This window comes from Halomonas sp. YLB-10, from assembly GCF_003856855.1.
GTDB lineage: Bacteria > Pseudomonadota > Gammaproteobacteria > Pseudomonadales > Halomonadaceae > Halomonas > Halomonas litopenaei.
Genome location: NZ_RRCU01000005.1, coordinates 1 through 54,672, shown reverse-complemented (window position 1 = coordinate 54,672; position 54,672 = coordinate 1). Strand labels below are relative to the sequence as shown.

Here is a 54,672-nt window from a genome sequence, read left to right as displayed (position 1 = left end):
GCACCGCCCAAGCCAGATCCATGCCCGCGCCACTCGGGACGACAAGGGCAAGGTCAGCGTCGAGATCGCCGGGCAGGCGGTGCTGATGGGCGAGGGCGGTCTCTATCCTCGTGACTGAGGCATCGTCCTTGGTGATCGAGGCGTTACCGAAGCTCGTGCCTTTACCACCCAGTCACTGCACTTTCTGGAGTCTTGCATGACCCGTCATCTGGTCCTGGCCTTCGTTGCCGGCTTTCTCGCCGTGCTGTGCTTCCACCAGCCGGTAGTGGGGCTGTTGCACGCCTACGGGGTGATCCCCTTTGCCCCCTATTCCACCTCACCCGCTGCCCCCCTGGGCGTGCCGGCCTGGTTCTCGGCAAGCTTCTGGGGCGGCGTCTGGGGGCTTGTGATGATGCTGGTGTTCGCGCTCAGGCGGATCGATCAGGGGGGCTGGTGGAAGGCAGGGTTGTTCGGCGGCATCGCCCTGACCCTGGTGGCCATGCTGGTGGTGTTCCCGCTCAAGGGGCGCGGCATCGACCCGGCGATCTTCCCCATCGGCTTTATGGTCAACGGCGCCTGGGGCCTCGGCACCTGGATGTTCGTGCGCGCCTGGCGTCAGTAGATACGTTCCTCTGGAACGGCAGCGGCCCCGTCTGAAGACTGGACTGATCCCCAATAGTTGGACAGTTCATTCAGCCGATGCCCAAGGCCTGAGTCCTGTACTGTGCGGGGCTCAGGCCTTTTAGTTTCAGCTTGAGGCATTCGTGGTTTAAGTAATGGATGCCCTGACCGCCTTCGCCGAGACAGGGGGGACTGACGACCTAGATCGGTGACAGGTGGCGGTGTTGTATGCCGAGGATCGCAGGATGGGGCGCCTGGCCTGGGTGGACACCGACCTAGCACATCGCGGTCATGTCTCGAAAAGGTACGCTGTCGTTGTCCTCAGATATGCCGTTCCACACAGGAACGGTGACAGTAAAAAGGGACGAAAACGTCTTCAGGTTTCGGTGCAGGTTAGCGCCCTTTATCGCGGCGGACATGGCCCATGGTGGGAAAAATGGGTGCGCCATTGGTCTAAGGGTGAGCGACGAAAGTCGTAGCTGAAAAGCTACTAAGAGGCCGACCTTCCGGCGTCTTATTGATTGAAAAATAAGTATTAATTAAAAATGCGTTCCTTTTGGGAATGTTTCGCTTGAGGATCGTGCACTGTTGCCTGTCTGAGGAGGCTCCTAGAGTCGCTGTAACACGACGACTTCCCGGAGATCCTCATGTCTTCCCCTTCGAACCGCCCTGCCATCATCAGTGAGGTTGGCCTGCGTGATGGCCTGCAAAGCCTCACCATGACGCTGCCCACCGAGCGCAAGCTCGCCTGGATTCAGGCTGCCTACGACGCTGGACTGAGAGAAATCGAGGTGGGCTCCTTCGTGCCTCCTCGGCTGATGCCCCAGTTGGCCGATACCGCTGAGCTGGTGGCGTTCGCCAGGACGCTGGAGGCGCTGTTTGTCACGGTGCTGGTGCCAAACCTGAAGGGTGCTGAGTTGGCCATCGCCAGTGGCGCGGACTTGATGCTGCTGCCGCTGTCGGCCAGCCATGCGCACAGCCTGGCCAATGTGCGCAAGACGCCGGATGCGATGATCGAGGAAGTGGCGCGGATCCGTGAAGCGCGCGACGCAGCGGCGAGCGACATCCTGATCGAAGTGGGGATCGGTACCGCTTTTGGCTGCACCCTGCAGGGGGACGTCCCGCGAGATGAAGTGCTCCGGCTGATGGAAGCCGCGCTGGCGGCAGGTGCCGAGCGGGTCAGTCTGGCCGACACGGTGGGCTACGCCGACCCACGTGGGGTTCGAGAGTTGTTTGTCGCGGCTCGAGAACTGGCCGGCGATGCGCTCTGGCGAGCGCATTTTCACGATACCCGGGGCCTTGCCCTGGCCAACACCACGGCCGCTCTCGATGCCGGCATCACCCGTTTCGATGCCTCGCTGGCCGGCATCGGCGGTTGCCCCCACGCCCCAGGTGCCAGTGGCAACACCACCACCGAAGACCTGGTCTTCATGCTCGAAGCCATGGGGCTGGCTACCGGTGTCGACATCGACAGGCTGCTTGACCTGCGCGCCGATCTCGTCGGCTGGCTGGACGGTGAAACCACCCATGGAACCCTTTGGCGGGCGGGCTTGCCAAGAACCTTTTGCTCCGCTTCGTCGTCGCTGGCCTAGCCTTCCTCGCCGTTGTGCTGCGATCACTATTCTTCCACTCGTTCTGCTTACGCAGGGCGTCGCCAAGGACCTCGACATGACAACTGCTAACGACGCTCGTCTGCCGCTATCGGGCATCAAGGTTATTGAATTCAGCCATATGGTGATGGGCCCGACCTGTGGCTTGATCCTTGCCGATCTCGGCGCCGAGGTCATCAAGATCGAACCACCTTGCGGCGACAAGACCCGCAGGATGAGTGGTGTGGGCATGGGGTTCTTTCGAACCTACAACCGCAACAAGAAGAGCGTGGTGCTGGACATCAAGTCGGATGCCGGCCGGGAGGCGTTGCATGCCTTGCTGGAAGACGCCGATGTGATGATCGAGAACTTTCGTCCAGGCCTCATGGAGCGACTCGGATTCGGCTACGCCAGCCTTTCGGCGCGCTATCCCGAGCTGATCTACGTGTCTCACAAGGGCTTTCTCCCAGGCCCCTACGACAACCGCCTGGCTCTCGACGAGGTGGTGCAGATGATGGGGGGCCTGGCGTACATGACGGGCCCGGAGGGTCGCCCGCTTCGTGCCGGCGCCTCGGTCAACGACATCATGGGCGGCATGTTTGGCGCCATCGGTGTCTTGGCTGCCTTGATGGAGCGAGGCCACACTCGGCGCGGCCAGGAAATTCAGAGCGCGCTCTTCGAGAATTGCGTCTTTCTCAGTGCTTCGCATATGCAGCAGGCCGCGATGTCGGGAGAGGTGCCGCCGCCGATGCCCTCCAGGGTGTCGCCATGGACCGTTTACGACGTCTTTACGCTGGCCAGGGGCGAACAGCTTTTCATCGGTGCGGTCAGCGACAAGCAGTGGGTTCAGCTGTGTGAAGTGCTGGGTCGGAAAGACCTGCGGGATGATCCGGCGCTGGCCACCAACGAGCAGCGACTGCCGGTACGCCGCGATCTGCTCGATGCCCTCGGCGAGACCCTGGCGCAACTGGAAATCGAAGATGTCAGCCGCCGGCTGGATCAGGCCGGTCTGCCCTACGCACCGATCACCCGGCCCGACGAGCTGCTCGATGACCCCCACCTCAGGGCCAGCGGTGGGCTTGTGCCACTTGCCAACGACGAGGAGGGAACTACCCAGACCGTGCTGCTGCCGCTGCTGATGGGCGGCAAGCGCCCCCAGGTGCGGATGCCGCTGGCCCGTATCGGTGAGCATACCCAGGAGGTGCTGGGAAAGCTCGGCCTCGCTACCGACCGATCGCTGTGATCTGCCTGCGGTTGTTTACCTGCCGCGAGGTCTGGCAGCGAACCAGACGCTTTTGCACGAAGCACAGCAAGACAAGGCTAAACCACAACAAAGAGAGCCCAGCCATGACTATCCATCGTCTACGCCTGACCACCCTGGCCGCTGCCATCGCCTTGCTCGGGGCTTCCGATGCGTCGCTGGCCGCCGACTACACCTTGCGTCTCGCCCATCAGTTGCCGGCATCCCATCATGTCGCCCAGGCCCTCGAGTCCTTCGCCAGTGAGGTCGAGGCAGGCAGCGACGGGCACCTCGAAGTCGAAATCTTCGGCGGGGCGCAACTGTATGGGCCGACCCAGTTCCACGCTGCGGTGGCTCGCGGACAGATCGAGGCCGCATCGATGCTCAACCTGCTGTGGGGAGGGACCATCCCCGAGATGCAGGTATTCAATATTCCCTACCTGATCACTCATCCGCAGGACCTGGAGAACTTCGCCGACTCCGAGGCCGCCGCCTGGCTCGATCAACGTCTGGCTGAAAAGGGCGTGACCAATCTCGCCTGGCTGGTGGACGCCAACAATCTTGTCTACACCTCGGCTCAGGCGCCGCTGGAGGAGCCTGACGATTTTCAGGGCATCAAGATTCGTGGCCTCAGCAAGGTCTTCGACGCCGGTCTGATCGCCATGGGCGCCTCTCCGTCGACCATGCCTGGTTCTGAGGTCTATCAGGGGCTCCAGACAGGGGTCATCGACGCCGCCATGAGCAGCGCTAGTGCCGTCTACGCTCGCCGCTATTTCGAGGTGCAGGCCTATGGCGTGGGCACCAACCTGATCACCGTGTACCAGAACATCATCGTCAACCCGCGCTGGTGGAGCGAGCTGCCGGATGAGCTGAAGGGCGTGGTGACGTCGGCGCTGGAGCGTGCCGAGCAACAATTGCTGCCGCGCTCCGAAGGCATCTTCTCGGAACAGATCACGCGGCTGGAAGACAGCGGCATGCAGATCACGCTGCTCGACGACGCGCAGCAGCGGGTTCTGGGAGAGGCTATGCGACCGGCAGTTATCGCTGCCTTCCTCGAGACAACTCCTCGCGGGCAGGAACTGTTGGACCTGATCGAACAACGCTGACACGGCCTTCGGCGAGGCAGACGCCCACCGCCGGAAAGGAGAGTGACATGCCTATCGAGACATCAACCGGCTCCACCGAGCCCTGTTTCGACAATCGAGCGGCGCGCCTTTGCCGCCGCCTATCGCCGGTGGTCGCGGCTTTGACCACCCTGTTCATGGCGGTATCGGCGCTGGGCGTACTGGTCGCCATGCTGCTGATCGGCTATTCGGTCATCGCCCGCTATCTGTTGGGAAGTCCTTCGCTATGGATCGATGACGTGGTCACCTTCGTGCTGGTGGGGATCGTCATGTGCGCTACCGCCTCAGCGCTGCGCGAGGGACGACACCTCAGCGTCGACTTGATGACCGAACGCCTGGGACAGGGACGCCGACGCTGGGTTCAGGCCTGGTCGATGGTGGCGGTGCTGGTGGTCGCGCTGTTTCTGATCATCGACGGCTGGCAGACGGCGATGTTCTCGAAAATGCTGGGCATGACCACCATCGGCTACGTGCAGGTGCCGCTGTACCTGCTGCAGTTGATGATCCCCTTCGGTGGGGTAATGCTTGCCATGGTAGCGCTGGAGTCGCTGCTGCGCCTGGCCGGAGGAGGACAGGCCTTCGTCGTCGTGGACGCTGACGACAGCCATGCCAGGGAGGTGCGCTCATGATGTCGGTCGCTGCCATCCTGCTGGGTCTGGTGCTGCTGCTGTTCACCGGGCTACCCATCTTCGCGGGGCTGTCGCTGTTCGGTGGCGGGCTGCTGATTGGCTCCGGGGCCGGGGTGGTCGGGGTTTCCGAGGTCATCTTTCACAAGATCAGCCTCTACGTGCTGCTGGCCATCCCCCTGTTCGCCTATATGGCCCATATCATGATTCGTGCGCGGATCATCGATGACCTCTACAACACGGCCTATACCCTGACGCGGCATATGCCGGGAGGCGTCGGTATCGCCACCATCCTGGCCTGCATGATCTTCTCTGCGATTTCCGGGTCGAGCGTGGCTACGGCGCTGACCATTGGCGCCGTGGCGATACCGCAGATGATCCGTTTCGGCTACGACCCCAAGGTCGCCTACGGGCTTGTGGCCGCCGGGGGCACCCTGGGCATCCTGATTCCGCCTTCGGGGCCGATGATCATCTACGGCGTGGCCACCGATACCTCGATCGGTGGGCTGTTCATGGCCGGACTGATCCCGGGGCTGATGCTGGCGCTGATCTTCATGCTGTCCACCGCCTTTCAGCAGCGCCACCGTCAGCGCGAACCCAGAGCCAGCCTCAAGGAGGCGCTGGTCGCCATTCGTGGTTCCGGCTGGGCGCTGGCCTTGCCGACCCTGGTGCTCGGCGGCATGTACGTGGGCGTGTTCACGGCCACTGAAGCGGCGGCGGTAGGGGCGCTGCTGGCGCTGGCGGTCGGCAGCCTGATCTACCGCACCGTCGGGCTCCGGCAGATCTGGGCGTCGGCCATAGATGCCAGCCGTACCTCGGCCATGCTGTTCATGATTCTGGCCGGCGCCGCAGTCTTCAGCCATGCCCTGACCAAGCTGATGATTCCTCAACAGATCGTGGGTCTGGTATCGACCATGGAGATGGGGACCTTCGGCTTCCTGCTGGCGATGATGGCACTGATCTTCGTGCTCGGCATGTTTCTCGAGTCCATCGCCATCATCCTGATCACCTCACCGGTGGTGCTACCCGCGCTGACGCTGCTTGATATCAGCCCCATCTGGTACGGCGTCATGCTGGTGATCAACCTGGAGTTGGCCATGATCACCCCGCCGGTGGGCATGAACCTCTTCACCATCAAGGCGGTTACCGAGGCGCCGATTGGTCAGATCATCCGCGGCTCACTGCCCTTCGTGGTGTTGATGCTGCTGGGCCTGGCTCTGGTGATGGTCTTTCCAGGCCTGGCGCTGTGGTTGCCCGGGACCATGCTGGACTTGGGGCCTTGAGCCGGAGACACGCGGCATAGGTTGCTGGTCAGCATTAGGCGCTGTCCGAAAAGTCGACGAGCGAAGGTTAGACAAGGCAAAAATCGGTGAGAAAGCGCAGTTTACGGGGTGTAAATGAGCATTTTGACCGGGCTGGCGCACCAGCCGATTTTTAACGCCGTATTACCGAGCGCAGGCACTTTTCAGACAAGCCCTAAGGCGACGACGAGGCTGACTCGGTCAGGTAGTCGAACAGGTGGCGGGCGGGGGCGCTCAGGGCGTCGAGGTCGCGGACGAAGGCGACGAAGCGTCGGGTGGCCCATTCGTCGACCAGGGGAATCGCACGAATGTCCATGGCCTTGGCGTAGAGACCGGCGGCGTCCATGGGCACCACCGCCACCGCCAGACCCGAATCGACGATGCGAAAGGTCGCGTCGAAGGTGGTGACATGGACGCGAAAGCGAATCGCCCGCCCCAACAGAGTCGCCTCGCGTTGCAGGGTCAGACTGACCAGGCTGCCGGGTAAAATCTCTACATGGTCGTAGGCGAGCGTTTCCTCGAAGCGCAGCTGATGTCGCTCGGCCAGAGGGTGGTCCGGCTTGACCACCAGACCGAGCTGGTCGGTGTGGTAGTGGCGATGGTGCAGGTGGTGGGTGCGGGCGTTTTCCCAGCACAGTCCAATATCGGCTCGGCCTTCCTCGATGCCACGGGTGATCAGCGCGCTGATCTTTTCCTCCAGATTCACCTGAACCCGGGGGTGCTCTTTCATGAACTGACTGATCTGGCTCGGCAGAAACTGGCACACCGCCGACAGGCTGGCGAGGATACGAAGGTTGCCCTGCAGGCCATGGCTGAATTCACTTAATTCAGCCTGCAGGCGCTCCATCGAAGAGAGCGTCTCGCGAGCTGCACGCAGCATCACCTCACCGGCCGGTGTCACCACCACGCCGCGCTTGCGGCGGATCAGCAGGCGGACCCCCACCTGATCCTCCAGCGCCGTCATGCGCTTGCTGATGGCCGAGGGGACGATGGCCATCTGCTCGGCGGCGGCGGCGATGCTGCCCTGGTCGCACACGGCGATGAACAGTGCCAGGGATTGGGGATCGAAATGTCGCATCGGCTCTGGCCTGTCAGGGACGAAATGGATCCAGGTAACGACGCTGCACATTGCAGCTGGATGGATCGACTATAGCGAGTCTTGGCGAGGCCTGCTGGAGGCTCCTTCGCGTGGTCTTGACGGTATCGGTCTGGCACGTCCGCCTGACAGCCCTTTTATTTACCACGGTTTTTTCGATGTCAGGCCGAGGTCCTGCCCTGACTCGAGTCCTCGGCCGATGCTGCCAGCGCTTCCAGGTCGCCCTTGTCGGTGACGATAAAGTGGTAGCAGATCAGCGCCAGCACGCCGGACAGGCCGATGGCGATGGCCATGCTGTGGGAGGTGCCGTCGTGGAACTGTCCGACCAGGGCGCCGACACCGGCGGCGATGCTCATCTGGATAAAGCCGAACAGCGCCGAGGCTGAGCCGGCGCAGTGGGGGTTGGGTGCCAGGGCGCCGCCCATGGTCTGCGGCATGATGATGCCGAAGCCGATCATGTAGGCCATGTGGGGGCCGATGACCGCCCAGGGGGTATGCACGCCGGCCAGCGCGAGCAGTGCCATGGCAGAGCCGCCGAGGGCGGCGATCAGGCTGGCGGCGACCAGCAGCTGGTGGCGGCTGCGGCGACGGCTGAGCTTGGCGCTGGTCAGCGAGCCGATGAAGAAACCGAGCACGATGGCGGCGAACAGGTAGCCGTAGACGTCGGGGCTGACCCCCATGTAGTCGATCAGCACGAACGACGAACCCGACAGAAAGGCGAACAGACCGGAGAAGGCAGCGGCGTTGGCCAGGGTATAACCGACGAAGTCGCGCTGGCCGAGCAGCGAGCGGAAGGTGATGGCCAGCGCCGAGGGCTTGATCGACTGGCGCCGGTCCCGCGGCAGCGGCTCGGGCATCATCGCGATCAGCCCCAGCATGGCGGCGGCGTAGAGCGCCAGCAGCAGGAAGATGGCGTCCCAGCCGAACCACACCAGTAGCCCCGCACCGACCACCGGGGCCAGCGCCGGGGCCAGTGCCATGACGCTGGCCATGTAGGAGAGGATGCGGCTGGCCTCGAAGGGGCCGTGGATGTCGCGCACCGCGGCGCGGCCCAGCACCGGCCCCGCCGAGCCTCCCAGCGCCTGGAAGAAGCGCGCCACCAGCAGCGTCTCGATATTCGGCGCGAAGGCGCAGACCAGGCTCGCCAGCAGAAAGACCCCCATCCCGAGTGCCAGCACCGGCTTGCGTCCGAAGCGATCGGACAGCGGACCGCACAGCAGCTGCGCCATGGCGAAGCCGATCAGATACAGCGACAGGGTCAGCTGGATCTGATCGGCTCCGGTGCCCAGCGCCTCGCGCATGGCGGGCATGGCCGGCAGGTACATGTCGGTGGCCAGGGGGCCCAGGGCGGTCAGCGCCGCCAGCAGGGCCACGGTGGCGCGGGAGGTCGGGTTCAGCACGCGCAACTCCTTGTGTCAGTGACAGTTGGGTCAGGGAAGGCGAAGGGAGCGCGAAAAGCGCTCCCTTCGCGGTGTCGATGCTGCTGCTTGGAGGCAGACATCGTTCCGTCAGTGTTTCCTTAGTCGGCTTATTCTAGCCGATCTCAGACAGCGTCTGGCTGAACACCCGGTGCCGCCTTGTCGAAGGCCGGCAGCGCTCGCGCTCGCTCCGATACCGCGCGCACTCGCGCAAAGGGCACGAGGTCGCACTCGAAGCGCTCGGCGTTGAACACCTGGGGTATCAGGCAGACGTCGGCCAGGGTCGGCTCATTGCCGACGCAGAAGTCGCCCATGGTGTGCTCAAGCATCGCCTCGACGGCGGTCAGCCCCGTTGCTACCCAGTGGCGGTACCAGGCGAGCCTGGCGTCATCCGATAGTCCGAGTTCGCCGGTCAGGTGCTTGAGCACCCGCAGATTGTTCAGCGGGTGGATCTCGCAGGCGACGGCCTGGGCCAGCGCCCGGATCTTCGCCCGATGCTCGGCGGAGCCGGGCAGCAGCGGCGGTTCGGGGTAGCGCTCGTCGAGGTATTCGCACAGCGCCAGGGATTGGGTCAGCGCCTGTCCCTGGTCGGTGACCAGGGTCGGCACCAGGCCCTGGGGATTGCGCGCCAGATTGTCGGCATCACGCTGCTCGCCCTTGACCAGATTGACCGGGTGATGGTCGAGGGTGATGCCCTTTAGATTGGCGACGATGCGCACGCGATAGGCCGCCGAAGAGCGAAAGTAACCGTAGAGTTGCATGGCAGGTTCCAGAAATTGGCGGTGGCGGGACGCCCGCCGGGGACGGCGGGCGTCGAGGGCCGAGGTGTCGACGGTGGTGGACGTCAGCCCCAGGACTTGAGGGGGCTGGCTCAGTCCTTGGGTTGGTACTTCACCACCCGCTGGTCGATGGCGCCGAAGATGCTCTGGCCGGCCTTGTCGAACATCTCGATGCGCACCCGGTCACCAAAGCGCAGGAAGGGCGTCTTGCTGTCGCCGTGCAGGATCTTCTCGACCATTCGTACCTCGGCCAGGCAGCTGTAGCCGACGCCGCCATCGGCCACCGGCTTTCCGGGACCGCCATTCGGATCCGGATTGGACACGGTGCCGGAGCCGACCACCGCGCCGGCGCCCAAGTAGCGGGTGCGGGCGGCGTGGGCCACCAGTTGCGGGAAGTTGAAGATCATGTCCGGGCCGGACTCGGGCTCGCCGAACTTGTCGCCGTTAAGATGGACCGTCAGCGGCAGGTGCACGCGGCCATCCTTCCACGCCTCGCCCAGTTCGTCCGGGGTGACGCAGATCGGCGAGAAGCTCGAGGCCGGCTTGGCCTGGAAGAAGCCGAAGCCCTTGGCCAGCTCCCCGGGGATCAGGCCGCGCAGACTGACGTCGTTGACCAGCATCAGCAGCTTGATGTGGCCGGCTGCCTGTTCGGGGCTCACCGCCATCGGCACGTCGTCGGTGATCACCGCGATCTCGCCCTCGAAGTCGATGCCGTGGTCTTCGCTGACCGCCTCGATATCGTCGTAGGGACCGATGAAGCTGTCGCCGCCGCCCTGGTACATCAGCGGGTCGGTCCAGAAGGTCTCCGGCATCTCGGCGTTGCGCGCCTGGCGCACCAGTTGCACATGGTTGAGATAGGCCGAGCCGTCGGCCCAGTGATAGGTACGCGGCAGCGGCGAGTGCAGCGCTTGAAGATCGAGCTCGAAGGCCTCCTCGGCGGCGCCGTCGTTGAGGCGCTGGTAGATATCTTCAAGGCGCGGGGCCAGCTCGTCCCAGTCTTCGACGAGCTGTTGCAGGGTGGTGGCAATCTGCGGCACGCGTACGGCGTGGGTCAGGTCGCGGGAGACGACGATCAGCTCGCCGTCGCGTCCGCTCTTGAGGGTGGCCAGTTTCATCAGAGGGTTCCTTGTGGTCAAAGCAGAGGTCGGTCAGGGCCGCGTCGGATCGAAGTGGGACTTGAGTCCCTTCCACACATCCACGTAGTCGCGCTGGCGGAAATCGGCGGCCAGCGCCTTTTCGGTAGGCTGGAAGACGTAGCGGCTCTCGAACATGAAGGCCAGGGTCGCCCCTTGATACTGAGGCTCGAGGCTGGCGTCGGAGGCCTTCTCGAAGGTCTCGGCGTCGGGACCGTGGGGCGACATGCAGTTGTGCAGGCTGGCGCCGCCAGGCAGGAAACCTTCGGCCTTGGCGTCGTACTCGCCGTGGATCAGGCCCATGAATTCGCTCATCAGGTTGCGATGGAAGTAGGGCGGGCGGAAGGTGTTGTCGGCCACCATCCAGCGCGGCGGGAAGATCACGAAGTCGATGTTGGCCATGCCCTCGGTGTCCGACGCCGACGTCAGCACGGTGAAGATCGAAGGATCCGGATGGTCGAAGCTGACCGTATTGATGGTGTTGAAGTTGGCCAGGTCGTACTTGTAGGGCGCCACGTTGCCGTGCCAGGCGACCACGTCCAGCGGCGAGTGGTCCAGCCGGGTCGCCCACAGAGCCCCGGAGAACTTGGCCACCAGTTCGAAGTCGCCCTCGAGGTCCTCGTAGGCGGCTACCGGCGACTGGAAGTCGCGCGGGTTGGCCAGGCCGTTGGCGCCGATGGGGCCGAGCCCCGGCAGCTCCAGGGGACTGCCGTAGTTTTCGCAGACATAGCCCCGGGCCTGGTCGCCCTCACTGATGCGGACCTGGAACTTGACCCCGCGCGGGATCACCGCGATCTCGCCGTTGCCCACCTCGAGCGCGCCGAACTCTGTGCCCAGGCGCAGGGTGCCCAGCTGAGGCACGATCAACAGTTCGCCGTCGGCGTTGTAGAAGAAGCGTTCGGTCATGTCCTGGTTGCAGGCATAGACATGGACACCGCAGCCGGCCTGGGTGCCGGCGTCGCCATTGACCGCGATGGTGGCAAGACCATCGATGAAGTCGGTGGCCGCCTCGGGCAGGGGAGCAGGGTCCCAGCGCATCTGGTTGGGGTCCGCGGCGGGACGCGACAGCGGTGCGGTGGCGAGACCGCCGTGCTCCAGCGGGCGGTAGGCGCTCTGGGCCACCGAGGGGCGGATGCGGTAGAGCCAGCTTCTCAGGTTATGGCTGCGCGGCGCGGTGAAGGCCGAGCCGGTGAGCTGCTCGGCGTAGAGCCCGTAGGCGCAGCGCTGGGGCGAGTTCTGCCCCTGAGGCAGGGCGCCGGGTAGCGCTTCGCTGGCGAAGTGATTACGAAAACCGCTTTGATACGCAAGCGGCGTCTGGTCGAGACGTCGGGACATCGGGAAATCCTCCGCTCAGGATGATGAGGTGTCGTGTCGGGATGCTCGCCGCCCCACTGCATACTGAGTCCTGTGATAAAGCTCGGGTCGAGGCGGTCACATCATCGCTATGGCATGCCTGGAATATAGTTTCATTTGAAACTATATTCCAGGCCTTATCGCTAGAGAGACGGTGCCAACCCCACCGGTATCTGATTTACCCTTTAAAAACATGAGATTGATGGGATAAGACATACGTCTATAGCAATACCGTGGTGCGAAGCTTCACTTGGCGGTTGGGTGCGGTGTAGACACTATCCCCAAGGCGTCAGGCGACAGTATGAGCGCAGGGGAAAGGTCGCCTAGACTGCGCCCACCCACTTTGGGCAAGTGTGGATCGGCGTCGTGATAGCCAGCGGGGTGTGAAGGCCGCAATACGAGATGGGGGCTACTTCCCTGCAAGTGAAGTGGACTTCGAGAGAGCATGACAGACGCTGTGCCATTGCCGCGAAAAGCATAGAATTGGGCAGTGCTGCCACGAAAAGTAACGTTATCATCGTGTTATTGAGTTATCTTAAAGTCATATAAGCGTTTGTTTAAAAAATAATAAGACGCCGTCAACGTGAAGTGGACAAAAGTCCCTTCGATCTCGACATGACGAAGGTAGTGGGCATCGGTCATCAGACGTCGAGCCTATGCACAGGGAGAACAGCAAGTGTCGATGGCAAAGATGCCCCATCTGGTGCATTGGTTAACTGGACAGTTTCGTGAAACTGAGCGAGAAGCCTGGTATCGCCGCGCGATCAAGCCGAGGGTGCGCTGCGAGTCACGACTGGCCTGGATGCTTGCCGCATTGATATTCGGCATGTTCTCGATTTCCGATTACTTTTATGTCGGCCAGAGCCGCGAGCTCTACCTGTTGCTGGCCATGCGCGTGGTCGTCGTCGGTAGCTGTCTTTTTCTGGCTTGGGCGATTGGTCGATGGGGAAGCTATTCGCAGCGCCTCTGGCTGCATGCTTTGCCGTTGTGGGTTATGGCGACGGGCATCATCCTGATTGTTCCGCTACGTCCGGACTCCCTTTCGACGCAGATGATGGCTGTCATCGTTGCTACCATGGCCTTTTATCTGCTGATTCCCAACCTGCTCACCGTGGTGGCGATGGCGAGCCTGTATCTGGGTATCGGTTTTCTGTGCGCCTCTGCCATCTTTGCCGACAGTTCGCCTGTCGATGTGTTGCGCATGGCGCTGTTGTTGATCATGGCCAATGCGGTCGGGTTCTGCACCTTGCTGCGGGTAGAGCGCCTGCAGCGCAAGCAGTTCGCGATATTGAGCGAAGAGCGCGACCAAAACCGACAATTGCTTCGTGAGATGGCGCATCGTCAGTCCCTTGAAGGTCAGTTGAGACGGCTGGCCGAGCGCGATGCCTTGACCGGTCTCGCCAATCGTCGGCACTTCATGAAGCGGGCCCAGAGCATGTTTAAGTCTGCCCGGGAAGCACAGGCGCCCTTCAGCCTGTTTATGCTGGATGTCGATCACTTCAAGGCTATCAATGACACCTGGGGCCACAGTCATGGAGACCGAGTGCTGATGGAGATCGCCCGAGTGTGTGCCGAGTCACTGCGTTCCCATGATCTGATCGCGCGTTTCGGCGGCGAAGAGTTCGTGGTCGCATTGCCTGATACCTCCTTGAGTGACGCTTTGCCGGTCGCACAACGTCTGCATCGAGCGGTCGCCGACCTGGCGCTACCGTTTGAGGGGGGTGAGAGGGGGGCGGCGGTCACCGTTACCATCGGCATTGTCGAAGCCCGGCCCGATGAGGACAATCTGGAAGTGCTGATTCATCGCGCCGACAAGGCGCTTTACGTCGGCAAGCGTGACGGCAGAGACCAGGTAGTAGCCTGTCGCGAGAGCCAGGCGTGAGTGCAAAAGCGATGCTGATGGTAAGGTCGCGAGCTACGTTGCCGGTTCTGGCGTTCCCGGTTATCGTCAGTGACGGATGGTGGCGTGCCACGCTGGCGTGGCGCTGTCGCGATGGACGCTGACCACGGGGACGAGGCCATGGGCTCGCGTAAGCGAGAAACACCGACCAGCAGCGGGTTACCGCATCTGGATCTTTTGCAGTTCCTGCCGTACCGGCTGAACAGTCTGGCGGACCGTTTGAGTCAGGCGCTTTCGCAGATGTACGCCGAACGTTACCAGTTGACCATTGCCCAGTGGCGAGTGCTGGCGTGGTTGTCGCACCTGGATGAGCTATCGGCCAAGCAGATCGCCCAAGCTACTCGCATGGATAAGGTGCGTATTTCTCGGGCCGTACAGGCCCTGGAGGAGCGCGGTCTGATCCGAAGAACGCCTTCGCCCAGTGACCAGCGTGTACAGCACTTGCGACTGACCGAGGCGGGGCAGGCCTTACTGGCCGACTTGATCCCCGATGCCTTGCAATGGGAGGCCGATGTGGTCGCGACCCTCTCCGTCGGCGAGTATCGCGACCTGATGAGCGTGATGGGCAAGCTCGAGCGCCAGCTCGATCGGCTGGAGCAGGGCAGTGGCCCCTGGTCCCAGGATTGCTCCGGCGATCCCATGGAGACGCCGGGTTCTCCAGAGCTCGATCAGGATCGCTAGGGCCTGTTCGCGCACTGCTCCAGGCGCTAGGCCAGCCACACCTCGATGATCGATTGGCGAGTCACTCCCGGGCGGCTGGCTTCCTTGTCGAGAGACACGATCATCCACACAGGAAAGTCGACGTTGCCCCGTCTTTGTGTCTGGTTGGGGCGCACTCCCACTGCGACAGGTGGATTCGCCCCATCACTTCGCGATCACCCGATCACCCGATCACCCACCAGCCATCGACTTCTTGCACCGGTACCGGGTCCAGCGCCTCGATATGTCGCCACCGCCAACTGGCTGGCGGCGATGCTGCCTGCTCTCAAGTACTTTTCGGCGGTCAGGGCGATGCTGAGAGATCTCACGCCTGACCTCATGAAGTGGACCCCTCGAAGGAGGGGCTGCCAGAGCTTGCGGGTGTGAGATGACATGATACTGTTAACAGTTGACGATACTGAGTGCACGGAGACCGATATGGACTCGACCAAGGATCGGATTGGCCAGCGACGCTCCAGTACGCTGACGTCCATTGCCCGCGATGCCATCGAGCAGTTGATCATTTCTGGCGAGCTGTCCGCCGGCGACCGTATCAACGAGAGTGCGTTGGCCGCCAGGTTTGATATCAGTCGCGGACCGATTCGCGAGGCGTGCCGCAGTCTCGAGTACGCTGGTCTGATCCGCAATGTCGCCAATCACGGCGCCTACGTACGCGAAATGAGTCTGGACGAAGCCCGCGAACTGTACGAGGTGCGGCGTGCCTTGACCGCTCTGGTAGGGGAGCTACTGGTCGAGCGGGCCACCCAGGAGGTGATCGAAGAACTGGAGGCTCTGGTTGACAGGATGGGCGAGGCCGCCAAGCGCGAGGATCTCGATGACTACTACCAGCTCAACTTGCGTTTCCACGACGCCATGATGACCCACACTGGCAATAGTGCTCTGGCTCGTTACTATGACGACACGATCAAGCAGCTGCACCTGTTCCGTCGTCGCGGATTGGTGCAACGCGGCAACCTGAAGGCTTCGAACGCCGAGCACGTGACGATCGTCAGGGCGATCTCGGCACGTGACGCTGATGGGGCGTCCAGGGCACTGCGTGATCACGTGATGGCCGGATGGCGTCGGATGGAGCAGGCGCTCGCTGCGGCCCCGGACGACGATCGACAGGCTTGACGCCTGAGACGTCGACCAGCCCCTTTTCGTTCTTGTTGCTTCTGATTGGCGTATCGCCAGCGAGTCAGTGGCGTCGCGATTGGAACGTCTGACCAACGCCATCTGCCAGTACGACACGCAGACAGCGCTTCGTGGTATCTAGCTTCACGCCTCGGTCCGAGTGATGCGTGCGTCAAAGGCGCAGGTGGCATCGCTTCGACCAGCGGGGCTCGCTGAGTCGATGCTCCTTTACCCTCCAATCCGCATAAGCAGTAGACCAACGTCTACTTAATGGGACGTGATCCGCTCTGCTAGTTTACAGGCTGTAAACTGTTAACAGTTTACAATGTACCTCCAGACGCAGCAGGTCATGCAGTGACTTCTCAACAACGACTCCAAAGGAGAACCACCATGCGCCATTGGTTCACGATCCGCATGCTGGCGGTAGGCATCGCCACGAGCCCCCTCACCATGCTCTCCGCCTCCGCCTTGGCGGCGGACGACTTCCCTGTCGATCCGATAGAGATTGCCGTACACACCTCGCCCGGCGGCGGCACCGATACCACTGCCAGAATGGTGGCCCTGTCGACCCAGGAGCAACTCGACAGCAATGTCTTCGTCCAGAACAAGAAGGGCGGCGGTGGCTCCGTGGCGATGAGCTATGTCAGTGGCAAGCCAGCAGACGGCTATACCCTCATGGCCATCACTCCGACCCATCTGTTCACCATGCTGCGCGGCAATGCCCCGATCGGTATCGATGACATTCGTGGCGTAGTTCGGGCGACCGACGATCCGATCATCATCATGGTTCGCGGTGACAGCGATTTCGCCTCCATCGATGACCTGATCGAGGCTGGGCGGTCCGGCACGATCAAGTGGGGCGGAACCCAGATTGGCGGTGTCGACCATATCGCCGCCATGAGCTTCGCCAACGAGGCCGACATCAGGGTTTCCTACGTACCGTTCGATAGTGGTGCGGAGTTTGCCGCCGCCCTGTCTCGCGGTGATATCGACGCCGCCGGTCTCAATATCTCGGAAACCCAGGACCAGATTGCCGATGGAGAATTCCGTCCTCTGGCGGTGATGGCCGACGAGCGCATGGGGGCCCTGCCGGAGGTGCCGACCCTGGCCGAAAACGGCATGGACGTGTCCTTCTCCACCGTTCGCGGCTACGTGGTGCTCAAGGACACCCCCCAGGAGCGCGTCGACGCGCTGGAACAGGCCATGCTCGATGGCATGCAGAGCGAGCGCTATCAGGAGTACCTCGACGGCATTGGCCTGGATAGCGCCAGCGTCGCCGGTAGCGAGGCCTGGGACCAGCAGATCCGCCGCATGTACGAAGCGGGCAAGGTCACCATGACTGACCTGGGGCTGCTCCAGTGAATCGTCAGGCTGGACGCGGGGCAGGGCTGAAAACAGGGCATGAGACAGGGAGCGTCTCGGCTGCCATCGATGGGGTCGTTTCCCCAGGCCCGGCTTCGGTCCAGGCCCACGGGGCATCAACATCAAGAAGGAGTCGCACATGATTCGTCACTGGCGAGATCTGCTTCCCGGGTGCGCCCTGCTGGTACTGGCCGGCGGGCTGTACCTGATCACTACCGACTTCGACAGCGTACCTCCGTCCTTCGCCCAAGGCATGCAGGCGGCGGACATGCCACAGCTGATCCTGGGAGTGATCGCCGTGCTTGCGTTGGTGATGATCATTCAGGGGCGGGGCCACGAGGAAGAAACCAAGCCGGTCATCTCTTGGCGCATGTGGACCACTGCGCTGGTGCTGCTGGTATCGGTATTCCTGTTCGGTGTGCTCGGCCTGACCCTGACCACCGTGCTGACCTGCCTGGCCATCCCGTTGCTGTGGGGTGAGCGGCGTCGGTTGGCCGTGGCGATCTACGCCATCGGCGTGCCGGCGTGCATCTACCTGCTATTTACCCACGCCTTGCAGCTCAGATTGCCCCAGGGCGTGCTGAGCCCCTGGCTGTCCTGAACAAGGAGACGACCATGGATCCTATTCTAACGGGGCTTGGCATCCTCACCGACCCGGTCTCACTCGGTGTCATCCTGCTTGGCACCATCATCGGTGTGCTGGTAGGAGCGCTGCCGGGATTGAGCTCATCGATGGCGGTGGCCCTGCTGCTGCCCTTCACCATCTATCTGGAGCCAGTACCGGCGATATCGATGCTGGCGGCGCTCTACTGCGCCGGTACCTTCGGTGGTTCCATCACCGCTATTCTGATCAACGCCCCCGGCGCTCCGCCTGCCGCCGCCACCGCCTTTGACGGTTTTCCCATGGCGCAGCGGGGCGAGGCCGGTCGCGCACTTGGCATGGCGGCGGTATCCAGCGTCATCGGCGGCATCATATCCTTGATCGTGATGGTGCTGGCGGCCCCGGCGTTGGCCCGAATCGCCCACTCCTTCGGCCCGCCTGAGTACTTCGCGCTGGCAATCTTCGGTCTGTCGATGCTGGCCTCGATCAGCGGCAAGTCGCCGGTCAAGAACCTGATCGGCGGGGCTCTGGGGCTGTTGATCGCCACCGTCGGGGTAGACCTGACCACCGGCGTCGAGCGCTTTACCTTCGGCGTGCCGGAGCTCTACGAAGGCATCAGCTTCATTCCTATCCTGATTGGCCTGTTCGCGGTGTCGGAGCTGTTGTCCCAGTCCGACATCATCGACCGGGCCAAGGAGCGCATCTCGCTCACCGCCATCAAACTGCCGTCCCGGGAAGACTTCAAGCGGGTGTGGAAGACCATTCTGCGCTCGTCCGGTATCGGCACCTTCATCGGTATCCTGCCGGCGGAGGGCAGCACCATGGCGGCCATGATCGGCTACAACGAGGCGCGCCGCTGGTCGAAGAACGGCGACAAGTTCGGTACCGGCGAGATCGAAGGCATCGCAGGCCCGGAGGCGGCCAACAACGCCGCCACCGGTGGCTCCATGGTGCCTACCCTGGCGCTTGGCATCCCTGGCTCAGCCACGGCGGCGGTGATTCTCGGTGGCCTGCAGATTCACGGCATTCGCCCGGGCAGCTATCTGTTCGAGAACCAGCCCCACCTGCTGTACTCGATCTTTGCCGCCATGCTGGTGGCCAACCTGGTCTTTCTGGTCTTCGGGCTGGCTGGCGCCAAGCTGTTCTCACGCATTTCGCTGATCCCGCGCACCTTCCTGTGGCCGGCGGTGTTTGCGCTGTGCGTGGTGGGCGCCTACGGCGTCAACCAGAGCCTGGTCGACGTCACCATCATGCTGATTGCCGGCTTCATCGGCTTCTGGCTCAAGCGCTACGGCTTCGGCGCGGCGCCGATCATCATGGGTGTGGTGCTGGGCTCGCTGGTGGAGAACTCTCTGGCCCAGTCGCTGATCATCTTCGATCAGGACGCAAGCCGCTTCCTCGAGCGTCCGGTGGCCCTGCTGTTCTTCGTGCTGGCCGCACTGAGCATCTTCTACAAGCCATTGTCCGGTGCAGTGCGTCGTGTGCGCAGTGGCCCGAGCACGACCCCGGGAGGTGAATGACATGACCGGGCCCAAGACAGAACCCTTGTCGGGACGTGTAGCGCTGGTTACCGGCGGCAGCCGGAATATCGGTCGTGCGGTGGCGCTGGGACTCGCCGAGCAGGGTGCCGATGTGGCGATCATCGCCAGTCATCACGGCCAGGCGATGGATGACACCCTGGCCGAGATCGAGGCAATGGGACGTCAGGGACTGGGTTTGGCCGCCGATATTGCCGACCCCGAAGCCGTCGATGCCGCCGTGGCAAGCGTCGCTGAGCGCTTCGGCCGGCTCGATAGCCTGGTGTGCTGCGCCGCCATTCGTCCCCATAAACCCTTCGCCGAGCTGACCTTCGATGACTGGCGTCAGGTCATGGCGGTCAACCTTGACGGGCCTTTTCTTGCCGCCAGGGCCTGCCTGCCGCTGCTGCTGGCCTCCGACCAGGCCGCCATTGTCACCTTCGGTGGCGTCAGCGCTCATCTGGGTGCCGCCGAACGGGCCAACGTGATCGCCTCGAAGATGGGTGTGGTGGGGCTGACCCGGGCGCTGGCGGTGGAATACGGCCAGCGCGGCGTCACCGCCAACTGCATCGTACCGGGGCAGATCGATACCGAACGGGCGGCAGGCTCGCCGCCGCCCAGGTTGAGTGGCGGCAAGGGGCCGCTGGTTGGCCGACTGGGCAAGCCCGAGGAGGTGGCCGCGCTGGTGTGTTATCTGGTCGGGCCGGCGGGGCGCTACAGCACCGGCCAGACCTTCCATCTCAACGGCGGCAGCTACCTCGGTTAAGCCATGACCATCTACCTGAAACCCGAACCCGACCAGGGCCGAATGGCCCACTGGTGGCGCAGTTTCCTGCTGCCGGCGATGGTTGCCGTCATCGGTGGCGGTAGCTGGAGCGCTCTCGGTCTGCCGCTGGGCTGGTTGCTGGGGGCGGCCATCGCCATCGGCATCTGGGCGGGGCTGGGCCTGCCGGCCCGGGCTCCCAGACCGATCCAGCGCGCCGGCCTAATGGTGGTGGGGGCAAGCGTCGGCTTGTGGGTGACACCGGAGGTGGCCCGTCAGTTGGTTGGCTGGTTGCCAATGATGCTGGCCTCCGCGGCCTTGGGGGTGATCCTGGCGATCCTGTCCACACCGCTTTTCGCACGCCTTGCAGGGCTCGACAAGGCCACCGCCTATTTTTGTCTGCTGCCCGGCGGGGTGATCGAGATGGCCGAGATCGGTGAGGGCTACCGCGCCAACCGGGCGGCGATCGCCGCCTTGCACGCCATTCGCGTCGGGCTGATCGTCACCCTGCTGCCGGCGGTACTGCTGCTGACAAGCGGCAACGGTCAGCCGGTGGCACAGGTGTTCGGCTCGGGCGTCCAGCTTGGCCCGTGGTGGCTGATCGGACTGTTGGCGCTGTGTGCCTTGGCCAGTTGGGGGACCGCGCGCCTGGGGATGCCCTCGGCCTGGTTCCTGACGCCGCTGGTGGTCGCCGGCGTGTTGTCTGGCGCCGAGCTGCTGCCTGTGTCTCCGCCGCAGGTGCTGCATCTGCCCCAAGGGGTGCTGATCGCCGCCCAGGTAGTGGTGGGATTTGGCCTGGGAGCCAAGTTCCAGCGGGCCAGCTTGCAGGCCCTGCCGAGGGCTATCGCCAGCGGCATTCCGATCCTCCTGCTGATCGGTCTGATGGCGGCGGTGGCGGCGCTGCTGGTGGCCGGGATGTCGGGCTCGGAGGAGAGTCGGCAGACCCTGGTGCTCGGCTTTTCCGTGGGGGGTATGGCCGAGATGACCCTGACCGCCCAGGCCCTGGGCCAGAACGCCGCCCTGGTGGCGGGCTTTCATGCCATCCGCGCCCTGTCGGTAAACCTTTTCGCAGGGCCCTTGTGGGCTCGCTTGTCACGCCTGCCTTTGTTTCACGAATCCTCGAGCTCATGCTCACGACGATCCTGATAAGGAGACTGCGTCATGTCTGTCGCAACCAACGTCTTTGCCAAGATGCCCACCAACACCCGCATTACCGCCGAGGCTGCCGAATTCATCGAATCGGTCCGCTTCGAGGAGATTCCCGAGGAAGCGCTGCGCATCGGGACCCGCTGCGTACTGGATGGAGTGGGCCTGTTTGTCGCCGGCTCAGAGGAGCATTCGGTCAAGATCCTGGCCGAGGAGGCTGTGGAGTCCGGCGGTCGCGCGGATGCCCTGGTTCTGGGACAAGGCGATGCCCGAGCGCCGGTCGCCCAGGCCGCCCGCGTCCTTGGCACCGCCGGTCACGCCCATGACTGGGACGATAGCCAGGTCAGCAAGGACCCGGCCCACATCTATGGACTGTTGACCCACCCTACCATTCCGCCGCTGAGCGCCAGCTTGGTGGTCAGCCAGCGGCTCGGCGGGGTCGATGGCAAGCGCTTCATGGAAGCCTTCCTCACCGGCTTCGAGGTGGAAAGCAAAATATCCGAGTGGATGTTGCCCCAGCACTACATGCAGGGCATGCACTCAAGTGGCACCGTGGGCACCTTTGGCGCCTTCGCCAGTGCGGCCAAGCTGATGGGGCTTCGTGGCGAAACCTTGCGCCATGGCCTGGGTATCGCGGCGAGCCTGGCCGCTGGTATCCGCTGTAACTTCGGCACCATGACCAAGCCGCTGCACGTAGGCCGCGCGGCGGAAAATGGCGTGACTGCGGCACTGCTGGCAAGTCGTGGCTTTACCGCCGACCCCGAGGCGCTGGACGGCCCCTGGGGCTTCATGGCGGTGCAGGGCGGCGGCGCCAGCGAGGACAAGCTGACCCAGGGCTTCGGCAAGACCTGGTCCATCGTCGAGCCTGGGGTGTCGATCAAGCCTTACCCCTGCGGCGTGCTGACCCACCCGACCATCGACTTGATGCTACGCCTGGTGCTCGAGGCCGACGCCAGTGCTGACGATATCGAGGAGGTGATCGTCCACGCCGGCTCCAACATTCTCAATCCTATCCGCTACCCGATCGCCGCCAATCACCTCCAGGCCAAGTTCTCGTTGCCCGCCGCACTGGCGATGATTGCGCTCAACCGTCAGGCGGGCAAGGTCGAGTTCTCGGACGAGTTCGTGGCTTCCAGTGCCATGCAGGACATGCAGCGGCGCATCCGCACCGAGTTCGATGAACAGATCGAAGCCCAGGGCTTCGACAAGATGCGCTCGCGCATCACCCTGCGCCTGAAGGGGCGCGAAGACGTCAGCGGCTGGGCTGACGAGCGTTATCGTGGCGGCCCGGAAAACCCGCTGAGCGATGAAGAAGTCGAACAGAAGGTGCGTTCCTGTTGTGACGGCGTTCTCGATGAGCAGGCTCAGAGCGACCTGATCGCCGACGTGTGGAAGGTGCTGGAACTAGACGATGTCAGCGTGCTGGCGCAGCGCTTGAATGGCTGAACGTCCGGTTTGGACCCTTTGTCGTGGTAGCAAAAGACAGAAGGGGGGCTGGTTCCCCCTTCTGTCTATCGCCTGTCAGGTGTTGCACTAGTTGTTTAAATTGAGACGCCCTCCTCACTCCCCGATCACCCACCAGCCATCGACTTCCTCGACCGGCACCGGGTCCAGCGCTTCGCCCTGGGCGGGGCCGGAGATGCCTTCGCCGCTGTCGAGACGGAAGCAGGCCTGGTGGTGGGTACAGATCAACAGCTCGCCGTCGCGGCTGAGGATGTTGCTGCCGCGGCCGTCCAGCGGCAGGTATTGATGGGGGCAGGCGTTGACGTAGGCGTGCACCCGGCCATCGGCGTGGCGGGCGAGGATCAGCGGGAAGCGGCCGTTGTCGCTTTCGAGATTGAGGCAGCGGCTCTCGCCCGGGGCCAGGTTGGTCGATTCCAGCACGGCGGTCCCGGGCGGCGGTGCGCTCTTGTACTTGCGCCAGGCGTCGGTCATCGGGGGATCTCTTGGGGGAGCCGGTGAACCCGGGTGTCAGGGCTTGAAGTCCTCGGCGGCGGGAATGCGTCCGCCCAGCTGGGCGGTGATCTCGGCGGCGGTGTCGCGCACCAGCTCACCGAGCTGGGACAGGCGTTCGTCGGGGATACGCGCCACCGGCCCGGAGACCGAGATGGCCGCCAGCGGCGTGCCCAGTTCATCATGGATGCAGGCGGCGACGCAGTGCAGGCCGATGGCATGCTCTTCGCGGTCGCAGGCGTAGCCGCGTTCACGGATCTCGGCCATGGCGCGACGCAGCTCGGATGGACTCGACAGGGTGTTGACGGTGACACGGTCCAGGCCGCGTTCGGCCAGCACCCGCTCCAGGTCGTCGTCGGGCAGCCAGGCCATCAGCGCCTTGCCCACGCCCGAGGCGTGCAGCGGGGCACGTGAGCCCAGGCGGGTGATCATGCGCATCATCTGGGGCGATTCGCTCTGCGCCAGGAACACCGCCGTGGTGCCTTCACGCACGCCCAGATTGGCGGTCTCGCCGGTCTCACGGGTCAGTCGGCGCAGGTAAGGACGGCTGGTGGCAACGAAGTCGCGTGCCTCGAGAAAGCTGTTGCCGATGCGAAAGGTCTTGACGTCGATGCGCCAGACGCCGAGTTCCTCGTCCTGGGTGATAAAGCCCTGGCTCAGCAGGGCCTGCAGCAGGCGATGGGTCGTGGACGGTGCCAGATCGGCCTGCTCGGCGATGTCGGACAGCGCCAGGCCGCCCGGGTGCATCGCCAGCAATTCCAGCAGGTTGAGTCCCCGCACCAGCGACTGGCTGTGGCCTCCGCTGGCCTTGCCGCTGGCCGGTCGGCCGGCCGTTCTGCGCTTGCTTTCCGTCACCTTGCATCTCCTGGGTCAACCGTTTGGCACAGTCCTTAGCATACCTGTTGGCGCGGCCGCTTGTCGCGTTTGCGGAAAAGGCTTCCACAGGCGGCTCTGCCTTGGCTGAGCCTGGTCCGGCGCTCAGCGATGGCGCCAGTGGGGGGCGCGCTTGGCGACGAAGGCGTCGATGCCTTCGGCCACGTCTTCGGCCATCATGTTGGCGGCCATCACCTCGCCTGCGTAGGCGTAGGCCTGGCCCAGCGGCAGGGCACGCTGGCGGGCCAGCATGGCCTTGCCGGTGAACAGCGCCACCTGGCTCTTGGCGCGCAGGCTGTCGAGCAGCACCTCGAGACTGTCGTCGAGGGCGTCGTCCTCGGCGACCCGGTTGACCAGGCCCCACTCCAGCGCCTGGTCGGCGTCGATGAACTCGCCGGTAAACAGCATCTCGGCGGCCTGCTTGGGGCCGATATTGCGGGTCAGCGCCACCGCCGGGGTGGAACAGAAAAGCCCGACCTTGATGCCGGAGACGGCGAAGCGCGCCGAGCGAGCGGCCACCGCCATGTCACAGCTGGCCGCCAGCTGGCAGCCGGCGGCGGTGGCAAGCCCCTGAATTCGAGCGATCACCGGCACTGGACAGTCCTGCAGGCGCTGCATGACCCGGGAGCACTGGGCGAAGAGCTGTCGATAGGCGTCCTCGTCGCCGAGCTCGCGCATCTCCTTGAGGTCATGGCCGGCGCAGAAAGCGCGGCCCTCGGCAGCGATCACCACCGCCCGCAACGAAGGATCGGGGTCGATTGCGGCAAAGGCATCATCCAGTGCGGTGAGCATGTCCCGGGACAGGGCGTTGAAGCTTGCCGGGCGGTTGAGGGTCAGATGGACGACCCCACGATCATCGTGACGCACCACGGCGAGGTCACCGGTGTCAGGCTGGGCGGAAGGTGAGGCGGGCATCGTCATGGCTCCAACGAGGGAAAACTTCGCAAGCCTAGCGCGTGATGACGCCTTTTCGGGGCCTGCTTCGACCAAAGGGGAAGAGTGGCCTGGCCTCCCTGGTTGACGCCAGGGCGGCGCCAGAGCGGCGTCAGAGTAGCGCCAGGACGACGACAGGGGCGGCTTGCTGGCGGCCAGCGTCCGTGGTCATGGCCGTGGAGGATGGCGTACATTCGCACAAGCGATCCACGACGCGAGAGGCGCATGATGCAGGACGACAGGCTGAGGCCCAGGCCGATGCAGGGCGACGTGCTGGCCACGCCGCGTAGCCGGCTGCGCCCGCTAGAGCGCTATGATCTGCCTGGCTTGAGCCGACTGCTGGCCGATCCCCGGGTGATGCGTCACTCGCTCCACGGTGTGCAGGACATGGCGGGGAGCCGTCGCTTTCTCGATGCCTGTCGCGCGAGCTACGCCGACAAGGGCTTTGGCTACTGGGCGGTGGTGCACCCGGTATCGCGAGCGTTGATGGGCTTCTGCGGCTTCGATCACGAAATCCTCGACGGCGAGCGGGAGTTGGCCATCGGCTATCGTTACGCCGTGCATCATTGGGGTAGAGGGCTTGCCACCGAGGTGGCGCTGGCGGTGGTGGCCCACGCCTTTGCCATCACCGACTGCGAGTCGCTGGTGGCGGTGGTCGATCCCACCAATGTGCCGTCGAGCCGAGTGGCACAGAACGCGGGCTTCGTGTGGGAAGGGATGACGACGCTCGAGGGCCAGCGAGTGAAGGTCTACAGGCGTCACCGCTACCGTGAAGTCAGAAGCTGCTGAGCCTGGGCTGCGTCCCTGTCCTGGGGACACGAAGCGGGCCCGCGTGGCGGGCCCGAAAGTGGCGTCATGGTGTCCTCGAGGGGACGGTGTGGCGTGTCAGACGCTGTCGCGGAAGACCCGATCGGCCTTGGGCAGTACCAGATTGAGCACGATGGCAAACAGCGCGCCGGGGATCAGCCCTGACTCGATGATGGCCTGGAGGTTGTCGCTCAGATTGGCGTAGAGCCCTTCCTGGGCCGGCAGGCCCACCGCGGCGGACAGCGAGACCCCGATGATCACCATGTTGCGCTTGTTGAAGTCGATATGGGAAAGCATCTTGATGCCGGCGCTGGCGATCATGCCGAACATGATCAGTACCGCCCCGCCCAGCACCGAATTGGGGATGCTGGAAACGATGGCACCCAGCTTGGGGATCAGGCCCGCCAGCAGCAGGAAGGCGCCGCCGATGGCCACCACATAGCGGCTGACCACACCGGTCAGCGCCACCATGCCCACGTTCTGGCTGAAGCTGATCTGGGGGAAGGCGTTGAAGATCGCGGCGAACACGCTGGACAGGCCGTCGGCCATGACCCCACCGGAGAGCTCCTTGTGGGTCGGCTCGCGGTCCATGCCGCCGGCGGTGGTGCCGACGATGTCGCCGATGGACTCGGCGCAGGTGACCACGGCCAGCAGCACCACCGGCAGGATCGCCGCCAGATGGAATTCAAGCCCGATGGTCAGCGGCACCGGCAGTGACAGCCAGTCGGCGTCACCGATGGTGGAGAAGTCGATATAGCCGAACATGGTGGCCACTACGTAACCGGTGATCAGGCCGATCAGCGGCGCCGCTTCGGACCAGATACCGCGGCCGTACTGGTGCAGGCCCAGGGTCACCACCAGTACCAGCGCCCCTAGCAGCAGGTGGTGGGTGGCGCCGAAGTCGGCGGCGCCGAAGCCTCCGCCCCAGTAGGCGAAGCCTACCGGCATCAGCAGGGTGCCGAGCATGACCACGAAGGTGCCGGTGACCACCGGCGGGAACAGAAACCGGAACACCGGCAGAAACATGCCCACCAGGGCCATGGCGACCCCGCCACACAGGGCTGCGCCAAGGGCCGCCGGAAGCCCCATGCCCACGGCAATGGGAATCAGCACCGGGACGAAGCCGAAGCTGGTGCCCATGACGATGGGCAGGCGGGCGCCGATGGGGCCTATCCCCAGCGACTGCACCAGGGTGGCGACACCGGCCACGAACATCGCCGCCTGGATCATGAAGGCGGTCTGGTCCGCCGGCAGGTCGGCGGCGCCGGCGATGATGATCGGCACCGTGACGTTGCCGACGAACATCGCCAGCACGTGCTGCAGGCCCAGCGGAATGGCGCGCCCCAGGGGCGGCATGGCGTTGACGTCATGGGTCGAGCGCACAGATGCGCTTTCCAGGGTGTCCCCGGAGGAGTCGTGGGTGGGCATGGCAGGGTTTTCTCCTGTTGTCGTTGTAGCACCGGCGTCCTTGTCGGAGCGTCGGCGGCGAAACCCCGGAGACCGTGACAGGTGTCAGACCGTCTGTGCTGACTGCCGTGGCACGGCGACCGTTGTCAGGGGGCGGCAGCGTCGGCCCTGGCCCGTGGTGCCGCGCTGCGCTCGAGATCCGTTCGTCGTTCGCTGTTGTTGCCTCTTGTCTTCCCGTCGTCCTGTTCGAAGGTGTGCGTCCAGGCGCGCCCCGAGCCTCCTAGACCGCACGCCTTAGCCGCACCGCCGCCGCGTTGTGGCGGGCCATCAGCTCGCCCAGATCGACGTCGAGCGGCTGGCCGTCGGCCACCCGCCACTGGCCGGCCACCATCACTCGGTCGGCACGGTGGGCACCGCACAGCAGCAGCGCGGCCAGCGGGTTCTCGGCGCCCGAGAAGCGCGGCTCGTCCAGCCGGAACAGCGCCAGATCGGCCTGTTGGCCAACCTTCAGTCCGCCGATGTCGCTGCGCCCCAGACAACGCGCGGAGCCTTCGGTGGCCCAGCGGATGACGTCCTGGTGACGTACCTGGCTGGGCGAGTAGCGCAGGCGGCCGATCAGCATCGCCTGGCGCATCTCCTCGGCCAGGTTGGAGTGATCCGCCGAGGCCGAGCCGTCCACCGCCAGGCCTACCGGGCAACCAGCGGCCTCGAGTTCTAGGGTGCGGCACATGCCAGAGCCCAGCACCATGTTGGATGAGGGGCAGTGGGCGATGCCGGTGCCGGCTTGGCCGAGGCGCGCGACCTCGTCGTCGTTGAAGTGGATGCCGTGGGCCAGCCAGGTGCGATCGCTGAGCCAACCGGTGGCCTCGAGGTAGTCCAGCGGTCGCATCCCGAACAGCTTCTGACAGTACTGCGTCTCGTCCTCGGTTTCTGCCAGGTGGGTGTGCAGGCGCACGTCCTTCTGCTCGGCCAGGCGAGCGCTGTCGACCATCAGCTCACGGCTGACCGAGAAGGGCGAGCAGGGCGCCAGCGCCAGGGTCACCATGGCGCCCTCGCCGCGCTGATGGTAGGCGTCGATCAGACGGGTGCTCTCGTCGAGGATGGTCGCCTCGTCCTGCACCACCGACTGGGGCGGCAGCCCGCCCTGCTCGCGCCCCACGCTCATCGAGCCGCGGGTCAGGGCGGCGCGCACACCGAGCCGACGCGCGGTCTCCACCTGGACGTCGATGGCGTGCTCGAGCGCGCCGGAGAACACGTAGTGATGGTCGGCGACGGTGGTGCAGCCGCTCATCAGCAGCTCCACCATGGCCAGCTCACTGGCCAGCGCCAGCTGGGCCTCGTCGAGGTTGGCCCAGACGTCGTAAAGGGTGGTGAGCCAGGGAAACAGCTCCTTGTTGAGCGCCGGCGAGTAGGCCCGGGTCAGGGTCTGGTAGAAGTGGTGGTGGGTGTTGACCAGGCCCGGCAGCAGCACGTGTCGGGAGGCATCGAAGGTCTGCTCGACGCAGGTTCGGGGCGTCTGGCCGGCGGCCACGGCTTCGATGATTCGGCCGTCCTGAACGACGACACCACCGGCCGCGTCAGCGTCGCTGGCGGCCAGTGGATGCTTGATCCAAGTGACGGGGGGATGTGAGCTCATGCAGTTCTCCTGGGTTGGCTTCGCCGAGCGAAGGGTTACCCAAGCATCGTGCCCTGCTCCCGACGCCGTCCCTTGGTCAAGGAGGGCGAGGGCTCGTCGCGTAGCGGATACCTGGTTCAGGTGCCTTCAGAAACAGCCGCCGAGGGCGGTGAGCGTCATCAATTTCACGGTTCACGCTGCACCGATATCGAGCGGCCTGTGTACCATTGTGGTGCGCAATATATGACCGTTATTGTGTACAAAATGGCCATGACGTCAGGGCTTGTCAAGTGCCCCTCTGCTTCACGGCCTGGCGGCCTCGCGGGCGGCTCGGCGCCGGCTCAGTCGGTCCCCGAACAGGTAGGCACCCAGCGCCACCAGAATCAGTAGTGCGCCCAGCAGCATCGAAGGCGAAGGGGTTTCCTGATTGAGCAGCATGCCGAGGGTCAGCGCCAGCACCGGGGTGATCAGGGTCACCAGGGCGACGCTGGCGGCGTGCAGCCGAGACAGGATCAGGTAGTAGCAGAGGAAGCCGATCAGCGAGCCGAACAGCGCAAGGTAAAGCACCGCCCACAGCCCACGGGGGCTGAGGGGAATCATCAGCGGTTCACCGCTGGCGAGCCATAACACCAGAAAGCAGGGCATGGAGCCGGCCAGCGCCCCCACGGTCTGTTGCAAGGGGTCGAGCCCGGCGGCCACCCGCTGCACGGCGATGCCGCTGGCGCTGAACAGCGTCACCGCCGACAGCATCATGGCCAGTGCCAGCACCTGGGCGCCGCCGCCGAGCGTCAGGCTGTCGGCGAACACCACCGCCAGCCCCGCCACCCCCAGACCGCAGCCGATCCAGTGCCAACGCCTGAGCCGGGTGCTGCCGGGCAGGGCCTGCAGGATGAAGCCGGAGATCAACGGCGCCATGCCGAACATCACCGACAGCAGGCCCGAGGGCAGAAACTGGGAGGCGTGGTAGCTCAGCGCCATGGCGCCGAACACCCCCGGCACCGCGGCGGCGTAGCTGGCAAGGGCGCGGCGATCGAGGCGGACGCCGCGTCTCAGCACCAGCAGGATCAGAGCGCCGGCGACCAGCGCCAGGCCCATGCGCAGCATCACGCTGCCGATGGGGGCGCCGGCCTCGGCGCTCCACTTGATGGCCAGCGGGGTGGAGGCCCACACCAGCACCACGATCAGATAGGCCAGTCCGGTTGGCATCGTGCATCCTTTGAAGAGGTCATCGGGAAGACGCTCAGGATAGGCGTTTTCTCGCTGAGCCACAGGCTTTTGGGTGTCGGCTTTTGAGGGGCGCGAACGGGGCGCGACCGTTAAGCGAGTAAAAAGGCCTGCGAGTAAAAAGGCGCCGCCCTCCCGAAGGAGAGCGGCGCCTCATCGTCATCCCGAGTGCGATAGCTGCCGCGCGGGATAGCTCGCCGCGAGCAGGCGCTACGTCCGCCGCTCAGTCGGCGTAGTTGGTCTCGGAGTACAGCACCCGGGTGCGCAGGGTGTGGTTCACCTCGCGCAGGGCTTCGAGCGCCTGGGGACCGTAGGCCTTGTCGACGTCGATGACCACGTAGCCGACCTTTTCGTTGGTCTGCAGGTACTGGCCGGAGATGTTGATGTCGTTTTCCGACAGCACCCGGTTGATCTCGGACATCACGCCGGGCACGTTCTCGTGGATGTGCAGCAGGCGGTGCTTGTCCGGGTGGGCCGGCAGTGCCACCTCGGGGAAGTTGACCGAGGTGATGCTGGTGCCGTTGTCGGAGAAGGTCACCAGCTTCTCGGACACCTCGACGCCGATGTTCTCCTGGGCTTCCAGGGTGGAACCGCCGATGTGCGGGGTGAGGATGACATTCTCGAGGCCACGCAGCGGGCTTTCGAACTCGTCGGCGTTGCCCTTGGGCTCCACCGGGAAGACGTCGATGGCGGCACCGTTGAGTCGGCCTTCCTTGATCGCCTCGGCCAGGGCCTCGATGACTACCACGCTGCCACGGGCGGCGTTGATCAGGATGGCGCCGGGCTTCATCAGGCTGATCTGCTCCTCGCCGATCATCCAGCGGGTGGACGGCAGGTCGGGCACGTGCAGGCTGACCACGTCGGAGCGGGCGAGCAGCTCCTCGAGGCTGGCGACCTGGCGCGAGTTGCCCATGGCCAGCTTGGTGATGACGTCGTAGTAGATGACGTCGAAGCCAAGCGCCTCGGCCAGCACCGACAATTGCGAGCCGATGCTGCCGTAGCCGACGATGCCGAGGGTCTTGCCGCGGGCCTCGTGGCTGTTCTTGGCGCTCTTCAGCCAGCCGCCCTGGTGGGCACGGGCGTTCTTCTCGGGAATCCCGCGCAGCAGCATGATGGCCTCGGCCAGCACCAGCTCCGCCACCGAGCGGGTGTTGGAGTAGGGGGCGTTGAACACCGGAATGCCGCGCACCAGCGCCGCCGTGAGATCGACCTGATTGGTACCGATGCAGAAGCAACCGACCGCCACCAGCTTCTCGGCCGCCGCGAACACCCGCTCGGTGAGCTGGGTGCGGGAGCGAATGCCGATGAAGTGAACATCACGGATCTTCTCGATCAGCGACTCTTCGTCGAGCGAGGTCGGCATATGCTCGATATTGGTGTATCCGGCGTTGAGAAAATTGTCCACTGCACTCTGGTGGACGCCCTCGAGCAGCAGGATCTTGATCTTGCTCTTGTCCAGGGACGTTTTGGCCATGGTCGAATCAACCTCTTGGAGTTGGCGGCAGCCAGCGGCTGTGTGGTGGGGCAGGCGAAAAATCAGGGTCCATAGAGTACCACAGGGCGGCATTTTCACGTTGAAAATCCTTGCACCGCAGCATGAGCCATCTGCATGTACCGCCGTCCTTTCGAGGGGCGCTTCGTGGGCCGCGGATAAGGGCCAGGGCAGACGACCCCGGGGGGAGAGCGTGTATACTGTCGCCCTTTGGGGAAAGGCCGGACGTCGTCAGCGAGCCTGCGTTTCCCGGGTGGCCCATCGTCGGCCGTGAACTCGCAATCTCGGGTCAGCCTTTGACCCGCCGCCTGGAGGGGCGCATGGCAACGCAGGACCGCCAGCCAACACAGAAAGATGACGAGTCGCTCGACTTCGCCTCGGCCATGACCCAGCTGGAGACACTGGTCGAGCGCCTGGAGTCCGGCGAGCTGACGCTGGAGGAGTCGCTCAAGGCCTTCGAGCAGGGCGTGGCCTTGACGCGAGATGCCCAGAAGCGGCTCGACGAGGCCGAACTCAAGGTGCGCAGCCTGACGGAGAACGCCGACGGTGGCATGCAGCTGTCGCCTTTTGATATCGGGGAGGAACCGGGTGAACGCTGACACCATGCTGGCCCGCTTGGCCGCAGACCGGGCGCGGGTAGACCGCTGCCTCGAGGGACTGTTCGAACAGCGCCACGTCGTCGAACCCCGGCTCGAGGCGGCGATGCGCCACGGCCTGCTGGTCGGAGGAAAGCGCCTGCGCCCCATCCTGGTCTACGCCGCAGGGCGTGCGCTGGGGGCCGACGACGACGAGCTGGATATCCCCGCCGCCGCGATCGAGCTGATCCACGCCTACTCGCTGGTCCACGATGATCTGCCGGCGATGGATGACGACGACCTGCGACGTGGCCAGCCCACGGTGCACAAGGCCTTCGATGAGGCCTCGGCGATTCTTGCCGGTGACGCCCTGCAGACGCTGGCATTCGAGCTGCTGGCGAGCTCTCGCTCGCCCCGCCTGGGTGCCCTGGTGGCGACCCTGGCCAAGGCGTCTGGTCGCGACGGCATGGCCGCCGGCCAGGCGCTGGATCTGGCGGTGGTGGGCGAACGTCCCGACCTGGCGATGCTGGAAACCATGCACCGCCACAAGACCGGTGCGCTGATTCGCGCCGCGGTTCGCCTCGGTGGACTGGTGGCGGTGGCCGAGGACGATTCGCGTCTGGGGGCGTTGGACACCTATGCTGCGGCCATGGGCCTGGCGTTTCAGGTGCATGACGACGTGCTGGACGTCACCGGCGACACCGATACCCTCGGCAAGACCTCGGGGGCCGACGCGGCCCGCGACAAGCCGACCTATCCCGCCCTGCTCGGGCTTGACGGCGCCCGAGCCAAGGCCGGTGCGCTGATCGACGAGGCACTCGACGCCATCGCCCCGCTGGGCGAGGCGGCGGCGCCTCTGGCCGGGCTTGCCCGCTACATGATCGAGCGCGATCACTGACGACCACAGGGCTAACATGAAGCTGTTCGACACGATTCCCACCGAGCGGCCGGCGACACCGCTGCTCGATACTCTGGATACCCCGGCTGCGCTGCGTGCCATGAGCGCAGAGCAGCTCAAGCGCGTGGCCGACGAGCTGCGCGCCTACCTGCTGTATAGCGTCGGCGTTTCCGGCGGCCACTTCGGCGCCGGCCTTGGTGTGGTCGAGCTGACCGTGGCGCTGCACCACGCCTTCCGCACGCCCCACGATCGCCTGGTGTGGGACGTGGGCCACCAGGCCTATCCCCACAAGATTCTGACCGGCCGCCGCGAGGCCATGACCAGCATTCGTCGCTACGGTGGTCTGGCCGCCTTTCCCCGGCGTGCCGAGTCGGAGTACGACACCTTTGGCGTCGGCCATTCCAGCACCTCCATCTCGGCGGCCCTCGGCATGGCCCTGGCGGCGCGCACGCAGAAGCAGGAGCGGCGCGTCTGTGCCGTCATCGGAGACGGCGCCCTGACTGCGGGCATGGCCTTCGAGGCCCTGGCCCACGCCGGCCACGTCAACGCCAACCTGCTGGTCGTGCTCAATGACAACGAGATGTCGATCTCCGAGAACGTCGGGGGCGTGGCCAGCTACCTGGCACGGATTCTGGTCAGCAAGCCCTATCTGAGCATGCGTGAGAACGGCAAGCGGGTGCTGTCCCATCTGCCGGGCGCGCTGGAGCTGGCGCGGCGCACCGAGGAGCACGTCAAGGGCATGGTCAGTCCGGCCACCCTGTTCGAGGAGATGGGCTTCAATTATGTCGGGCCCATCGACGGCCACGATATCGACGCCCTGACCGATGCCCTCACCAGCATGCGTGAGCTGGACGGACCTCAGTTTCTGCACGTGAAGACGTGCAAGGGCCGGGGCTTCCTGCCGGCGGAGTCCGATCCCATCGGCTACCACGCCATCACCAAGCTGGAGACGCCGGAGGCCGCCAAGGCCAAGCCCCCGGCGACCGAGTCGAATGCGCCGCCGAAGAAGAAGTACTGCAGCGTGTTCGGCGACTGGATCTGTGACATGGCCGCCGCCGACGAACGTCTGATCGGTATCACCCCGGCCATGCGCGAGGGGTCGGATTTAATCCGTTTCTCCAGGGAGTACCCCGAGCGCTACTACGACGTGGCCATCGCCGAGCAGCATTCGGTGACCCTGGCCGCCGGCATGGCCTGCGAGGCAATGAAGCCGGTGGTGGCGATCTACTCGACCTTCCTGCAGCGTGGCTATGACCAGTTGATCCACGACGTGGCGGTGCAGGAGCTGGACGTGACCTTTGCCATCGATCGTGCCGGCCTGGTCGGTGAGGATGGGCCCACCCACCACGGCGCCCTGGATTTGACCTACCTGCGCTGCGTACCGGGCATGGTGGTGCTGGCACCGGCGGACGAGGCCGAGTGTCGCGCCATGCTCAGCGCCGCCTACCATCATCCGGGCCCAGCGGCGGTACGCTATCCCCGCGGTACCGGTCCCGGTGTGCCCATTTCCGCCGACCTCGAGCCGCTGCCCATCGGCGTGGCCGAGCCGCGGCGCCAGGGCAAGGGCGTGGCGCTGCTGGCCTTCGGTAGCCTCAATGACCCCGCCGGGGTGGTGGCCGAGCGGCTAGACGCCACCCACATCAATATGCGCAGCGTCAAACCACTGGATCGTGAAGCCGTGCTAGAGGCCGCCCGCGGCCACGACCTGCTGGTCACCCTGGAAGAAAACGTGGTGGCCGGAGGCGCCGGCAGTGGCGTCAACGAACTGCTGCTGGCCGAGGGTGTCGCCGTGCCGGTGCTCAACCTGGGCCTGCCCGATGTCTTTGCCGAACACGGCAAGCCAGCGGAGCTGCTGCGTGACTGTGGCCTCGATGCCGAGGGTATCGAGGCGGCGATTCGTCGCCGTCTGGACAAGCACCGAAAGCGCTGAGCGAGGGTGCCTGCGTCGCGCACGGCGCAAGTATGTCCGTCATGCCATCGGCCCCCGCTCCAGGGGGCCGATGGCGTATGGGAGCAGGCTCAGCGATGGCTGGCGCTTTCGACCAGGCGTTCGATGACGGACCTGGCAGTGTCAGATGGCGGCGTGTCCACTCCCAGCAAGCCCTGCCAGGGGAATACCGAAGCATTGGAAGCCAGACTGACGCTGATGCTGGCGGAAGCGATGGCGCCGACGATGGCAAGGCGCGTGATCGATAGTCGCATGGGAGTGTGAACCGAGCGGCTTGAAATGGCGTGCAGTGTCGCGCTTGCAGATGACCATTCGATGAAACAGCGAAGGCTGGACCTTCGCCGCCGGCTCGACGGCGATGGTATGCTGCCTGCTCATACCCCTTTGGCGGGACCTGGCATAGCCGCAACGGTTGGCCAGGGCCGAAACAGAAAAAGACGTGGCGCCGCCGCTTGGCGACGTAGCGCACAAGAGAGGATTTTATGCTGACCATCATCGTGATTGGCGCGGTAGTGGGCTTCCTGGCCGGTGGGCCGCTGGGCATGCTGATCGGCGGCGGTATCGGCTGGTGGCTGGGCGGGCGCCTGCGCGGCGGTCTGATGCTCAGCAAGGGCCTGGCAGAGATGCAGCGTCAGTTCATGGACTCCACCTTTGCAGTGATGGGGGCGGTGTGCCAGGCCGATGGTCAGGTCAGCGGCGAGGAGCGCCAGGTGCTGGAGCAATTGCTGGTGCGCCTGCGTCTGCCGGAAAGCACCCGTGCCAGCGCCCGCGCCGCCTTCGAGCGCGGGCGTGCCAGTGACTTCGATCTCGACGGCGAGATCGCACGGGTGGCCCGGCTGACGCGCGGGCGCAGCGCGCTGCGCCAGATCTTCCTGCAGGTGCAGCTTTCCGCCATCGCCGCCGATGGGGTGCTGCACCCGGCCGAGCACAGCATGCTGATGCGGGTGGCTCGCGGACTTGGCTGCAGCGAGGCCGAGATCGCCCAGATCGAGGCCATGCTGCGGGGCGGCGCCTCACACGGTGCCGGCGCGACCCAGGAGAGCCAGAGCCCGCTGGAAGATGCCTACAAGGTGCTCGGTGTCAGCGACGAGGCCAGTGACGCCGAGGTCAAGCGCGCCTACCGCAAGCTGATGAGCGAGAACCACCCGGACAAGCTGGCCAGTCGTGGCCTGCCCGACAGCATGCGCGAGGTTGCCGAGGCCCGCACCGTCGAGATCGGCAACGCCTACCAGCGTATTCGCCAGGCCCGCGGTCAGGCCTGACGGCCCCAGGGCCAAGTGGCACTGGCCTGGCTCGCGGGGGCTATTGCTGTACGGGGGTATGCTCTTGCAGAGCCTCGGCCAGTCGCAGCGCGATGTTCCGGGCATCGTCATTGTCACGCCGCCAGGCGATGGCGATGCGGGTGGTCAGTTCCGCCCAGCGGGCCGACAGGGGCCGGGCGATGACGCCGTCTCGGCGCGTGGCCAGAAAACTCTGTGGCACCAGCGCAATGCCTTCGCCGGTGGCCACACGGGCCAGTAGCCGGTGGTGGTCCTGTGGCTCTTCCCGTCGTGGCGGTCGATAGCCAGCGCGTTGAAACAGACGTTCGCAGTGATCGAAGTACTCGGGGTTTTCGCGCCGGGGAAACCAGAACAGCGGAGTGTCGCCCAACTCGCATAGCTCGACTGGCGACGCCTGGGCACTGGCCTGGTAGCTGCCCTTACCGTCCAGCCCTGCCTCGGGCAGGATTACCCACAGCGGGTCACGTCCCACCTCCACACTTTCCACCTGCGCCGGCAGCTGGCTCGGCAGGCCGATCAGGGCCAGTTGCAAGGTGATTGCAGCGTCGTAGTCCTGTTTGGCCAGTCTTGTCAGCAGTTCCCGCGAAGAGCGTCGTTCGATCTCGACGCTGCGTCCCAGCTGTGCCTCCAGCCAGCTGCGCGAGGGAAGCACACTATCATCCAGTGCCGGGGTCATGCCGATGACCATGGGAGCCGTGGTCTGCCGACTCATCCGGGCTTCCTGGCAGGCGGCCTCAATTTCGTCGAAGCAGGGCCGCAGGCGTCGGGCCAGTTGTTCGCCTGCCGGCGTCAGGGCCACGCGGCGAGTGGTACGGGTAAACAGCGAGACACCCAGTTCCTGCTCCAGCGCCTGGATGCGGCGGGTCAGCGGTGGCTGTGAGATGTGCAGCCTCGCCGCCGCCTCGCGAAAGTGCCCGGTATCGGCGACGGCCAGAAAGCTCACTAGAAGATGGTGGTTCCTGAATTCAGGGGTCACGGCGGCGCTCCTGGCGGACAAGATTGATACTTTCAGAGTATCAAAATATCGGCAATTCTCCTGATCGGCACCCGAGATGAAGATGGTGGTGCTGTATCCGCCATCCGCGATCAGGAGCTTCACATGTCCTCGAATGACACTTGCCAGACCCCCGCAACCGCCACCGATACGGCGTCCGTCCCCGTTTCCACATCCGCCGTGACCAGTTTGCGACGGCTTGGCAGCGGACTGCGCGTCTTCCCGCTCGGGCTTGGCTGCATGGGCATGTCCGAGTTCTACGGGCAGAGCGATGACAAGGCCTCGCAGCGGCTTATCCATGAGGCGCTGGAGCGCGGGATCAGCCTGTTCGACAGCGCCGACACCTATGGCCAGGGCCATAACGAGAGCTTGCTGGGCAGAGCGTTGCTGGGGCGTCGCGAGAACGCCGTCATCGCCACCAAGTTCGGAATCGTGCGCGAGCCAGGTGCCTACGCCAGGACCATCAACACCCGCCCGGACTACGTGAAGCTGGCCTGCGAGGCCTCGCTGAAGCGACTTGGCGTCGAGACCATCGATCTTTACTACGCCCATCGTCTCGACCCCCAGGTGCCCATCGAGGACACCGTGGGTGCCATGGCCGAACTGGTGGCGGAAGGCAAGGTGCGGGCGCTGGGTCTGTGCGAGGTGTCGGCGTCGACCCTGGAGCGCGCCTGCGCCGTTCATGCCATCGCGGCGGTGCAGAGCGAATACTCGTTGTGGAGCCGAGGTGTCGAGACCGAGGTACTGCCAGCCTGTCGTCGCCTGGGGGTGTCGCTGGTGCCTTATTCGCCACTGGGGCGTGGCTTTTTAAGCGGACAGATCCGTACCACCGACGCCATGAGTGAGGACGACTTTCGTCGTCAGGCTCCGCGCTTCACGGAGCATAACCTGGCGCTCAACCGACACTTGCTGGAAAAGCTCGAGGCCTTCGCCCAGGGACGCCAGGTCACGACGGCTCAGGTCGCGCTGGCCTGGCTGCTGGCCCAGGGCGACGACATCGTGCCGATACCGGGTACCCGTCGCCTGGCGCGACTGGAGGGAAATCTTGGCGCACTGGCGCTGTCGTTGAGCCCGACGGAGAGGCAGCGTCTCGAGAACTGGTTTGCGCCTGACGTCGTTGCCGGCGAGCGCTACACGGCACAGGGCATGAAGGGGGTGGAGGTGGAGACCCGGCGTCCTGACTGAGGCGAGGGCCGTCGGGACGTTGCCTGGTGCATCTCCAGAGAGGGTATCGGCTGTCGGTGTTGGGGAGGCGGGGCGCGGGGTGATGGAGGTATCTGTCGGCGCCGTCACCCGATGTCCGAGGGGAATTTTCAGGGTGGTCAGCTAGCTGCAGGCCGGCACTGGCTTGTACTTCTGGAACGGCGGTTGCGGGGATGTGACAGCGCGGTTGCCGTTTGTGCCGCAAGCGCCTAGGATGCCCCGCTGCCCGCACGACGCCGTCCGGCGTCATCCCCTCGGGCCAAGACCGACAAGAACCCAGGAGACTCCCGATGTCCTTCGGACTCTTATCCCTGTTGCCGCCGCTGCTGGCCATCCTGCTGGCATTGGCGACGCGCAACGTCATTCCCGCGCTGTTCTGCGGCGTCTGGCTCGGGGCGACCATGCTCGCCGGCTACAATCCTGCCGCCGGCCTCTACAACAGTTTTTCTGACTTTATCGTGCCGAGCATCGGCGACGAGTGGAACGCCACCGTGCTGATCTACTGTGGCCTGTTCGGGGTCTTGATCAGCGTGCTGCAGCGTACCGGTGGCGCCCACGCCATCGCCCGCGCCATCTCGCGCAAGGTCGCCAGCGCCCGTGGCGCCCAGGGCAGCACGCTTGGCCTTGGCATGCTGATCTTCTTCGAGGACTATTTCAACGCCCTCACCGTGGGCAGCGTGATGCGTCCGATCACCGATCGCATGAAGGTCTCCCGCGAGAAGCTCGCCTACATCGTCGATTCCACCTCGGCCCCCATGTGCCTGCTGGGCCCGGTGTCCACCTGGGTGGTCTTCGTCATGGGGCTGATCGGCACTCAGCTGGGCGAGATGGAGGTGAGCGGCTCGGAGTACCTGATCTACCTGTCCTCGATTCCGCTGAACTTCTACGCCTGGCTGGCGCTGGGGATGATCTTCTATATCGTCGTCACCCAGTGGGACTTCGGTCCCATGGCGCGGGCAGAACGTCGCGCCCGGGAGACCGGCAAGCTGATGGAAGACACCGCCAAGCCGCCTTCCGAGACCGACGCCATGGAGCTCAAGGCGCCGGAAGACACCGCTCGCAAGCGCAACATGCTGGTGCCGATCGGGGTGTTGCTGGCGATGATTCCGCCGCTGTTTCTGTGGACCGGCAACTTCCCGGAAAATGACCTGGTGACTGCAGTGGGCAACGCCGACGGCGGTCAGTCGATCCTGATCGCCACCCTGGTGGCGGTGATGACGGGGCTGGCCATGGGCATGAGTCAGCGGCTGTTCGACTTCCGCGAGGCCATGGATATCGTGGTCGAGGGCATCAAGAGCATGACCCTGGTCTACATCATCCTGGCGCTGGCCTGGTCCATCGGCAGCGTTACCTCCGAGCTTGGCACCGCCGACTACCTGGTCAGCCTGACCGAGGCCAGCATTCCGCCCAGCCTGGTACCGGTGCTGCTGTTCCTGATCGGCGCCGTGGTGGCCTTCACCACCGGCACCTCCTACGGCACCTTCGCCATCATGATTCCGATCGCCATGCCGGTGGCGGCGGCCATGGACCTGCCCATGGCGCTGGCCATCGCCTCGGTGCTGAGCGGCGGCATCTTCGGCGATCATTGCTCGCCGATTTCCGATACCACCATTCTGTCGTCGGCGGGGTCGAGCTGTGACCACATCGACCATGTGCGCACCCAGCTGCCCTACGCGGTGACAGCCGGTGTCGCAGGACTGGTGGCCTTCTTCGTGGCCGGCGTCACCGGTACCACCTGGATCGGAGCGATCAGCGGTGTCGCAGTGATGTTGACCATCGCGCTGGTGATGAAGGCGCTGTGGCAGCCACGGCAGGTCGATTCCGCGCCTCAGACACGCTGACGCAGGCTCGACGGCCGGGTCGCCGGGTCGCCGAGTGCCTGGTCCCGCACCTGGCCCCGTGTCCGGTAGCCCCTCCCCCAGGCCCAGCACAAAAAGGCCGAGCATAAAAAGACCCGGCACAAAGAGGCCGAGCACAAAAAGACCCGGCACAAAGAGGCCGAGCACAAAAAGACCCGGCACAAAAAGGCCCCGCCGACATCACGTCGGCGGGGCCTCTGCGTTGGTACCCGGGGTCTTTACCCGCGGGCACCCATCGGATCGGTGCGCTTAGCCGGTGGTGGCCTGACGGGCCAGGTCCAGGTCGTGCTCGCTCATGGCGAAGTCGGTGCGCTTGGCCTGAACCCGCAGCAGCTCCAGCCGGGCATTGGCCATGGCGTTGCTGCCGTTGTCGGCGATATGGGCGTTGCCGACCTGATGGGCGGCCTCCAGCGCGCTGGCGCTGACCTGAGCCAACGGCTCGGCGTTGAGCGCTTGGGCGCGGTCAGTGGCACGGTCGGCCTGGGCGGTCAGCGGCAGGGCAGCGGCGAGCAGGGCAGTAGCGGCGATCTTGGTAGTGGCTTTCATGGTGTCTCTCCTGTAGGCCTGATGGGCTTCTGGGTGAGCCCTTGGCCATCGCGTATGTCGGTTTCAGCGGTCGTCTTGCAGTCTTTGTCGAAGGGCCTTTGTTGCTGGCCTTCGCGATCGTCTGTTGGAGATGACGCCGGGCGTCATTTGGACGTTGCCGGTCATCACCAAGTCAAACGGTCGTTTTAATCTGGTCGGCAAAAATTAGCCGGTGGTGGCCTGACGGGCCAGGTCCAGGTCATGCTCGCTCATGGCGAAGTCGGTAAGCTTGGCCTGTTCGCGCAGCAGCTCCAGGCGAGCGTTGGCCATCGCATTGCTGCCGTTGTCGGCGATATGGGCGTTGCCGACCTGATGGGCGGCGTCGAGGGCGGCGACGCTGAGGCTGGACAGCGGCTCGGCGTTGAGCGCCTGGGCACGGTCACTGGCGCGGTCGGCCTGGGCGGTCAGCGGCAGGGCAGCGGCGAGCAGGGCAGTAGCGGCGATCTTGGTAGTGGCTTTCATGGTGTCTCTCCTATTGGGCCTCGTGGCCCTTGTCTCTCTTGAATTCGACCGATTCAAAATAAAACGGTCGTTTTAATTTTGGTGGCATTTTTTGGCCCCTCAGGGCCTGCCTTTTCTGCAGCTTGTCATCCTTGTCTGCCTGGACCTTGCTGACTCTGTCCTGCGTTCGAAGGATGTATCCAACGGGTACTGCATGAAAACTTGTGGCAATAATATTAACAGGCTAACGGATTGTCAAATGCCGATTTGACCTTGGCCTAAGTCGCCTTTACACAGCGCAGCCTAGATGGTCACCGCGACACGTCGTCCGTCCTGCTGCAGAAAGCGAGTGGCCTGGGCCTGGTCGCGATGCAGTTGCAGCCTGGCGTTTGCCAGCGTCTTGCCATCATGGGTCGAGGCGGCGGTGTTGCCGATACGCTGACCACCGATAGCCAGAGGCTCGACATCGGCAACTTGCTGCCCCAGCACGTCATCGACCAACGGGGCCTGGTCGGTCAAGGGCGATTCGTTCAGGGCCAGGGCGTACTTGGGTGGTGCAGCCTGGGCCAGAGCGGGCAGAGAGGCGACGATCAGGGCAGCGAGGATCAAGGTGGGTTTCATGTCGAAGCTCCTTCCGGTATCAGCGGGTGGCGTCACCCGCTGTCGATGTGTGTATTTTGTTAGCGTTCTATCGAAAGCGCCAGGCAATCGCTTTTATGGCTTCGATAATGCGGCTCTATTAAAACGGTCGTATGCCTGTAGCGGTGCAAAAACAAAGGCATTTTTTTCTTGCTGTTACTTGGTGGCGGCGCGACCGAGGTCGAGATTGAGCATGAAGTCGGTCATTTCCACATGGCGAGACTGCAGCCGCAGGCGAGCCTTGCGCAGGGCTTCGGTGCTGTCGCTGGCGATGTGGGCATTGATCACTTCATGGCCCTGCTGGGGCATGGCGTCGCGCATGGACAGGGGTTGGCTGTTCAGCGCGCGGGCCAGGTCGGTGGCACGGGCGTCGGCCTGGGCCGTCAGCGGAAGTGTGGTCACGGCGGCAATGGCGGCAATCGAAAGTAGCTTGAGTTTCATGTCGGCACCTCGAAGGTCAAGATCAATGGAGCGTAATGTTGCGTTTGATCTTGAGTCGGGGGTGGGCCGGATTCCTTACGCGGCCTATGACTTTTTTTCGATATCCACGTCGTCAGCCTGGGTAAAGTCACCCAGCGCCATCATGTGACCGAGCTTGCCTGCCTTGGTGGACAGGTAGTGCTCGTTGTGGGGATTGAGCCCGGTGGTCAGGGCGACGCGTTCCACCACCTGAACGCCGGCCTGGGTCAGGGCGTCGACCTTGCGCGGGTTGTTGGTCATCAGCTTGAGCCCCTCGACACCCAGGTGTTCGAGCATCGGCACGCACAGGTCATAGCGGCGCAGGTCGGCGGCGAAGCCCAGGCGTTCGTTGGCCTCGACGGTGTCGGCCCCCTGGTCCTGCAGGTGGTAGGCGCGAATCTTGTTGAGCAGGCCGATGCCGCGGCCTTCCTGACGCAGGTAGAGGATGACACCGCGGCCTTCGCTGGCGATACGCTTGAGCGCTTCCTGAAGCTGATAGCCGCAGTCGCAGCGCATCGAGAACAGGGCGTCGCCAGTCAGGCATTCAGAGTGCACCCGTCCCAGCACAGGAGCGCCATCGTCGATCTCCCCCAGGGTCAGGGCGATATGATCCTTGCCCGTGGCCTCGTCTTCGAAGCCGTGCATGGTGAAGGTCGCCCAGGGGGTGGGCAGGCGAGAGGCGGCGATAAAGCGAATCGTCACGGGGTACCTCGGAGTCGAAACAACGGCAGCGCCGTCAAGGGGGCGCCCAGTTTATCAGGAAGTCGTGCAAGGCTCACGACACCTTGCCGACGACACAGGGTCGCAGGAGGCCACGCGTTCGGGAGTCATTGCGGTACAATGAGTCGCACATTTTCCTTGGATGACGCCTGCATGGAACTGAAGAACGATCGATTTCTGCGCGCTCTCGCGCGTCAACCGGTGGATCGCACTCCGGTCTGGATGATGCGCCAGGCCGGTCGCTACCTGCCGGAGTACAAGGAAGTGCGCGCCCAGGCGGGAAGCTTCATGGACCTGTGTCGTGATACCGCCCGCGCCTGTGAGGTCACCCTGCAGCCGCTGGAACGCTATCCGCTGGACGCCGCCATCCTGTTCTCCGATATTCTGACCATCCCCGATGCCATGGGGCTGGGCTTGTACTTCGAGACCGGCGAGGGTCCCAAGTTCCGCAAGCCAGTGCGCAGCGCAGAAGACGTGGCCGCGCTGACGGCGCCCGACGCCGAACGCGACCTCGACTACGTGATGCGCGCGGTCTCGACCATCCGTCGCGAGCTCAACGGTCGGGTGCCGCTGATCGGTTTCTCCGGCAGTCCCTGGACCCTGGCGACCTATATGGTCGAAGGCGCCTCCAGCAAGGACTTTCGCCACGTCAAGGGCATGCTCTACTCAAGCCCCGACGTGATGCATCAGCTGCTCGATACCCTGGCCACCGCGGTGACCGACTACCTCAATGCGCAGATCCGAGCTGGCGCACAGGCGGTACAGATCTTCGATACCTGGGGAGGGACGCTGTCCACGCCGGCCTATCGCGAGTTCTCGCTGCGCTACATGGAACAGATCGTGGCGGGGCTGATTCGCGAACAGGATGGGCGCCGGGTACCGGTGATCCTGTTCACCAAGAACGGCGGCCAGTGGCTCGAGGATCTGGCCGACACCGGCGCCGACGCCCTGGGGCTGGACTGGACCACTGAACTGTCCAGCGCGCGCAGCCGGGTGGGCCGCAAGGTGGCACTGCAGGGCAACATGGACCCCAATGTGCTGTTCGCCAACCCTTCGGCGATTCGTGCCGAGGTCGGCCGTATCCTCGACAGCTACGGTCACGGCCCGGGCCACATCTTCAATCTCGGCCACGGCATCAGCCAGTTCACCGACCCCGACAACGTCACCGCCTTCATGGAGGCGCTGCACGAGTTGAGCCCGGCCTATCATGCCCAGATCGCCTCAGGCTGAAGTCTCGGGCAGGCGGTCTGCATTCGTGCGGTGGTGGTGGGGGCTGGCCGCCGCCGCCGCCCTGGTCATCGCCTGGGGCAGTCTGATGCCTGCCAGCGAATTGCCGGAAGACCTGCCCTGGGACAAGGCCAACCATCTGATCGCCTACGCCGGCCTGGCAACACTGCTGGCGTTGGCGAGCGGGCGCAGCGGGCTGTCCATGGGACTGGCGGTGACCTACGGCGTCGCCATCGAGTTCGCCCAGATCCCGGTACCCGGGCGTCTTGGCGGCGATGTCTGGGACATCGTCGCCAATACCCTGGGTGCAGGGCTCGGTGTCGGGGCGGTCTGGCTGTGGCATCGAGGGCGGCAGCGCGCTCGCCGCTGAAGCTCTGTCCTGAAAAAGCTCTGTGCTGGAAGTCGGCTGACTTTCGGCTAGCTCCCTTGAGCCTCAATGACGCCTGGGAAACGCCCTGAAAGCGTCCAGGCGCACAATGTCGGCCATGCAGGGACACCGAGCCGCGGCGTCATCTCGGTCAAGGCGTCGACCGCGTCAGAGACTTGGCTCCTGGCGACTCGGCTTCTGGACCCTTTGTGATTCGGGCTCGCCGGTAGACGAACGGTTCAGGTCGAGGCCGGGCTCGCGATGTCCGCGTTTGCTCAGCGGTTCGGCCTTGCGCGTCACCCGAGCATCGCCGACCACCGCGTCGTCGTCCTCCAGCGGCCGGGCCTGGGAGGTCCAGGCCTTGTCGTCATCATGCACCGCCGGACGACGATCGTAGGAGCGGGTGACCACCGCGCCGGGGGCGAAGCCGGGCCGTTGACTGCCCAGGTGATGGGGCAGCAACCACAGCTCGGCCAGCAGGCGTAGTGCGACCATGGTCAGCAGGGTGAGGCCGGCGCCCAGCGCCAGGGGAGGCCAGCTCTCACTCCAGGTGGTCATGGCGACCCAGGGGGTGCGGGGGATCAGCCACCACAGACCGGCGGCGAGAACGCCGAGCTGTGCAATGAAATGACAGCTCAGCAGGGTGCGCCGGGCCAGTGGGGCGCGGGGAAAGAAGAACTGGCGCATGGTTGAGGTCCTCCAGCAGGGGAACTCGCAGGGCGCCAGGATGGGCGGCCCGCGAGTATCAGCGGTGCGGCGCAGGCAAAGGCGATAACCGGACAGGGCCGCAGGCCGCCGGGGCGTGTAACAGATGCCTGCATGCTACCCCAAAGGTGGCAGGGCTCGTCAGTGTCCGTGGAGGGCGACGCCGGTGTCGCCAATAACCACCAGTTGACGCTGCCGGGGTCCGTTGCCATGGTGACTTTGTACCGGTCATTGTGCCGGGAAGTCTGAACACAGGGAGGCGAGGACCGACCATGACGACGACTTATATCGTGGTAGCCGATGCGTCGCGTGCGCGAATCTTCACTCGGACAGGACGCAAGCTGAATGAAGTCGAGAGCCTGGTGCACGCCGAAGGGCGGCTCCACGAAGGCGATCTGGTGACCGACAAGGGCGGTGACGTTCATGAATCCAGTGCTACCGCCTCGCGTCAGGCTGGCGGCGAGGAGGTGGCGACCCAGCACCATGAAGTCATCTTTGCCCGAGAGGTAGCCGATCGACTGTATCGTGCCCGTGTCGACAACAGCATGGAAAAGCTGATCATGGTGGCGCCGCCGCGCTTTCTTGGCCACCTGCGCGACAAGCTCGATGCTCCCACCGCCAAACTGGTCATCCACTCCCTCTCCAAGGATCTGACCAAGGCCGACTGCGACAAGATCACCGACGCCGTCGACGATCTGCGCTGATCTGTGCCGCCCGCCGTCCGCGGCGGGCTCTCTCCTGCATAGCGCTAGTCGTTGCCGTTCAGGGCACCTGCGGCAGATCGATCTCGTCGCTGCGCTGGATCCCCTCCGTCATCTGCCGGCACTGGCGTAGAAATTCGCGCATGCCTGCGGTGAGGTACTTGTGCCGGTGCCAGATAAAGGTGAACTGCCGACTCAGGTCCAGTTCCGGCGTGGGCAGTGGGGTCAGGCTGCCACGCCGAAAGGCGTCGCGCAGCGCCAGGCATGAGACACAGCCGATTCCCAGCCCCGACTCCACCGCACGCTTAATGCCCTCGGTATGCTCCAGTTCGAGCAGGATATTGAAGCGACCACGTCGATGGCGGGCTGCCTGTTCGAGGGTCAGGCGCGTGCCTGAGCCCTCCTCTCGCATGATCCAGTCTTCACGCAGCAGGCGGTCGAGCTCCACCGGCCCGCGGTTGGCCAGCGGATGACGGGGCGAACAGAACACCACCAGGTCGTCTTCGACCCAGGGCTGGGTGATGACCTCGTCCTCCTCGCACTGCCCCTCGATCAGCCCCAGGTCGAGCTGGTGATGGCGAACCGCATCGATGATCGAGCGAGTGTTGCGGACCTGCAGCCTTACCCGGCTGCCGGGGTGGCGCTGCATGAAGTCGCTGATCAACAGCGTCGCCAGATAGTTGCCGATGGTCAGGGTGGCGCCGACATCCAGATTGCCGATGCCCTGCTGGCCTCTGAGCAGTTCTTCCACTTCTTCGGCCCGATCGAGCAGGGCGACCGCCTTGGGCAGCAGCTGGAAGCCCAGTGCATTGAGCTTGAGGCGCTTGCCGATGCGATCGAGCAGCTGGCAGTCGAATTGGCGCTCGAGTTCGGACAGCGCGGTACTGGCCGCCGACTGCGACAGGGCCAGGGCGCGCGCCGCCTTGGACACGCTCTCGTGCTGGGCGACCGCAACAAAGACTTCCAGCTGTCGAAGGGTGTAGCGCATGGCACGGGCTCTCCGGCGCGATAGGGGTAAAGACGTCGGCGATGGGCATCTATATCAATGAATTGGATAAGCGTTATCCATACAATCCATTTAACAGATAATATGGCCGGTCTTAGAATTATCCGCAAGACTTGATATCGGGCTTTATTCACTTCAGGAATAAGTCCACGCATTTTAAGGAGTTGGCATGAGCAAGTTTGCCCTGGAAGAAGTGCTGAGCGTTCATCACTGGAACGACTCCCTGTTCACCTTCCGCACGACCCGTGAGCGTAGCCTGCGTTTCAAGAACGGCCAGTTCGTGATGATCGGTCTCGAGGTCAACGGCAAGCCGCTGATGCGTGCCTACTCAGTGGCCAGTCCCAACTACGAGGACCACCTCGAGTTCTTCAGCATCAAGGTACCCGATGGTCCCCTGACCTCTCGCCTGCAGCACCTGCAGGTAGGCGATCAGATCATGGTCAGCCGCAAGCCTACCGGTACCCTGGTATGTGACGACCTGCTGCCTGGGCGCAATCTCTACATGCTGTCCACCGGCACTGGTCTGGCGCCCTTCCTCAGCCTGATCCAGGACCCCGAGGTCTACGAGCGCTTCGAAAAGGTAGTGCTGGTGCACGGCGTGCGCCACGTCAACGAACTGGCCTACGCCGACTTCATCACCAAGGAGTTGCCGGCGCACGAGTACCTGGGCGAGGAGATCAGCGAGAAGCTGGTCTACTACCCCACCGTGACCCGTGAAGACTTCCACACCATGGGCCGCCTGACCGATCATATCCGCACCGGCAAGCTGACCGACGACAAGGGCCTGCCGCCCATCGATCCCAAGCAGGACCGGGCCATGATCTGCGGCAGCCCGGCCATGCTCGACGACACCAGCGCACTGCTCGACGAGCTCGGCTTCAATATTTCTCCGCGCATGGGCGAGCCCGGCGACTACGTCATCGAGCGTGCCTTCGTGGAGAAGTAAGACCCCACGACAGAACGCCGCAAACGACGACGCCGATGGCCACTTGCCATCGGCGTCGTCGTTGGTGCTGGCGGATTGAATCGCCTGGCCGGGGTGGCGGTGGTCAGTCGCCGAGAGCCTCGGCGATCTCGCGTTCGCCGTCCAGGAGCACCGTCTCGTGATTACGGATCTTTCGTTGCCCCAATAGATAGACCAGGGCCTGGGCCACGTTGGCTCGGGATATCTGGTTGTTGCCCCCGGTCTCGTCCAGCGACGTGGCCACGCGGCCGGTGGCGTCGTCGTCGGTGAGCCGGCCTGGCTTGACGATGACATGGTCCACCTTGCTGCTGCGCAGGTAGGCATCGGCAGCGAACTTGGCGGCCATGTAGGGCCTGAGCTTCTCCGGCGCTTGCAGCGGCTGCTCGGCACGCATGGCGCTGACCATCAGCATGCGATCCAGCCCCTGGCGGCTGGCCTCGTCCGCCACCCGCGTAGCGGCGTAGAGGTCGATCAACAGCGTCTTGTCGGGCCCGGTGTTCGGGCCGGAGCCGGCGGTGAACAGCACCTGATCGCAACCTTCGAAGGCGGAGGCGAAGTCGCCCTCCAGGTCGGCGACGACCGTCTCGATACCTTGTTGCTCGAACCAGTCGCGTTGCTCGGCGCTACGGATCATGGCGCGAATCGGATGTCCCTGGCGGTGGGCGATGGCGCAGACCTGGCGGCCGATCTGGCCGTTGGCACCTATCACGAGTGTGGTCATGTCGGCCTCCTTGTCGATACCTGGAAATAACCATGGCGTCGATGGGGAAGACTTTCAACGGGGGAGACTTTCAATGGGGAGGCGAATCGATGGCGACGCCGCCCGCAGGCCAGTACCCTGTGCGTCTTTCCCTCACCCACCCGCTCAGGAGCAGCAATGAATCCTCAGGACCTGGAACGCCTGGTTACCTTGCGGATGCCTTTCGGCAAGCATCAAGGCACCTTGATCGCCGATCTGCCCGGGCCTTACCTGGCGTGGTTTGCCCGGGTCGGGTTTCCCCCCGGAGAGATCGGACGCCTGCTGGCGCTGATGCACGAGATCGACCACAACGGCCTGAGCGACCTGCTGGAGCCGTTGCGACGCCGCGGCTGAGCGGCGCCACCTGGCGGGGAGAACCGGTCGCCGTCGTCAGACCGCGCCCTTGTCGGTCGAGCTCAGACAGCGTCGTTGTCGGTCGAGGTCAGACAGCATCCTTGTCGGTCTCGCCGGTACGGCTACGAATAACTTGCTCCAGCGGGGTGGCTAAAGACAGCTGCCATCGTCGGTCAGACAGCATCCTTGTCGGTCTCGCCGGTACGGATGCGAATGACCTGCTCAAGGGGGGTGGCTGAAGACAGCTGCCATCGTCGGTCAGACAGCGTCCTTGTCGGTCTCGCCGGTACGGATGCGAATGACCTGCTCAAGGGGGGTGGCTGAAGACAGCTGCCATCGTCGGTCAGACAGCGTCCTTGTCGGTCTCGCCGGTACGGATACGAATAACTTGTTCAAGGGGAGTGACGAAGATCTTGCCATCACCGATCTTGCCGGTGTTGGCGACCTGGACGATGGCTTCGATGACCTGCTCGGTCATACCGTCGTCGACCGCCACCTCAAGCTTCACCTTGGGCAGAAAGTCGACCACGTACTCGGCTCCCCGGTACAGCTCGGTGTGGCCCTTCTGACGGCCAAAGCCCTTCACTTCAGTGACGGTGATGCCCTGAACACCGATCTCGGAGAGCGACTCGCGGACGTCGTCGAGCTTGAATGGCTTGATAATCGCGGTCACCAGTTTCATGGCGGGTTCCTCATCCTGTCCGTGTGGGGGCGGCGTCGGTCGTGCCTGGCGCCAACCCGTTGGCGGCGCGCCGTTGCGCCTGTCCTGACTAGTGTGACAAAGCATACCCCTGGCGAACAGCAATAAAAAAGGCCCCCGAAGGGGCCAGGAGGAGCACGCCAGCTCACTGGTGTCGCGGGTAAGCTCAGGCTTACTTCTTGGCGACGTTAAACTCGGGGTAGGCTTCGAGACCGCATTCGGCCAGGTCGACGCCTTCGTATTCTTCTTCTTCGCTGACACGCACACCCATGATTGCCTTGATGATCAGCCACACGACCAGGCTGGCGGTGAAGACCCAGGCGAAGATGCCGATGATGCCGAGCATCTGGGCGCCGAAGGTGGCGTCGGCGTTGTTCAGCGGGACCGCCAGGACACCCCAGATACCGGCCACACCGTGGGCGGAGATGGCACCGACCGGATCGTCCAGGCGCAGCTTGTCGAGGACCACGATGGCGACCACCACCAGGATGCCGCCGACTGCACCGATCAGGGTGGCGCCGAGGGCCGTGGAGGACAGCGGGTCGGCGGTGATGGAGACCAGGCCAGCGATGGCGCCGTTCAGGGCCATGGTCAGGTCAGCCTTGCGGAACCAGATCTTGGCCAGGATCAGCGCGGCGATGACACCCCCGGCGGCGGCAGCGTTGGTGTTCACCAGCACCTGGGCCATGTTGTTGGCGGAAGACACGTCGGAGAGCTTGAGCTCGGAGCCGCCGTTGAAGCCGAACCAGCCCAGCCACAGGACGAAGGTACCCAGGGTCGCCAGCGGCATGTTGGCACCGGGGATGGCGTAGATGGCGCCGTTCTTGCCGTACTTGCCCTTGCGCGGACCGAGCACCAGCACACCGGCCAGGGCTGCAGCGGCACCCGCCATGTGGACAATGCCGGAACCTGCGTAGTCGGAGAAGCCTGCTTCGGACAACCAGCCGCCGCCCCAGGTCCAGTAGCCGGAGACCGGATAGATCACGGCGGTCATGACCACGGCGAAGGCCAGGAAGGCCCACAGTTTCATGCGCTCGGCGACAGCGCCGGAGACGATCGACATGGCGGTGGCCACGAACACGACCTGGAAGAAGAAGTCGGCGCGGGCCGAGTAGTAGGGCGCGTCTTCACCACCTGCCAGCACCGCATCGACGCTGTTTTCGGCGCCGATCAAGAAGCCGAGGTTGGGGATGAAGCCGCCGGCGTCGGAGGAGTACATCAGGGCGTAGCCCACCAGCAGATACATGGTGCAGGCGACCGCGAACAGCACGATGTTCTTGGTCAGAATCTCGGCGGTGTTCTTGGCCCGGACCAGGCCGGCCTCGAGCATGGCAAAACCGGCGGCCATCCACATGACCAGGGCGCCGCAGATAAGGAAGTAGAAGGTGTCCAGCGCGTAGCTGAGTTCACTGATATCGACCATGGAAGTGTCTCGCTATATTTTTATCGGAAGTCGGGTCAGGGGACGGGGATCAGACCGCGTCGGAGCCGCGCTCGCCGGTGCGAATGCGGATGACGTCTTCCAGCGGCGTGACGAACACCTTGCCGTCACCGATCTTGCCGCTGTTGGCCGCGTTGCAGATGGCTTCCAGCACGCTGTCCAGTCGGGCCTCGTCGATCGCAACCTCGACCTTCACCTTGGGCAGAAAGTCGACGACATACTCGGCGCCGCGGTATAGCTCGGTGTGGCCCTTCTGGCGGCCGAAGCCCTTGACCTCGGTCACTGTGATGCCCTGGACGCCGTTGTCGGCCAGCGCCTCGCGGACGTCGTCCAGCTTGAAGGGCTTGATGATGGCGGTGATCAGTTTCATGGCATGGCTCCCTACGTGCATAAGGTGGCGGCTTGTTTCCGCTCGGTGCATGGATATCTATGCATAGCGATATACGTGCCATAAATTTAGCAAAATCTTTGTTTACAATGGTTTGTGGTTGTTTTTGAAAGCGAGAGACGAAAAACACCCGCGAGTTTGCGGCACTGCATCAAAGTTAATGCACTGTTTTGGTGCTGGCGCGTATTAGTGGTGCGTCATTGGCGAGCATGTTGTGCTGGGTGGAGCAATGGGTCGCGTGCTGCGTCGCGTGCCGGTTAGCCTGTTGGTATCAGGGAGTCGCCAATGCGCCGGGCGTCGCTGGGCAAGGGCCACGAAGCATGCGTTGGGCGCCCGGCTTGCGTATCCTGTCGGCAACGGAGTTCCCATCGACGTTTCAAGGAGAGCCATCATGGTCAGTCAGGATCGCATCAGCCGTTTGGCACAGCAGATCGGCGAGCGCTTGCAGGGCGCCTCCCAGGCCCCGGAAGACATCCAGAAGGGGGTCCAGCAGGTGGTGCGTGGCGCCTTCGATCGTCTCGAACTGGTGTCACGCGAGGATTTCGACATCCTCATGGACGTGTTGCAGCGCACCCGCTCCCGGGTCGAGGCGCTGGAAAAGCAGGTAGCGGCGCTGGAGAGCCTGGTCGAGGAACGTGCAGCGCCCGCTGGCGAAACGGCCGCGGCGCCTGCCGTGGCCGAGGAAGCCGCCGAGGTACCGGTGCCGACGGTGCGTGAACAGAGCAAGCAGGACGAGGCATCGAGCGGTTCAGCCGACAAGCCCTCCGCCTGAGGCTTCGGACGCAGAACGTCACAAGATATGCCGGCCCGCCCTGGCGGGGGGCCGGCATGCGGCGCCGGTGAGGTCGGCGTGCTCTACTGGTCATGAGCCTTCCGTCAGGCAGGGAGCCCATGACGCTTGCCATCATTGCCACCCGTGCGGGACTGGGGCTGGACGCCCCCGAGGTGCAGGTCGAGGTACACCTGGCCAACGGCCTGCCGGGCATGACCCTGGTCGGCCTGCCCGAGACCGCAGTGCGCGAAAGCCGCGAACGGGTGCGCAGCGCCCTCGCCACCTGCGGCCTCGACTACCCGCTACGCCGTATTACCCTGAATCTTGCTCCCGCCGATCTGCCCAAGGAGGGTGGACGCTTCGATTTGCCCATCGCGCTGGGTCTGCTGGTGGCTTCCGGCCAGTTGCCCGCCGCCGCACTGGAGGGTGTCGAGTGCGCCGGCGAACTGGCCCTCGATGGCCGGTTGCGGCCGGTAGCCGGCATGCTGCCCTTCGCCATGGCCACCCGTCAGGCCGGGCGGCGCCTGATCCTGCCCGAGACCAACGCCGATGAGGCGGCCCTGGTCAATGGACTGGAGGTGCTGCCGGCGGCGCACCTGCTCGACGTCGTCGCCCACCTGGTCGGGCGCATTCCCCTCGTTGCCCACCCACCCGCCGCACCGCCGCAAGACGGGCCTGCGGCGCTGGATCTGTGCGATGTGCGTGGCCAGTATCAGGCCCGGCGAGCGCTGGAAGTGGCGGCGGCGGGTGGGCACAACCTGTTGTTTGCCGGGCCGCCCGGCACCGGCAAGACGTTATTGGCCAGCCGACTGCCCGGGCTTCTGCCGCCGCTTGGCGATGACGAGGCGCTGGAGGTAGCGGCGATTCGCTCGGTGTGCGCGCTTCCCCTGTCCGATGGCTTTGGCCGTCGTCCGTTTCGCTCGCCTCACCACACCGCCAGCGCGGTCTCGCTGGTCGGTGGCGGCTCGCGTCCGCGGCCCGGCGAGATCTCGCTGGCCCATCGCGGCGTGCTGTTTCTCGACGAGCTGCCGGAGTTCAGTCGCCAGGTGCTGGAGGTATTGCGCGAGCCGCTGGAAAGCGGCGAGATCCATATCGCCAGGGCCAGCCACGAGCGGCGATTTCCTGCTCGTTTTCAACTCGTTGCCGCGATGAATCCTTGCCCCTGCGGCCATCTGGGGGATCCGCGTCAGGACTGTGTATGTACCGCGTCCCAGATCCAGCGCTATCAGGCGCGCCTGTCCGGCCCCCTGCTCGATCGCATCGACCTGCAGGTGGAGGTGCCGGCGCTGCCGGTGGAACAGTTGACTTCGCATCAGCCGGGGGAAAGCACCGAGATGGTGCGCCGACGCGTGATGGCGGCGCGTCAGCGTCAGCAGCAGAGGGGAGTGCTCAACGCCCAGCTCGCCGGGGCCGCGCTGGAGCGAGCCTGCGCCCTGGAGGTGGCCGAGCGCACCTGGCTGGCGCAGTCGCTTGAGCGCCTGCGGCTGTCCGCCCGGGCCTACCACCGGGTGCTGCGGGTGGCGCTGACCCTGGCCGACCTGGCCGGGCGCGAACGTCCGTGCCGTGACGACCTGATCGAGGCCATCGGCTATCGCCAGCTGGATCGGCTGTTGAAGCACTACTGATGGCGCGGCAGGGGAGGGGCGTCAGTGACGTGGCTGCCTGCCTGCTGGCCACCCCAAGCTGCGCTTGAAACAGCATCTCCTAGAGTTCGGGGCGGTGGTGTAGCCCCACAAATTCAAGGCTTGCACGTGGAATGCGTAGCACTGGTTAGTGCAGCACGCCGAGTGATGGGGCTGGGGCCGCAGTATTGAGAAGATAGGCGGTCTCAATGAGCAAGTGCAACACCTGATCGATCAGGTACGCTATCGCTATGACTCATTGCTACCACCACCTTACTACTGAAGAACGTGCCACCATCATGCTGATGCGTGAAGGTCACTCGATACGCTCCATCGCCAAGTTCCTTGGGAGAGCTGCCAGCACGATTTCTCGAGAACTGGCTCGGCATGCGGTACCTTC

57 protein-coding genes and 1 pseudogene (1 of these 58 only partly in view) are annotated in these 54,672 nt (G+C 64.5%); 31 read left to right on the top strand and 27 right to left on the bottom strand.

Annotation, left to right across the window (positions count from 1 at the left end; translation table 11 throughout):
• A protein-coding gene (locus tag EBB56_RS12310) for a PhzF family phenazine biosynthesis protein (protein ID WP_045993853.1) crosses the window boundary here: on the top strand, nt 1-118 show its 3' portion. The gene continues 779 nt to the left of window position 1, outside the view; 118 of the gene's 897 nt are visible here — the last part of the coding sequence; its start codon lies beyond the left edge, outside the window; the stop codon is at nt 116-118.
• Nucleotides 119-196: 78 nt separating this feature from the next.
• Nucleotides 197-601: a hypothetical protein gene (locus EBB56_RS12305; RefSeq protein ID WP_045993854.1), complete on the top strand. Its 405-nt coding sequence runs from the start codon at nt 197-199 to the stop codon at nt 599-601.
• A 70-nt stretch (nt 602-671) separates the two neighbouring features.
• On the opposite strand, the pseudogene EBB56_RS22385 reads toward EBB56_RS12305, so the two are convergent.
• Nucleotides 672-761 (bottom strand): annotated as a pseudogene (locus EBB56_RS22385) (IS3 family transposase); the annotation flags it as partial.
• A 486-nt stretch (nt 762-1,247) separates the two neighbouring features.
• On the opposite strand from EBB56_RS22385, the gene EBB56_RS12300 reads away from it, so the two are divergent.
• From EBB56_RS12300 to EBB56_RS12280, 5 genes are all read left to right on the top strand, one after another.
• Nucleotides 1,248-2,192 (top strand): hydroxymethylglutaryl-CoA lyase, encoded by a 945-nt coding sequence (locus EBB56_RS12300; protein ID WP_045993855.1) that lies wholly within the window; start codon nt 1,248-1,250, stop codon nt 2,190-2,192.
• 76 nt (nt 2,193-2,268) lie between these two features.
• Nucleotides 2,269-3,432 carry a CaiB/BaiF CoA-transferase family protein gene (locus EBB56_RS12295; protein ID WP_045993856.1) on the top strand — a complete coding sequence of 388 codons (1,164 nt, stop codon included), beginning with the start codon at nt 2,269-2,271 and terminating at the stop codon, nt 3,430-3,432.
• A 104-nt stretch (nt 3,433-3,536) separates the two neighbouring features.
• Nucleotides 3,537-4,535 (top strand): TRAP transporter substrate-binding protein DctP, encoded by a 999-nt coding sequence (gene dctP / locus EBB56_RS12290; RefSeq protein ID WP_045993857.1) that lies wholly within the window; start codon nt 3,537-3,539, stop codon nt 4,533-4,535.
• A gap of 47 nt (nt 4,536-4,582) precedes the next feature.
• Entirely contained in the window at nt 4,583-5,182 is a 600-nt protein-coding gene (locus tag EBB56_RS12285) for a TRAP transporter small permease (protein WP_045993858.1), read from the top strand.
• Entirely contained in the window at nt 5,179-6,462 is a 1,284-nt protein-coding gene (locus tag EBB56_RS12280) for a TRAP transporter large permease (RefSeq protein WP_204248973.1), read from the top strand. Before EBB56_RS12285 ends, EBB56_RS12280 begins: the two co-directional genes overlap by 4 nt.
• A gap of 193 nt (nt 6,463-6,655) precedes the next feature.
• On the opposite strand, the gene EBB56_RS12275 is transcribed toward EBB56_RS12280, so the two are convergent.
• The 5 genes from EBB56_RS12275 to hmgA all read right to left on the bottom strand — a co-directional run bounded on the left by EBB56_RS12275 (nt 6,656) and on the right by hmgA (nt 12,241).
• The gene (locus EBB56_RS12275) at nt 6,656-7,558 is read right to left on the bottom strand and encodes a LysR substrate-binding domain-containing protein (RefSeq protein WP_045993878.1); all 903 of its coding nucleotides are present in this window, start codon (nt 7,556-7,558) and stop codon (nt 6,656-6,658) included.
• Nucleotides 7,559-7,737: 179 nt separating this feature from the next.
• Complete coding sequence (locus EBB56_RS12270) at nt 7,738-8,976, bottom strand: multidrug effflux MFS transporter (RefSeq protein ID WP_124804515.1); 1,239 nt, start codon at nt 8,974-8,976, stop codon at nt 7,738-7,740.
• Between the two features lie 143 nt (nt 8,977-9,119).
• The gene (gene maiA / locus EBB56_RS12265; RefSeq protein WP_045993880.1) at nt 9,120-9,755 is read right to left on the bottom strand and encodes a maleylacetoacetate isomerase; all 636 of its coding nucleotides are present in this window, start codon (nt 9,753-9,755) and stop codon (nt 9,120-9,122) included.
• A gap of 110 nt (nt 9,756-9,865) precedes the next feature.
• Complete coding sequence (locus EBB56_RS12260; RefSeq protein ID WP_045993881.1) at nt 9,866-10,888, bottom strand: fumarylacetoacetate hydrolase family protein; 1,023 nt, start codon at nt 10,886-10,888, stop codon at nt 9,866-9,868.
• 33 nt (nt 10,889-10,921) lie between these two features.
• On the bottom strand, nt 10,922-12,241 hold the full coding sequence (gene hmgA / locus EBB56_RS12255) for a homogentisate 1,2-dioxygenase (protein WP_045993882.1): 1,320 nt from the start codon (nt 12,239-12,241) through the stop codon (nt 10,922-10,924).
• 700 nt (nt 12,242-12,941) lie between these two features.
• On the opposite strand from hmgA, the gene EBB56_RS12250 reads away from it, so the two are divergent.
• Nucleotides 12,942-14,141, top strand: a complete 1,200-nt coding sequence (locus tag EBB56_RS12250) for a diguanylate cyclase (RefSeq protein WP_124804514.1) — start codon at nt 12,942-12,944, stop codon at nt 14,139-14,141.
• Between the two features lie 84 nt (nt 14,142-14,225).
• Nucleotides 14,226-14,840: a MarR family winged helix-turn-helix transcriptional regulator gene (locus tag EBB56_RS12245; protein WP_260425353.1), complete on the top strand. Its 615-nt coding sequence runs from the start codon at nt 14,226-14,228 to the stop codon at nt 14,838-14,840.
• 26 nt (nt 14,841-14,866) lie between these two features.
• On the opposite strand, the gene brnA is transcribed toward EBB56_RS12245, so the two are convergent.
• Nucleotides 14,867-14,995 carry a type II toxin-antitoxin system BrnA family antitoxin gene (gene brnA, locus EBB56_RS22380; RefSeq protein WP_409360210.1) on the bottom strand — a complete coding sequence of 43 codons (129 nt, stop codon included), beginning with the start codon at nt 14,993-14,995 and terminating at the stop codon, nt 14,867-14,869.
• A gap of 301 nt (nt 14,996-15,296) precedes the next feature.
• Here brnA and EBB56_RS12235 point away from each other — a divergent pair, with 301 nt between their 5' ends.
• From EBB56_RS12235 to EBB56_RS12205, 7 genes are all read left to right on the top strand, one after another.
• Nucleotides 15,297-15,992: a GntR family transcriptional regulator gene (locus EBB56_RS12235; RefSeq protein ID WP_185696433.1), complete on the top strand. Its 696-nt coding sequence runs from the start codon at nt 15,297-15,299 to the stop codon at nt 15,990-15,992.
• A 390-nt stretch (nt 15,993-16,382) separates the two neighbouring features.
• Nucleotides 16,383-17,354 (top strand): tripartite tricarboxylate transporter substrate binding protein, encoded by a 972-nt coding sequence (locus tag EBB56_RS12230; protein WP_124804511.1) that lies wholly within the window; start codon nt 16,383-16,385, stop codon nt 17,352-17,354.
• 139 nt (nt 17,355-17,493) lie between these two features.
• Nucleotides 17,494-17,955, top strand: coding sequence for a tripartite tricarboxylate transporter TctB family protein (locus EBB56_RS12225; RefSeq protein ID WP_108449460.1), 462 nt, complete (start codon nt 17,494-17,496; stop codon nt 17,953-17,955).
• Between the two features lie 14 nt (nt 17,956-17,969).
• Complete coding sequence (locus EBB56_RS12220) at nt 17,970-19,475, top strand: tripartite tricarboxylate transporter permease (protein ID WP_108449461.1); 1,506 nt, start codon at nt 17,970-17,972, stop codon at nt 19,473-19,475.
• A 1-nt stretch (nt 19,476) separates the two neighbouring features.
• On the top strand, nt 19,477-20,238 hold the full coding sequence (locus EBB56_RS12215) for an SDR family NAD(P)-dependent oxidoreductase (RefSeq protein ID WP_124804510.1): 762 nt from the start codon (nt 19,477-19,479) through the stop codon (nt 20,236-20,238).
• 3 nt (nt 20,239-20,241) lie between these two features.
• Nucleotides 20,242-21,381 carry an AbrB family transcriptional regulator gene (locus EBB56_RS12210; protein WP_124804509.1) on the top strand — a complete coding sequence of 380 codons (1,140 nt, stop codon included), beginning with the start codon at nt 20,242-20,244 and terminating at the stop codon, nt 21,379-21,381.
• Nucleotides 21,382-21,396: 15 nt separating this feature from the next.
• Nucleotides 21,397-22,827 (top strand): MmgE/PrpD family protein, encoded by a 1,431-nt coding sequence (locus tag EBB56_RS12205; RefSeq protein ID WP_124804508.1) that lies wholly within the window; start codon nt 21,397-21,399, stop codon nt 22,825-22,827.
• Nucleotides 22,828-22,941: 114 nt separating this feature from the next.
• On the opposite strand, the gene EBB56_RS12200 is transcribed toward EBB56_RS12205, so the two are convergent.
• The 3 genes from EBB56_RS12200 to EBB56_RS12190 all read right to left on the bottom strand — a co-directional run bounded on the left by EBB56_RS12200 (nt 22,942) and on the right by EBB56_RS12190 (nt 25,122).
• Nucleotides 22,942-23,316: a Rieske 2Fe-2S domain-containing protein gene (locus EBB56_RS12200; protein ID WP_124804507.1), complete on the bottom strand. Its 375-nt coding sequence runs from the start codon at nt 23,314-23,316 to the stop codon at nt 22,942-22,944.
• Nucleotides 23,317-23,352: 36 nt separating this feature from the next.
• Entirely contained in the window at nt 23,353-24,189 is an 837-nt protein-coding gene (locus EBB56_RS12195; protein WP_045993885.1) for an IclR family transcriptional regulator, read from the bottom strand.
• A 123-nt stretch (nt 24,190-24,312) separates the two neighbouring features.
• Nucleotides 24,313-25,122: an enoyl-CoA hydratase gene (locus tag EBB56_RS12190; protein WP_045993886.1), complete on the bottom strand. Its 810-nt coding sequence runs from the start codon at nt 25,120-25,122 to the stop codon at nt 24,313-24,315.
• 243 nt (nt 25,123-25,365) lie between these two features.
• Here EBB56_RS12190 and EBB56_RS12185 point away from each other — a divergent pair, with 243 nt between their 5' ends.
• Entirely contained in the window at nt 25,366-25,929 is a 564-nt protein-coding gene (locus EBB56_RS12185) for a GNAT family N-acetyltransferase (protein ID WP_162816504.1), read from the top strand.
• 96 nt (nt 25,930-26,025) lie between these two features.
• Here EBB56_RS12185 and EBB56_RS12180 read toward each other — a convergent pair whose 3' ends face one another.
• The 4 genes from EBB56_RS12180 to serA all read right to left on the bottom strand — a co-directional run bounded on the left by EBB56_RS12180 (nt 26,026) and on the right by serA (nt 31,667).
• A complete protein-coding gene (locus EBB56_RS12180) occupies nt 26,026-27,375 on the bottom strand; it encodes a uracil-xanthine permease family protein (RefSeq protein WP_052704445.1) in 1,350 nt (449 codons plus the stop codon).
• A gap of 259 nt (nt 27,376-27,634) precedes the next feature.
• Nucleotides 27,635-28,990: an 8-oxoguanine deaminase gene (locus EBB56_RS12175; RefSeq protein WP_124804506.1), complete on the bottom strand. Its 1,356-nt coding sequence runs from the start codon at nt 28,988-28,990 to the stop codon at nt 27,635-27,637.
• A 282-nt stretch (nt 28,991-29,272) separates the two neighbouring features.
• On the bottom strand, nt 29,273-30,175 hold the full coding sequence (locus tag EBB56_RS12170; RefSeq protein ID WP_108131888.1) for a DMT family transporter: 903 nt from the start codon (nt 30,173-30,175) through the stop codon (nt 29,273-29,275).
• A gap of 241 nt (nt 30,176-30,416) precedes the next feature.
• Nucleotides 30,417-31,667: a phosphoglycerate dehydrogenase gene (gene serA, locus EBB56_RS12165; protein ID WP_045993890.1), complete on the bottom strand. Its 1,251-nt coding sequence runs from the start codon at nt 31,665-31,667 to the stop codon at nt 30,417-30,419.
• Nucleotides 31,668-32,005: 338 nt separating this feature from the next.
• Between serA and EBB56_RS12160 the strand changes: the two genes are divergently transcribed.
• The 3 genes from EBB56_RS12160 to dxs are packed head-to-tail and all read left to right on the top strand — an operon-like array spanning nt 32,006 to nt 35,088.
• Nucleotides 32,006-32,284 (top strand): exodeoxyribonuclease VII small subunit, encoded by a 279-nt coding sequence (locus tag EBB56_RS12160; RefSeq protein ID WP_045993891.1) that lies wholly within the window; start codon nt 32,006-32,008, stop codon nt 32,282-32,284.
• A gap of 4 nt (nt 32,285-32,288) precedes the next feature.
• Complete coding sequence (ispA, locus tag EBB56_RS12155) at nt 32,289-33,158, top strand: (2E,6E)-farnesyl diphosphate synthase (RefSeq protein ID WP_045993952.1); 870 nt, start codon at nt 32,289-32,291, stop codon at nt 33,156-33,158.
• A 16-nt stretch (nt 33,159-33,174) separates the two neighbouring features.
• Nucleotides 33,175-35,088: a 1-deoxy-D-xylulose-5-phosphate synthase gene (gene dxs, locus EBB56_RS12150; protein ID WP_124804505.1), complete on the top strand. Its 1,914-nt coding sequence runs from the start codon at nt 33,175-33,177 to the stop codon at nt 35,086-35,088.
• Between the two features lie 89 nt (nt 35,089-35,177).
• On the opposite strand, the gene EBB56_RS12145 is transcribed toward dxs, so the two are convergent.
• Entirely contained in the window at nt 35,178-35,360 is a 183-nt protein-coding gene (locus EBB56_RS12145; RefSeq protein WP_108131886.1) for a hypothetical protein, read from the bottom strand.
• Between the two features lie 228 nt (nt 35,361-35,588).
• Between EBB56_RS12145 and djlA the strand changes: the two genes are divergently transcribed.
• Nucleotides 35,589-36,368: a co-chaperone DjlA gene (djlA, locus tag EBB56_RS12140; protein WP_045993894.1), complete on the top strand. Its 780-nt coding sequence runs from the start codon at nt 35,589-35,591 to the stop codon at nt 36,366-36,368.
• A gap of 40 nt (nt 36,369-36,408) precedes the next feature.
• Here the strand turns inward: djlA and EBB56_RS12135 are convergent, their stop codons facing one another.
• Nucleotides 36,409-37,362, bottom strand: a complete 954-nt coding sequence (locus tag EBB56_RS12135) for a LysR family transcriptional regulator (protein WP_185696432.1) — start codon at nt 37,360-37,362, stop codon at nt 36,409-36,411.
• A gap of 123 nt (nt 37,363-37,485) precedes the next feature.
• Here EBB56_RS12135 and EBB56_RS12130 point away from each other — a divergent pair, with 123 nt between their 5' ends.
• Complete coding sequence (locus EBB56_RS12130) at nt 37,486-38,565, top strand: aldo/keto reductase (RefSeq protein WP_124804503.1); 1,080 nt, start codon at nt 37,486-37,488, stop codon at nt 38,563-38,565.
• 308 nt (nt 38,566-38,873) lie between these two features.
• On the top strand, nt 38,874-40,424 hold the full coding sequence (locus EBB56_RS12125; RefSeq protein WP_108131884.1) for a Na+/H+ antiporter NhaC family protein: 1,551 nt from the start codon (nt 38,874-38,876) through the stop codon (nt 40,422-40,424).
• A 267-nt stretch (nt 40,425-40,691) separates the two neighbouring features.
• On the opposite strand, the gene EBB56_RS12120 is transcribed toward EBB56_RS12125, so the two are convergent.
• From EBB56_RS12120 to ribA, 5 genes are all read right to left on the bottom strand, one after another.
• Nucleotides 40,692-40,988, bottom strand: a complete 297-nt coding sequence (locus EBB56_RS12120) for a hypothetical protein (protein WP_045993896.1) — start codon at nt 40,986-40,988, stop codon at nt 40,692-40,694.
• Between the two features lie 204 nt (nt 40,989-41,192).
• On the bottom strand, nt 41,193-41,489 hold the full coding sequence (locus EBB56_RS12115) for a hypothetical protein (protein ID WP_124804502.1): 297 nt from the start codon (nt 41,487-41,489) through the stop codon (nt 41,193-41,195).
• A 282-nt stretch (nt 41,490-41,771) separates the two neighbouring features.
• Nucleotides 41,772-42,089, bottom strand: a complete 318-nt coding sequence (locus EBB56_RS12110) for a hypothetical protein (RefSeq protein ID WP_124804501.1) — start codon at nt 42,087-42,089, stop codon at nt 41,772-41,774.
• Nucleotides 42,090-42,263: 174 nt separating this feature from the next.
• Nucleotides 42,264-42,548: a hypothetical protein gene (locus tag EBB56_RS12105; protein ID WP_045993899.1), complete on the bottom strand. Its 285-nt coding sequence runs from the start codon at nt 42,546-42,548 to the stop codon at nt 42,264-42,266.
• 84 nt (nt 42,549-42,632) lie between these two features.
• Nucleotides 42,633-43,268, bottom strand: a complete 636-nt coding sequence (gene ribA, locus EBB56_RS12100) for a GTP cyclohydrolase II (RefSeq protein ID WP_045993900.1) — start codon at nt 43,266-43,268, stop codon at nt 42,633-42,635.
• A 171-nt stretch (nt 43,269-43,439) separates the two neighbouring features.
• On the opposite strand from ribA, the gene hemE reads away from it, so the two are divergent.
• Entirely contained in the window at nt 43,440-44,516 is a 1,077-nt protein-coding gene (gene hemE, locus EBB56_RS12095) for a uroporphyrinogen decarboxylase (RefSeq protein ID WP_108131917.1), read from the top strand.
• A gap of 25 nt (nt 44,517-44,541) precedes the next feature.
• Nucleotides 44,542-44,883 (top strand): VanZ family protein, encoded by a 342-nt coding sequence (locus tag EBB56_RS12090; RefSeq protein WP_260425352.1) that lies wholly within the window; start codon nt 44,542-44,544, stop codon nt 44,881-44,883.
• A gap of 165 nt (nt 44,884-45,048) precedes the next feature.
• Here the strand turns inward: EBB56_RS12090 and EBB56_RS12085 are convergent, their stop codons facing one another.
• A complete protein-coding gene (locus EBB56_RS12085; RefSeq protein WP_045993901.1) occupies nt 45,049-45,567 on the bottom strand; it encodes a hypothetical protein in 519 nt (172 codons plus the stop codon).
• Between the two features lie 290 nt (nt 45,568-45,857).
• On the opposite strand from EBB56_RS12085, the gene EBB56_RS12080 reads away from it, so the two are divergent.
• Entirely contained in the window at nt 45,858-46,289 is a 432-nt protein-coding gene (locus tag EBB56_RS12080) for a host attachment protein (RefSeq protein ID WP_045993902.1), read from the top strand.
• A 58-nt stretch (nt 46,290-46,347) separates the two neighbouring features.
• On the opposite strand, the gene EBB56_RS12075 is transcribed toward EBB56_RS12080, so the two are convergent.
• Entirely contained in the window at nt 46,348-47,274 is a 927-nt protein-coding gene (locus tag EBB56_RS12075; protein ID WP_124804499.1) for a LysR family transcriptional regulator, read from the bottom strand.
• 187 nt (nt 47,275-47,461) lie between these two features.
• On the opposite strand from EBB56_RS12075, the gene EBB56_RS12070 reads away from it, so the two are divergent.
• On the top strand, nt 47,462-48,238 hold the full coding sequence (locus EBB56_RS12070; protein WP_045993904.1) for a ferredoxin--NADP reductase: 777 nt from the start codon (nt 47,462-47,464) through the stop codon (nt 48,236-48,238).
• Between the two features lie 103 nt (nt 48,239-48,341).
• Here EBB56_RS12070 and EBB56_RS12065 read toward each other — a convergent pair whose 3' ends face one another.
• The gene (locus tag EBB56_RS12065) at nt 48,342-48,977 is read right to left on the bottom strand and encodes an SDR family oxidoreductase (protein WP_124804498.1); all 636 of its coding nucleotides are present in this window, start codon (nt 48,975-48,977) and stop codon (nt 48,342-48,344) included.
• 156 nt (nt 48,978-49,133) lie between these two features.
• On the opposite strand from EBB56_RS12065, the gene EBB56_RS12060 reads away from it, so the two are divergent.
• Complete coding sequence (locus tag EBB56_RS12060; RefSeq protein WP_124804497.1) at nt 49,134-49,349, top strand: DUF3820 family protein; 216 nt, start codon at nt 49,134-49,136, stop codon at nt 49,347-49,349.
• Nucleotides 49,350-49,692: 343 nt separating this feature from the next.
• On the opposite strand, the gene glnK is transcribed toward EBB56_RS12060, so the two are convergent.
• The 3 genes from glnK to EBB56_RS12045 all read right to left on the bottom strand — a co-directional run bounded on the left by glnK (nt 49,693) and on the right by EBB56_RS12045 (nt 51,860).
• A complete protein-coding gene (glnK, locus tag EBB56_RS12055) occupies nt 49,693-50,031 on the bottom strand; it encodes a P-II family nitrogen regulator (RefSeq protein WP_045993907.1) in 339 nt (112 codons plus the stop codon).
• Nucleotides 50,032-50,221: 190 nt separating this feature from the next.
• Complete coding sequence (locus tag EBB56_RS12050) at nt 50,222-51,472, bottom strand: ammonium transporter (RefSeq protein WP_124804496.1); 1,251 nt, start codon at nt 51,470-51,472, stop codon at nt 50,222-50,224.
• 49 nt (nt 51,473-51,521) lie between these two features.
• Nucleotides 51,522-51,860 carry a P-II family nitrogen regulator gene (locus EBB56_RS12045; RefSeq protein WP_045993909.1) on the bottom strand — a complete coding sequence of 113 codons (339 nt, stop codon included), beginning with the start codon at nt 51,858-51,860 and terminating at the stop codon, nt 51,522-51,524.
• Nucleotides 51,861-52,269: 409 nt separating this feature from the next.
• Here EBB56_RS12045 and EBB56_RS12040 point away from each other — a divergent pair, with 409 nt between their 5' ends.
• The 3 genes from EBB56_RS12040 to EBB56_RS12030 form a co-directional block, all read left to right on the top strand.
• On the top strand, nt 52,270-52,650 hold the full coding sequence (locus tag EBB56_RS12040; protein WP_124804495.1) for an accessory factor UbiK family protein: 381 nt from the start codon (nt 52,270-52,272) through the stop codon (nt 52,648-52,650).
• A 119-nt stretch (nt 52,651-52,769) separates the two neighbouring features.
• On the top strand, nt 52,770-54,275 hold the full coding sequence (locus EBB56_RS12035; protein ID WP_124804494.1) for a YifB family Mg chelatase-like AAA ATPase: 1,506 nt from the start codon (nt 52,770-52,772) through the stop codon (nt 54,273-54,275).
• Nucleotides 54,276-54,523: 248 nt separating this feature from the next.
• Nucleotides 54,524-54,672: helix-turn-helix domain-containing protein (locus EBB56_RS12030; protein ID WP_148091673.1), on the top strand; the 149-nt coding region annotated here is incomplete at its 3' end.

What these genes read in the sequence shown, in the direction of transcription:
- EBB56_RS12120 (WP_045993896.1), bottom strand. Translation starts at nt 40,988, where the DNA reads ATGAAAGCCACTACCAAGATCGCCGCTACTGCCCTGCTCGCCGCTGCC.
- EBB56_RS12045 (WP_045993909.1), bottom strand. Translation starts at nt 51,860, where the DNA reads ATGAAACTGATCACCGCCATCATCAAGCCCTTCAAGCTGGACGACGTC.
- EBB56_RS12075 (WP_124804499.1), bottom strand. Translation starts at nt 47,274, where the DNA reads ATGCGCTACACCCTTCGACAGCTGGAAGTCTTTGTTGCGGTCGCCCAG.
- EBB56_RS12225 (WP_108449460.1), top strand. Translation starts at nt 17,494, where the DNA reads ATGATTCGTCACTGGCGAGATCTGCTTCCCGGGTGCGCCCTGCTGGTA.
- EBB56_RS12185 (WP_162816504.1), top strand. Translation starts at nt 25,366, where the DNA reads ATGATGCAGGACGACAGGCTGAGGCCCAGGCCGATGCAGGGCGACGTG.
- serA (WP_045993890.1), bottom strand. Translation starts at nt 31,667, where the DNA reads ATGGCCAAAACGTCCCTGGACAAGAGCAAGATCAAGATCCTGCTGCTC.
- EBB56_RS12125 (WP_108131884.1), top strand. Translation starts at nt 38,874, where the DNA reads ATGTCCTTCGGACTCTTATCCCTGTTGCCGCCGCTGCTGGCCATCCTG.
- EBB56_RS12205 (WP_124804508.1), top strand. Translation starts at nt 21,397, where the DNA reads ATGTCTGTCGCAACCAACGTCTTTGCCAAGATGCCCACCAACACCCGC.
- EBB56_RS12110 (WP_124804501.1), bottom strand. Translation starts at nt 42,089, where the DNA reads ATGAAACCCACCTTGATCCTCGCTGCCCTGATCGTCGCCTCTCTGCCC.
- EBB56_RS12085 (WP_045993901.1), bottom strand. Translation starts at nt 45,567, where the DNA reads ATGCGCCAGTTCTTCTTTCCCCGCGCCCCACTGGCCCGGCGCACCCTG.
- EBB56_RS12070 (WP_045993904.1), top strand. Translation starts at nt 47,462, where the DNA reads ATGAGCAAGTTTGCCCTGGAAGAAGTGCTGAGCGTTCATCACTGGAAC.
- EBB56_RS12065 (WP_124804498.1), bottom strand. Translation starts at nt 48,977, where the DNA reads ATGACCACACTCGTGATAGGTGCCAACGGCCAGATCGGCCGCCAGGTC.
- EBB56_RS12170 (WP_108131888.1), bottom strand. Translation starts at nt 30,175, where the DNA reads ATGCCAACCGGACTGGCCTATCTGATCGTGGTGCTGGTGTGGGCCTCC.
- EBB56_RS12250 (WP_124804514.1), top strand. Translation starts at nt 12,942, where the DNA reads ATGGCAAAGATGCCCCATCTGGTGCATTGGTTAACTGGACAGTTTCGT.
- EBB56_RS12040 (WP_124804495.1), top strand. Translation starts at nt 52,270, where the DNA reads ATGGTCAGTCAGGATCGCATCAGCCGTTTGGCACAGCAGATCGGCGAG.
- EBB56_RS12175 (WP_124804506.1), bottom strand. Translation starts at nt 28,990, where the DNA reads ATGAGCTCACATCCCCCCGTCACTTGGATCAAGCATCCACTGGCCGCC.
- EBB56_RS12235 (WP_185696433.1), top strand. Translation starts at nt 15,297, where the DNA reads ATGGACTCGACCAAGGATCGGATTGGCCAGCGACGCTCCAGTACGCTG.
- EBB56_RS12210 (WP_124804509.1), top strand. Translation starts at nt 20,242, where the DNA reads ATGACCATCTACCTGAAACCCGAACCCGACCAGGGCCGAATGGCCCAC.
- EBB56_RS12035 (WP_124804494.1), top strand. Translation starts at nt 52,770, where the DNA reads ATGACGCTTGCCATCATTGCCACCCGTGCGGGACTGGGGCTGGACGCC.
- EBB56_RS12105 (WP_045993899.1), bottom strand. Translation starts at nt 42,548, where the DNA reads ATGAAACTCAAGCTACTTTCGATTGCCGCCATTGCCGCCGTGACCACA.
- ispA (WP_045993952.1), top strand. Translation starts at nt 32,289, where the DNA reads ATGCTGGCCCGCTTGGCCGCAGACCGGGCGCGGGTAGACCGCTGCCTC.
- EBB56_RS12130 (WP_124804503.1), top strand. Translation starts at nt 37,486, where the DNA reads ATGTCCTCGAATGACACTTGCCAGACCCCCGCAACCGCCACCGATACG.
- EBB56_RS12080 (WP_045993902.1), top strand. Translation starts at nt 45,858, where the DNA reads ATGACGACGACTTATATCGTGGTAGCCGATGCGTCGCGTGCGCGAATC.
- hmgA (WP_045993882.1), bottom strand. Translation starts at nt 12,241, where the DNA reads ATGTCCCGACGTCTCGACCAGACGCCGCTTGCGTATCAAAGCGGTTTT.
- EBB56_RS12230 (WP_124804511.1), top strand. Translation starts at nt 16,383, where the DNA reads ATGCGCCATTGGTTCACGATCCGCATGCTGGCGGTAGGCATCGCCACG.
- EBB56_RS12145 (WP_108131886.1), bottom strand. Translation starts at nt 35,360, where the DNA reads ATGCGACTATCGATCACGCGCCTTGCCATCGTCGGCGCCATCGCTTCC.
- EBB56_RS12050 (WP_124804496.1), bottom strand. Translation starts at nt 51,472, where the DNA reads ATGGTCGATATCAGTGAACTCAGCTACGCGCTGGACACCTTCTACTTC.
- EBB56_RS12295 (WP_045993856.1), top strand. Translation starts at nt 2,269, where the DNA reads ATGACAACTGCTAACGACGCTCGTCTGCCGCTATCGGGCATCAAGGTT.
- EBB56_RS12190 (WP_045993886.1), bottom strand. Translation starts at nt 25,122, where the DNA reads ATGCCCGCCTCACCTTCCGCCCAGCCTGACACCGGTGACCTCGCCGTG.
- EBB56_RS12285 (WP_045993858.1), top strand. Translation starts at nt 4,583, where the DNA reads ATGCCTATCGAGACATCAACCGGCTCCACCGAGCCCTGTTTCGACAAT.
- dctP (WP_045993857.1), top strand. Translation starts at nt 3,537, where the DNA reads ATGACTATCCATCGTCTACGCCTGACCACCCTGGCCGCTGCCATCGCC.
- EBB56_RS12305 (WP_045993854.1), top strand. Translation starts at nt 197, where the DNA reads ATGACCCGTCATCTGGTCCTGGCCTTCGTTGCCGGCTTTCTCGCCGTG.
- EBB56_RS12160 (WP_045993891.1), top strand. Translation starts at nt 32,006, where the DNA reads ATGGCAACGCAGGACCGCCAGCCAACACAGAAAGATGACGAGTCGCTC.
- EBB56_RS12200 (WP_124804507.1), bottom strand. Translation starts at nt 23,316, where the DNA reads ATGACCGACGCCTGGCGCAAGTACAAGAGCGCACCGCCGCCCGGGACC.
- EBB56_RS12280 (WP_204248973.1), top strand. Translation starts at nt 5,179, where the DNA reads ATGATGTCGGTCGCTGCCATCCTGCTGGGTCTGGTGCTGCTGCTGTTC.
- EBB56_RS12180 (WP_052704445.1), bottom strand. Translation starts at nt 27,375, where the DNA reads ATGCCCACCCACGACTCCTCCGGGGACACCCTGGAAAGCGCATCTGTG.
- dxs (WP_124804505.1), top strand. Translation starts at nt 33,175, where the DNA reads ATGAAGCTGTTCGACACGATTCCCACCGAGCGGCCGGCGACACCGCTG.
- EBB56_RS12220 (WP_108449461.1), top strand. Translation starts at nt 17,970, where the DNA reads ATGGATCCTATTCTAACGGGGCTTGGCATCCTCACCGACCCGGTCTCA.
- EBB56_RS12275 (WP_045993878.1), bottom strand. Translation starts at nt 7,558, where the DNA reads ATGCGACATTTCGATCCCCAATCCCTGGCACTGTTCATCGCCGTGTGC.
- hemE (WP_108131917.1), top strand. Translation starts at nt 43,440, where the DNA reads ATGGAACTGAAGAACGATCGATTTCTGCGCGCTCTCGCGCGTCAACCG.
- maiA (WP_045993880.1), bottom strand. Translation starts at nt 9,755, where the DNA reads ATGCAACTCTACGGTTACTTTCGCTCTTCGGCGGCCTATCGCGTGCGC.
- EBB56_RS12300 (WP_045993855.1), top strand. Translation starts at nt 1,248, where the DNA reads ATGTCTTCCCCTTCGAACCGCCCTGCCATCATCAGTGAGGTTGGCCTG.
- glnK (WP_045993907.1), bottom strand. Translation starts at nt 50,031, where the DNA reads ATGAAACTGGTGACCGCGATTATCAAGCCATTCAAGCTCGACGACGTC.
- EBB56_RS12260 (WP_045993881.1), bottom strand. Translation starts at nt 10,888, where the DNA reads ATGAAACTGGCCACCCTCAAGAGCGGACGCGACGGCGAGCTGATCGTC.
- EBB56_RS12060 (WP_124804497.1), top strand. Translation starts at nt 49,134, where the DNA reads ATGAATCCTCAGGACCTGGAACGCCTGGTTACCTTGCGGATGCCTTTC.
- EBB56_RS12115 (WP_124804502.1), bottom strand. Translation starts at nt 41,489, where the DNA reads ATGAAAGCCACTACCAAGATCGCCGCTACTGCCCTGCTCGCCGCTGCC.
- djlA (WP_045993894.1), top strand. Translation starts at nt 35,589, where the DNA reads ATGCTGACCATCATCGTGATTGGCGCGGTAGTGGGCTTCCTGGCCGGT.
- EBB56_RS12215 (WP_124804510.1), top strand. Translation starts at nt 19,477, where the DNA reads ATGACCGGGCCCAAGACAGAACCCTTGTCGGGACGTGTAGCGCTGGTT.